This window comes from Dolichospermum sp. LEGE 00240, assembly GCF_015207875.1.
GTDB classification, from domain to species: Bacteria; Cyanobacteriota; Cyanobacteriia; order Cyanobacteriales; family Nostocaceae; genus Dolichospermum; species Dolichospermum gracile.
Map to the genome: position 1 here is coordinate 1 of NZ_JADEVZ010000007.1, position 57,671 is coordinate 57,671.

General features: G+C 37.9%; 60 protein-coding genes (1 of these 60 running past the window's edge). 24 read left to right on the forward strand and 36 right to left on the reverse strand.

Translation table 11 applies throughout. The annotated features are described in order from the left end of the window. Window positions 1-1,223: IS1634 family transposase (locus IQ226_RS03610; protein ID WP_193892238.1), on the reverse strand; the 1,223-nt coding region annotated here is incomplete at its 3' end. Between the two features lie 241 nt (window positions 1,224-1,464). Here IQ226_RS03610 and IQ226_RS03615 point away from each other — a divergent pair. Continuing rightward, window positions 1,465-2,034 carry a T4SS efffector SepA family protein gene (locus IQ226_RS03615; protein ID WP_228039221.1) on the forward strand — a complete coding sequence of 190 codons (570 nt, stop codon included), beginning with the start codon at window positions 1,465-1,467 and terminating at the stop codon, window positions 2,032-2,034. Window positions 2,035-2,203: 169 nt separating this feature from the next. Here IQ226_RS03615 and IQ226_RS03620 read toward each other — a convergent pair whose 3' ends face one another. After that, window positions 2,204-3,184, reverse strand: a complete 981-nt coding sequence (locus tag IQ226_RS03620) for an aldo/keto reductase (protein ID WP_193892242.1) — start codon at window positions 3,182-3,184, stop codon at window positions 2,204-2,206. A 168-nt stretch (window positions 3,185-3,352) separates the two neighbouring features. On the opposite strand from IQ226_RS03620, the gene IQ226_RS03625 reads away from it, so the two are divergent. The 4 genes from IQ226_RS03625 to gatA all read left to right on the forward strand — a co-directional run bounded on the left by IQ226_RS03625 (window position 3,353) and on the right by gatA (window position 9,035). Further along, window positions 3,353-3,931: a hypothetical protein gene (locus IQ226_RS03625; RefSeq protein WP_193892245.1), complete on the forward strand. Its 579-nt coding sequence runs from the start codon at window positions 3,353-3,355 to the stop codon at window positions 3,929-3,931. A gap of 31 nt (window positions 3,932-3,962) precedes the next feature. Beyond that, window positions 3,963-5,219 carry an MFS transporter gene (locus IQ226_RS03630; RefSeq protein ID WP_193892248.1) on the forward strand — a complete coding sequence of 419 codons (1,257 nt, stop codon included), beginning with the start codon at window positions 3,963-3,965 and terminating at the stop codon, window positions 5,217-5,219. A gap of 134 nt (window positions 5,220-5,353) precedes the next feature. Continuing rightward, complete coding sequence (gene ilvB / locus IQ226_RS03635; RefSeq protein WP_193892251.1) at window positions 5,354-7,243, forward strand: biosynthetic-type acetolactate synthase large subunit; 1,890 nt, start codon at window positions 5,354-5,356, stop codon at window positions 7,241-7,243. Between the two features lie 331 nt (window positions 7,244-7,574). Then, a complete protein-coding gene (gene gatA / locus IQ226_RS03640; RefSeq protein ID WP_193892254.1) occupies window positions 7,575-9,035 on the forward strand; it encodes an Asp-tRNA(Asn)/Glu-tRNA(Gln) amidotransferase subunit GatA in 1,461 nt (486 codons plus the stop codon). 157 nt (window positions 9,036-9,192) lie between these two features. Here the strand turns inward: gatA and IQ226_RS03645 are convergent, their stop codons facing one another. Genes IQ226_RS03645 through IQ226_RS03655 form a run of 3 tightly spaced genes read right to left on the reverse strand, consistent with a single transcriptional unit; the run spans window position 9,193 to window position 12,873 of the window. Continuing rightward, window positions 9,193-10,413 carry a M20 family metallopeptidase gene (locus tag IQ226_RS03645; protein ID WP_193892257.1) on the reverse strand — a complete coding sequence of 407 codons (1,221 nt, stop codon included), beginning with the start codon at window positions 10,411-10,413 and terminating at the stop codon, window positions 9,193-9,195. 48 nt (window positions 10,414-10,461) lie between these two features. Next, on the reverse strand, window positions 10,462-11,145 hold the full coding sequence (gene bioD / locus IQ226_RS03650) for a dethiobiotin synthase (protein WP_193892260.1): 684 nt from the start codon (window positions 11,143-11,145) through the stop codon (window positions 10,462-10,464). A gap of 51 nt (window positions 11,146-11,196) precedes the next feature. Beyond that, the gene (locus IQ226_RS03655) at window positions 11,197-12,873 is read right to left on the reverse strand and encodes a serine/threonine-protein kinase (RefSeq protein ID WP_193892262.1); all 1,677 of its coding nucleotides are present in this window, start codon (window positions 12,871-12,873) and stop codon (window positions 11,197-11,199) included. A 460-nt stretch (window positions 12,874-13,333) separates the two neighbouring features. Between IQ226_RS03655 and IQ226_RS03660 the strand changes: the two genes are divergently transcribed. Next, a complete protein-coding gene (locus tag IQ226_RS03660; protein WP_193892264.1) occupies window positions 13,334-14,350 on the forward strand; it encodes a ribose-phosphate pyrophosphokinase in 1,017 nt (338 codons plus the stop codon). A 149-nt stretch (window positions 14,351-14,499) separates the two neighbouring features. Here IQ226_RS03660 and IQ226_RS03665 read toward each other — a convergent pair whose 3' ends face one another. Together IQ226_RS03665 and IQ226_RS24875 are read right to left on the reverse strand one after the other, a co-directional pair. Continuing rightward, window positions 14,500-15,072: an HD domain-containing protein gene (locus IQ226_RS03665; protein ID WP_193892266.1), complete on the reverse strand. Its 573-nt coding sequence runs from the start codon at window positions 15,070-15,072 to the stop codon at window positions 14,500-14,502. Window positions 15,073-15,167: 95 nt separating this feature from the next. After that, window positions 15,168-16,460 carry a serine/threonine-protein kinase gene (locus IQ226_RS24875; RefSeq protein ID WP_228039222.1) on the reverse strand — a complete coding sequence of 431 codons (1,293 nt, stop codon included), beginning with the start codon at window positions 16,458-16,460 and terminating at the stop codon, window positions 15,168-15,170. A 118-nt stretch (window positions 16,461-16,578) separates the two neighbouring features. Between IQ226_RS24875 and IQ226_RS03675 the strand changes: the two genes are divergently transcribed. Beyond that, window positions 16,579-16,842, forward strand: a complete 264-nt coding sequence (locus tag IQ226_RS03675; protein ID WP_193892268.1) for a hypothetical protein — start codon at window positions 16,579-16,581, stop codon at window positions 16,840-16,842. A 121-nt stretch (window positions 16,843-16,963) separates the two neighbouring features. On the opposite strand, the gene IQ226_RS03680 is transcribed toward IQ226_RS03675, so the two are convergent. Next, window positions 16,964-17,341, reverse strand: a complete 378-nt coding sequence (locus IQ226_RS03680; RefSeq protein WP_193892271.1) for a hypothetical protein — start codon at window positions 17,339-17,341, stop codon at window positions 16,964-16,966. After that, window positions 17,313-17,900 (reverse strand): Panacea domain-containing protein, encoded by a 588-nt coding sequence (locus IQ226_RS03685; RefSeq protein ID WP_193892274.1) that lies wholly within the window; start codon window positions 17,898-17,900, stop codon window positions 17,313-17,315. The genes IQ226_RS03680 and IQ226_RS03685 overlap by 29 nt, the downstream gene beginning before the upstream one ends. A gap of 314 nt (window positions 17,901-18,214) precedes the next feature. Here IQ226_RS03685 and typA point away from each other — a divergent pair, with 314 nt between their 5' ends. From typA to IQ226_RS03700, 3 genes are all read left to right on the forward strand, one after another. Next, the gene (gene typA, locus IQ226_RS03690; protein WP_193892276.1) at window positions 18,215-20,005 is read left to right on the forward strand and encodes a translational GTPase TypA; all 1,791 of its coding nucleotides are present in this window, start codon (window positions 18,215-18,217) and stop codon (window positions 20,003-20,005) included. A gap of 110 nt (window positions 20,006-20,115) precedes the next feature. Further along, a complete protein-coding gene (locus IQ226_RS03695; protein ID WP_193892278.1) occupies window positions 20,116-20,520 on the forward strand; it encodes a hypothetical protein in 405 nt (134 codons plus the stop codon). Further along, a complete protein-coding gene (locus IQ226_RS03700; RefSeq protein WP_193892280.1) occupies window positions 20,507-20,839 on the forward strand; it encodes a hypothetical protein in 333 nt (110 codons plus the stop codon). Before IQ226_RS03695 ends, IQ226_RS03700 begins: the two co-directional genes overlap by 14 nt. 47 nt (window positions 20,840-20,886) lie before the next feature. Here IQ226_RS03700 and IQ226_RS03705 read toward each other — a convergent pair whose 3' ends face one another. The 7 genes from IQ226_RS03705 to IQ226_RS03735 all read right to left on the reverse strand — a co-directional run bounded on the left by IQ226_RS03705 (window position 20,887) and on the right by IQ226_RS03735 (window position 27,535). Further along, window positions 20,887-22,473: an Hsp70 family protein gene (locus IQ226_RS03705; protein ID WP_193892282.1), complete on the reverse strand. Its 1,587-nt coding sequence runs from the start codon at window positions 22,471-22,473 to the stop codon at window positions 20,887-20,889. A 174-nt stretch (window positions 22,474-22,647) separates the two neighbouring features. After that, window positions 22,648-23,199: a nucleotide exchange factor GrpE gene (locus IQ226_RS03710; protein ID WP_193892284.1), complete on the reverse strand. Its 552-nt coding sequence runs from the start codon at window positions 23,197-23,199 to the stop codon at window positions 22,648-22,650. A gap of 14 nt (window positions 23,200-23,213) precedes the next feature. Further along, the gene (locus IQ226_RS03715) at window positions 23,214-23,717 is read right to left on the reverse strand and encodes a hypothetical protein (protein ID WP_193892286.1); all 504 of its coding nucleotides are present in this window, start codon (window positions 23,715-23,717) and stop codon (window positions 23,214-23,216) included. Next, window positions 23,714-24,829, reverse strand: a complete 1,116-nt coding sequence (locus tag IQ226_RS03720) for an AAA family ATPase (protein ID WP_193892288.1) — start codon at window positions 24,827-24,829, stop codon at window positions 23,714-23,716. The genes IQ226_RS03715 and IQ226_RS03720 overlap by 4 nt, the downstream gene beginning before the upstream one ends. Before the next feature lie 100 nt (window positions 24,830-24,929). Further along, window positions 24,930-25,217: a DUF2997 domain-containing protein gene (locus IQ226_RS03725; protein ID WP_370567074.1), complete on the reverse strand. Its 288-nt coding sequence runs from the start codon at window positions 25,215-25,217 to the stop codon at window positions 24,930-24,932. A 93-nt stretch (window positions 25,218-25,310) separates the two neighbouring features. Further along, entirely contained in the window at window positions 25,311-25,685 is a 375-nt protein-coding gene (locus IQ226_RS03730) for a DUF1257 domain-containing protein (protein ID WP_193892290.1), read from the reverse strand. Window positions 25,686-25,933: 248 nt separating this feature from the next. Continuing rightward, window positions 25,934-27,535, reverse strand: a complete 1,602-nt coding sequence (locus tag IQ226_RS03735; protein ID WP_193892293.1) for an AAA family ATPase — start codon at window positions 27,533-27,535, stop codon at window positions 25,934-25,936. Window positions 27,536-27,696: 161 nt separating this feature from the next. Here IQ226_RS03735 and IQ226_RS03740 point away from each other — a divergent pair, with 161 nt between their 5' ends. Next, entirely contained in the window at window positions 27,697-28,479 is a 783-nt protein-coding gene (locus IQ226_RS03740; RefSeq protein WP_193892296.1) for a hypothetical protein, read from the forward strand. A gap of 92 nt (window positions 28,480-28,571) precedes the next feature. On the opposite strand, the gene IQ226_RS03745 is transcribed toward IQ226_RS03740, so the two are convergent. Both IQ226_RS03745 and IQ226_RS03750 read right to left on the reverse strand, forming a co-directional pair. Further along, entirely contained in the window at window positions 28,572-29,702 is a 1,131-nt protein-coding gene (locus IQ226_RS03745; RefSeq protein WP_193892303.1) for an SUMF1/EgtB/PvdO family nonheme iron enzyme, read from the reverse strand. A 673-nt stretch (window positions 29,703-30,375) separates the two neighbouring features. Further along, window positions 30,376-30,933 (reverse strand): heat-shock protein, encoded by a 558-nt coding sequence (locus IQ226_RS03750; RefSeq protein ID WP_193892305.1) that lies wholly within the window; start codon window positions 30,931-30,933, stop codon window positions 30,376-30,378. A gap of 397 nt (window positions 30,934-31,330) precedes the next feature. Here IQ226_RS03750 and IQ226_RS03755 point away from each other — a divergent pair, with 397 nt between their 5' ends. After that, window positions 31,331-31,516 (forward strand): hypothetical protein, encoded by a 186-nt coding sequence (locus IQ226_RS03755; protein WP_193892474.1) that lies wholly within the window; start codon window positions 31,331-31,333, stop codon window positions 31,514-31,516. A gap of 106 nt (window positions 31,517-31,622) precedes the next feature. On the opposite strand, the gene IQ226_RS03760 is transcribed toward IQ226_RS03755, so the two are convergent. Continuing rightward, window positions 31,623-32,198, reverse strand: a complete 576-nt coding sequence (locus tag IQ226_RS03760) for a thermonuclease family protein (protein WP_193892462.1) — start codon at window positions 32,196-32,198, stop codon at window positions 31,623-31,625. A gap of 74 nt (window positions 32,199-32,272) precedes the next feature. On the opposite strand from IQ226_RS03760, the gene IQ226_RS03765 reads away from it, so the two are divergent. Continuing rightward, a complete protein-coding gene (locus IQ226_RS03765) occupies window positions 32,273-32,488 on the forward strand; it encodes a hypothetical protein (RefSeq protein ID WP_193892307.1) in 216 nt (71 codons plus the stop codon). A gap of 172 nt (window positions 32,489-32,660) precedes the next feature. Here IQ226_RS03765 and IQ226_RS03770 read toward each other — a convergent pair whose 3' ends face one another. After that, on the reverse strand, window positions 32,661-33,443 hold the full coding sequence (locus IQ226_RS03770) for an RNA methyltransferase (protein ID WP_193892309.1): 783 nt from the start codon (window positions 33,441-33,443) through the stop codon (window positions 32,661-32,663). 223 nt (window positions 33,444-33,666) lie between these two features. Here IQ226_RS03770 and IQ226_RS03775 point away from each other — a divergent pair, with 223 nt between their 5' ends. Next, complete coding sequence (locus IQ226_RS03775) at window positions 33,667-34,935, forward strand: 6-carboxytetrahydropterin synthase (protein WP_193892312.1); 1,269 nt, start codon at window positions 33,667-33,669, stop codon at window positions 34,933-34,935. Window positions 34,936-35,076: 141 nt separating this feature from the next. Here IQ226_RS03775 and IQ226_RS24880 read toward each other — a convergent pair whose 3' ends face one another. The 8 genes from IQ226_RS24880 to IQ226_RS03815 all read right to left on the reverse strand — a co-directional run bounded on the left by IQ226_RS24880 (window position 35,077) and on the right by IQ226_RS03815 (window position 41,181). Continuing rightward, window positions 35,077-35,253, reverse strand: coding sequence for a type II toxin-antitoxin system Phd/YefM family antitoxin (locus IQ226_RS24880; RefSeq protein WP_228039223.1), 177 nt, complete (start codon window positions 35,251-35,253; stop codon window positions 35,077-35,079). 301 nt (window positions 35,254-35,554) lie between these two features. After that, window positions 35,555-35,809 (reverse strand): type II toxin-antitoxin system VapB family antitoxin, encoded by a 255-nt coding sequence (locus IQ226_RS03785; RefSeq protein WP_228039224.1) that lies wholly within the window; start codon window positions 35,807-35,809, stop codon window positions 35,555-35,557. Between the two features lie 11 nt (window positions 35,810-35,820). Beyond that, window positions 35,821-36,795, reverse strand: a complete 975-nt coding sequence (locus IQ226_RS03790) for a PrsW family intramembrane metalloprotease (protein WP_193892315.1) — start codon at window positions 36,793-36,795, stop codon at window positions 35,821-35,823. Then, complete coding sequence (locus IQ226_RS03795; RefSeq protein WP_193892318.1) at window positions 36,788-37,708, reverse strand: class I SAM-dependent methyltransferase; 921 nt, start codon at window positions 37,706-37,708, stop codon at window positions 36,788-36,790. The genes IQ226_RS03790 and IQ226_RS03795 overlap by 8 nt, the downstream gene beginning before the upstream one ends. A 268-nt stretch (window positions 37,709-37,976) precedes the next feature. After that, entirely contained in the window at window positions 37,977-38,660 is a 684-nt protein-coding gene (locus IQ226_RS03800; protein ID WP_193892321.1) for a Crp/Fnr family transcriptional regulator, read from the reverse strand. 91 nt (window positions 38,661-38,751) lie between these two features. Further along, window positions 38,752-39,924: a HetZ-related protein 2 gene (locus IQ226_RS03805; protein ID WP_193892324.1), complete on the reverse strand. Its 1,173-nt coding sequence runs from the start codon at window positions 39,922-39,924 to the stop codon at window positions 38,752-38,754. Window positions 39,925-40,431: 507 nt separating this feature from the next. Further along, complete coding sequence (locus IQ226_RS03810) at window positions 40,432-40,779, reverse strand: carbon dioxide-concentrating mechanism protein CcmK (protein WP_168645179.1); 348 nt, start codon at window positions 40,777-40,779, stop codon at window positions 40,432-40,434. Window positions 40,780-40,869: 90 nt separating this feature from the next. Further along, window positions 40,870-41,181, reverse strand: coding sequence for a carbon dioxide-concentrating mechanism protein CcmK (locus tag IQ226_RS03815; RefSeq protein ID WP_104388181.1), 312 nt, complete (start codon window positions 41,179-41,181; stop codon window positions 40,870-40,872). Between the two features lie 141 nt (window positions 41,182-41,322). Between IQ226_RS03815 and IQ226_RS03820 the strand changes: the two genes are divergently transcribed. The 4 genes from IQ226_RS03820 (at window position 41,323) to IQ226_RS03835 (ending at window position 43,634) form a co-directional block, all read left to right on the forward strand. Next, window positions 41,323-42,210 (forward strand): alpha/beta fold hydrolase, encoded by an 888-nt coding sequence (locus IQ226_RS03820; protein WP_193892327.1) that lies wholly within the window; start codon window positions 41,323-41,325, stop codon window positions 42,208-42,210. Window positions 42,211-42,255: 45 nt separating this feature from the next. Next, window positions 42,256-42,675 carry a YeeE/YedE family protein gene (locus tag IQ226_RS03825; RefSeq protein WP_193892330.1) on the forward strand — a complete coding sequence of 140 codons (420 nt, stop codon included), beginning with the start codon at window positions 42,256-42,258 and terminating at the stop codon, window positions 42,673-42,675. A 215-nt stretch (window positions 42,676-42,890) separates the two neighbouring features. After that, window positions 42,891-43,319, forward strand: a complete 429-nt coding sequence (locus IQ226_RS03830) for a DUF6691 family protein (RefSeq protein ID WP_193892333.1) — start codon at window positions 42,891-42,893, stop codon at window positions 43,317-43,319. Window positions 43,320-43,409: 90 nt separating this feature from the next. Continuing rightward, window positions 43,410-43,634, forward strand: a complete 225-nt coding sequence (locus IQ226_RS03835; RefSeq protein WP_193892337.1) for a hypothetical protein — start codon at window positions 43,410-43,412, stop codon at window positions 43,632-43,634. A 349-nt stretch (window positions 43,635-43,983) separates the two neighbouring features. Here IQ226_RS03835 and IQ226_RS03840 read toward each other — a convergent pair whose 3' ends face one another. After that, window positions 43,984-44,496, reverse strand: a complete 513-nt coding sequence (locus IQ226_RS03840) for a hypothetical protein (protein WP_193892339.1) — start codon at window positions 44,494-44,496, stop codon at window positions 43,984-43,986. 215 nt (window positions 44,497-44,711) lie between these two features. Between IQ226_RS03840 and IQ226_RS03845 the strand changes: the two genes are divergently transcribed. Further along, window positions 44,712-45,083, forward strand: coding sequence for a zinc ribbon domain-containing protein (locus IQ226_RS03845; protein WP_193892343.1), 372 nt, complete (start codon window positions 44,712-44,714; stop codon window positions 45,081-45,083). A 22-nt stretch (window positions 45,084-45,105) separates the two neighbouring features. Here the strand turns inward: IQ226_RS03845 and nblS are convergent, their stop codons facing one another. Further along, window positions 45,106-47,118 carry a two-component system sensor histidine kinase NblS gene (gene nblS, locus IQ226_RS03850; protein ID WP_228039225.1) on the reverse strand — a complete coding sequence of 671 codons (2,013 nt, stop codon included), beginning with the start codon at window positions 47,116-47,118 and terminating at the stop codon, window positions 45,106-45,108. Between the two features lie 320 nt (window positions 47,119-47,438). Here nblS and IQ226_RS03855 point away from each other — a divergent pair, with 320 nt between their 5' ends. Both IQ226_RS03855 and IQ226_RS03860 read left to right on the forward strand, forming a co-directional pair. Further along, window positions 47,439-48,032 (forward strand): cytochrome b/b6 domain-containing protein, encoded by a 594-nt coding sequence (locus IQ226_RS03855; RefSeq protein WP_193892346.1) that lies wholly within the window; start codon window positions 47,439-47,441, stop codon window positions 48,030-48,032. 25 nt (window positions 48,033-48,057) lie between these two features. Further along, window positions 48,058-48,765 carry a molybdopterin-dependent oxidoreductase gene (locus tag IQ226_RS03860; RefSeq protein ID WP_193892349.1) on the forward strand — a complete coding sequence of 236 codons (708 nt, stop codon included), beginning with the start codon at window positions 48,058-48,060 and terminating at the stop codon, window positions 48,763-48,765. A 121-nt stretch (window positions 48,766-48,886) separates the two neighbouring features. On the opposite strand, the gene IQ226_RS03865 is transcribed toward IQ226_RS03860, so the two are convergent. Continuing rightward, window positions 48,887-50,122: a hypothetical protein gene (locus tag IQ226_RS03865; protein ID WP_193892352.1), complete on the reverse strand. Its 1,236-nt coding sequence runs from the start codon at window positions 50,120-50,122 to the stop codon at window positions 48,887-48,889. An 84-nt stretch (window positions 50,123-50,206) separates the two neighbouring features. Beyond that, window positions 50,207-51,055 (reverse strand): CemA family protein, encoded by an 849-nt coding sequence (locus IQ226_RS03870; protein WP_193892355.1) that lies wholly within the window; start codon window positions 51,053-51,055, stop codon window positions 50,207-50,209. 300 nt (window positions 51,056-51,355) lie between these two features. On the opposite strand from IQ226_RS03870, the gene IQ226_RS03875 reads away from it, so the two are divergent. Next, the gene (locus tag IQ226_RS03875) at window positions 51,356-52,099 is read left to right on the forward strand and encodes a DUF561 domain-containing protein (protein WP_193892358.1); all 744 of its coding nucleotides are present in this window, start codon (window positions 51,356-51,358) and stop codon (window positions 52,097-52,099) included. An 83-nt stretch (window positions 52,100-52,182) separates the two neighbouring features. On the opposite strand, the gene IQ226_RS03880 is transcribed toward IQ226_RS03875, so the two are convergent. After that, window positions 52,183-52,857, reverse strand: a complete 675-nt coding sequence (locus IQ226_RS03880; RefSeq protein WP_193892361.1) for a Uma2 family endonuclease — start codon at window positions 52,855-52,857, stop codon at window positions 52,183-52,185. 175 nt (window positions 52,858-53,032) lie between these two features. Next, entirely contained in the window at window positions 53,033-54,181 is a 1,149-nt protein-coding gene (locus IQ226_RS03885; RefSeq protein WP_193892364.1) for a DegT/DnrJ/EryC1/StrS aminotransferase family protein, read from the reverse strand. Between the two features lie 149 nt (window positions 54,182-54,330). Here IQ226_RS03885 and fetB point away from each other — a divergent pair, with 149 nt between their 5' ends. Beyond that, on the forward strand, window positions 54,331-55,107 hold the full coding sequence (gene fetB / locus IQ226_RS03890) for an iron export ABC transporter permease subunit FetB (RefSeq protein ID WP_193892367.1): 777 nt from the start codon (window positions 54,331-54,333) through the stop codon (window positions 55,105-55,107). Window positions 55,108-55,334: 227 nt separating this feature from the next. Continuing rightward, the gene (locus tag IQ226_RS03895; protein ID WP_193892370.1) at window positions 55,335-55,703 is read left to right on the forward strand and encodes a 2TM domain-containing protein; all 369 of its coding nucleotides are present in this window, start codon (window positions 55,335-55,337) and stop codon (window positions 55,701-55,703) included. A gap of 86 nt (window positions 55,704-55,789) precedes the next feature. Here IQ226_RS03895 and IQ226_RS03900 read toward each other — a convergent pair whose 3' ends face one another. Continuing rightward, the gene (locus IQ226_RS03900) at window positions 55,790-57,394 is read right to left on the reverse strand and encodes an NAD(P)H-quinone oxidoreductase subunit 4 (protein ID WP_193892373.1); all 1,605 of its coding nucleotides are present in this window, start codon (window positions 57,392-57,394) and stop codon (window positions 55,790-55,792) included. Between the two features lie 258 nt (window positions 57,395-57,652). Next, window positions 57,653-57,671, reverse strand: the end of a protein-coding gene (locus IQ226_RS03905) for a hypothetical protein (RefSeq protein WP_193892376.1). Its footprint extends 494 nt past the window's final position; the window shows 19 of its 513 coding nt (coding positions 495-513); the start codon falls outside the window, past its right edge — the gene reads right to left on this strand; it ends in the stop codon at window positions 57,653-57,655.

Below are 57,671 nucleotides of genomic sequence, written 5' to 3' on the forward strand. Positions count from 1 at the left end.
TTAATTTTTTCAGTTTCTATTACTTCTTCTCTCGTTTCTATTTGACTTTTAACTTGATATTTTATTTGACTTGGTTCGGTCAATTTACTTGGTCTACCTGCTGTTTTATATTCAGATTTTTTTAAATACTCAATTTCTTTTATTTGGTGATATTTCCAGGATTTTGATAGCTTTTCTATTGCTACTTTTGCGTCTGCTTGACAAGCAAATTCTTGCCTGGATAGTTGACTGAGTGCGGCTTTTGCTTTTGATTCTTGTTTTTTGACTTGTTTTTCTACCTGTTGGATACTTGATTTTTTTCTTAATTCACTTTCGACGATTATCCATCTTTGTTTTATGTCTGCATATTCTGATTCTTTGGCTGCTATTTTATAGCCTGATATTTGACTATCTTTCCATTCTGATTCTTTTATATCTACGATTTTATTTTTTGCTTCCTTGATACTTAGTGGTACTCTTGTTATCCATTTCAATTCTCTCATTGCTGCTAAGTTTTCTGCTGTATATAAGGCACTATCTGCTACACTTATGCCCTCAAATGTCCATTGTTTTTTAAATTCTTTTAATCTTTCTACGAATACACTTTTATCATCTACGTTTCCTGAGTCTACTTTTAAATATAATGGGATATCTCCATCTCCTGTTACTATCATATCTATGATAAATTGTTTGAGGTCTGGTCTTTTATCTCTTGAGTATCCATGAACTATTTCTATTCCTTTCATCTCTGGTTCTCTTTCTATTTTATTCTCTCCTGTTTCTTGCTTTGTTTCATCTCTTTCTTCGCTTTCTTTTTTGTACTCTCCTTCTACACTCATTGAAGTCCCATCTAAATGAATACTATCCATTTCTACTTGGAATTTATGGGCTGCTTTTATGGCTACTGCTGTAAATATTTTTGTTGTTCCTATTTGATGATATTTGTCTAGTTCTCTTCCTAGTTTGTCATCGTTTAAATGTGATGGTAATACTCCTTCTCCTATTAAATGTTCTGTTGGTTTTCCTACAAAAAATTCCTCAAATAGATATAATGGGGCGCTTAAAAAGCCCAATCCATTTAAGATCATTGCTTTTATTACTTGTCCTGGGTTGAGGGTTTCTTTTGTTTTTATTCCAACTATTTTATTCACTTCTTCTACTAATTCCATCTCGTCTATTATTCCCGCTACTATTCCTAAATGGTCTATATTTAGGATTTCCATGGCTTTTTTTGACTCTTTCATGGTTTCCCCCCTCTCTATTTGATCACACTATTTTAACAAATAAAAGCCTGAAATCTTTGCTCGGCAATCTTTTCAGGCTTTACTTTCTCTAAATTTTTAATTCCTAAATTTGCTTTAGTATCTGCGGAATGTGGGTTGTAATACGTATAAAATACTTATTTTTTCTAATTACGCGATTCTTATTGACATCATTTCTATATATGTATGTTACAAATATATAGGAAAATTAGATATCATAAATATGATGCCAGTCATTAGAATACCTGATCTTATCTACCAAAGACTCCAAGCTATAGCTATTCCCTTTGAAGACACCCCTGTTACTGTCATTGAGCGACTGTTGAGTGAATATGAAGCACGTCAAAAGCCTCAGCAATCGGGTGATATAGAGACACAAAAATCAGAGGAGAGCGAAAAATATCTAGTTCTTGATCCTGAAGCATCTAGTAATTTACGCCATACGAGGGTTATTCGATCTGTTATTGGTGGTAAGGAAATTCGTCAGCCAAACTGGAGCAAAATAATTGATGAGGCACATATACTTGCATGGAAACAAGGTTTATCTTCAGAAGCTCTAATAAAACTTAGTTTGGCAAGGGTTGTCAAGGGAGAGAGCAATGACCCTGGTTTCCACTACTTACGAGAGATAGATATTTCGATCCAAGGAGTAGAAGCAAATCTAGCATGGCGGAATACTCTACATCTCTCAAAAAACCTGAACATACCAGTTGAAGTATATTTCGAGTGGCGCATGAAAGAAGGATCTGCTTATCCTGGTCAGAAAGGAAAACTTATTTGGATACCCAAATAGATTGAAATGAATTATGACTTACGCGAAATACCTCTCAAACTCCCATTTCTCTGTTACCTCTGTGCCTCTGTGGTTCGTTATTCTGTGACTGATGCGTGAGTCCTATACTGTTTTTATATTATTGTGTAACATATATATATTATATGTGTTGCACAATTTATAAGAAATTTCATCTTGTCTGAAAAATATTCTGCACCATTTTCTTCTCCACCCTATCAGCAGCATGATCCAACTCTATCACCTCAGCATCACTCAAAAACCAACCCAAAGCCCCAATATTCTCCTTTGCTTGTTTCAAACTTTTAGCTCCAGGAATGGGAATTGTGCCTTTACTAATACACCAATTAATAGCAACTTGAGACATAGTTTTATTTCTCGTATTTGCTATTTCCTGCAAACAGCCTAAAAGCGGCTTCATTCCTGGTAACAACTGCTTACATAAAAATCCGCGAATACCTTGGGGAAAACTGCCATTTTCCGAAAACTTCCCTGTTAATAAACCCAAACCTAAAGGACTATAAGCAATTAATTTAATTCCTAACTCATCACAAACATCCTTTAAACCTAATTCCGTTACCGGATAAGTAGATAAAAGTGAATATTGTACCTGCAAAGTTTTAATCGGTATACCTCTTTCCTGAAATCTTTTATGCACCCATAAAAGTCTTTTAGTTCCATAATTAGATAAGCCCACACCCTTCACCAAACCTTGCTCATACAAATCACCCAAACCATCTAATAAACCCACCTCTTGCCAAGGAGCATAATTAGCTGTAGACCAGTGCATTTGCACCAAATCAACATTTCGTCCTAATCTTTTTGCCGAGGCATGACAAGCTGATATAATTGAATTTCTAGTCCATCTCCAAGGGTATGCGGCTAACTTAGTCGCAATGCAAATATTCTCTTGATTTATTCCCTGATATGCTTGGGCAAATTTCCCTAAAAGTAACTCACTCCGTCCCTTTAATTTACCTGTACCGTAGGAATCACCCGTATCAAATAATGTAATCCCATTGCTGACACAGAGATTAAAAACCTCTTGCAACTGGTTATCCATACTTTCATCATATCCCCAGAGCAGTTGGTTTCCCCAAGCCCAAGTTCCGCAACCCATGAGAGGAAGATTTAATAAATTGTGAGTTAGCATAATTAAGAAAAACTTGCCAATTGTTATAAACTAATTATTTACGAATAATACCAATGATCCGTAAACCTAAACCGAATAATTATCATCTTTACTTATCCGCGTTTATCCGCGTGCATCTGCGTTTAATTTTCATTTTAAAACTGTCACAAATACCAAAGTAAAAACTAAATGCCCATTATTATTTGTCCGGGAATCCATGCACCAGAATTAACTAAAAGCTTTATCCAAGGGTGCTTAAATCAATCTGGTGAAAAATCCATAGATATACTGGTTTATCCAGGACAAGGTTATTTAACTTTATCAACATTTCATATTTTACATTTTTTGTGCGATCGCTTGGGAGCGCCTAGCGATCGCCTCAGTAATAAGCTAGAATCGCCTCTTATATTCTTATGCTTTAGCGCTGGAGTCATTGGTGGTATAGGTGCGGCTACAGCATGGCAACTTTGGGGAGGTCATGTGCAAGCCTTCATTGCTATTGATGGTTGGGGAGTCCCTCTAGGGGGTAATTTCCCCATTCATCGTTTGAGTCATGATCATTACACCCATTGGACTTCAGCCTATCTCGGTATGGGTGAAGATAACTTTTATGCCGATCCAGCAGTTGACCATTTATCAATGTGGCACTCCCCCCAATCTGTCCGAGGGAAGTGGGTAAATCCATCCGTTGGCTTCTCACCAATTAAAAACTACCTGAGTGGATCTGAATTTCTCAATCTCCTATTAGAACGCTATAACAAGAAATAGTGATTATTTATCCCCCATTCCCAAGTATCTAATGCTTCCTCCTGAACCTACTGCTATTAATAACGGTTTTACCGCACTACTCAAAAACCGGGGTTTTATGCTCCTGTGGATTGGTCAACTGATTTCCCAATTGGCAGATAAGGTATTCTTTGTCTTAATGATTGCCTTACTCCAACTCTACTTACCTGTTAATGACGTAGCAGGTGAAGGACGCTTCTATTTGTATATGGCATTTACCGTGCCAGCAATGTTGTTTGGTTCTGCCGGTGGTGTGATTGTTGACCGTGTGCCAAAAAAGCTGATTATGGTAGGTTCAGATGTGGTACGGGGATTATTCATGATCTTAGTTCCCTTCTTACCACGAGAATTTGGTATACTTTTATTTTTTACATTTGCTATTTCCACAGTCACTCAGTTTTTTGCTCCAGCCGAACAAGCGGCAATTCCCCTGTTGGTGAAAAAAGAAGGTTTAATGGCTGCCAATGCCCTATTTAGCAGCACAATGATGGCAGCATTAATTATTGGTAATGCAGTTGCCACTCCCATGTTAAATTGGTTTGACAGCTTCAACAAAGGCTTTGGTAAAGAATTGGTGGTTGGCTGTTTATACATCCTGTCTGCCGTAATTATGATGCCAATTCAGTTTCGAGAACACAGGCACATTCACGAAGAGACAGTCCCAATTAATCCCTGGGCTGAATTTCTGTTAGGACTGCGTTATCTCAGACAAAATCGGCTAATTTGGAATGCCATGCTACAAATTGTCACCTTATACTGCGTATTTGCTGCCCTGATAGAATTAGCCATTGGTATGGCAGCAAGGTTACATTTAGCTCCAGAAGAATTTAGTTCTTTCGTCGCGGCAGCGGGGGTGGGTATGGTAATAGGTGCGGCAATTTTGGGAAATTTTGGTCATCGTCTTCATCGTAAACCCTTGCCTTTAATTGGGTTCTTGATTATGGCATTTTCATTAGGGTTCTTCATTTTTATTGATAACCAACCCTTAGCATTAGGACTCTGTATTTTCTTAGGTGTGGGTGCAGCGTTCGTCAACGTGCCAATGCAAACTTTAATTCAACAAGAAACACCATCAGAAATGCACGGTAAAGTCTTTGGCTTTCAAAATCATGCCATTAATATCGCTCTGACAGCACCTCTATTAATTACGACAAAGCTCGTCAATGTCTGGGGATTATCGGTGGTGTTATTCGGAATGAGTATAGTTGTCGGGGCTATTGGTGTGTGGACTTGGCAAAATACTCGGCGGGTATTGCAAGATGTGATCTAGAAATTGTACAATCATAGTCCATTCTTAACGCTAATAAATACGGCTTTCTCTGCAATTGTGAAAATTTTTACATTAAAATGAAGTTTTAAATACAGAATCTAAGCGTTAATTTTAGCTATACTTCGAGGTTAACTGTGGTTTCGTCATCAATCAGTCTCCCAAAATCTGAAAATAATCAGCAGTCTCCTGTATCTAATTCGTCAATTCCCTCACCAAAACGGGCATCTGGCGGTTTCGCGTTGATAGATAGTCTCATCCGTCATGGTGTTGAGCATATTTTTGGTTATCCCGGTGGCGCAATTCTACCAATTTATGATGACCTTTATAAAATAGAAGCCGGGGGTACGGTTAAGCATATCTTAGTTAGACACGAACAAGGTGCTTCCCACGCTGCCGACGGTTACGCCCGTGCTACTGGTAAGGTGGGAGTATGCTTTGGTACTTCCGGTCCCGGGGCAACCAATTTAGTTACAGGGATTGCTACAGCCTACATGGATTCTATTCCCATGATTGTGGTGACGGGACAAGTACCACGGGCGGCAATTGGTACAGATGCCTTCCAAGAAACAGATATTTACGGGATTACTTTACCCATTGTTAAGCATTCCTATGTAGTCCGTGATGCCAAAGACATGGCGCGGATTGTCGCTGAAGCTTTTCATATTGCCAGCACTGGTAGACCTGGACCTGTTTTAATTGATGTTCCCAAGGATGTGGCTTTAGAAGAGTTTGATTATGTGCCTGTCGCGCCCGGTTCTATTAAGTTACCGGGTTATCGTCCCACGGTGAAAGGAAATCCGCGCCAAATTAATGCAGCTATTCAATTAATTCGCGAAAGTCGTCGTCCATTGTTGTATGTTGGGGGAGGAGCGATCGCTGCCAATGCCCACGAAGAAGTCAAACAACTGGCAGAATTATTTAATCTCCCCGTCACTACCACCTTAATGGGTATCGGTGCATTTGACGAACATCATCCCCTGTCCTTGGGAATGTTGGGAATGCACGGTACTGCTTACGCCAACTTTGCTGTTACAGATTGCGATTTATTAATTTGCGTCGGCGCAAGATTTGATGACCGCGTGACAGGTAAATTAGATGAATTTGCCTCTTTAGCTAAAGTCATTCACATTGATATTGACCCCGCAGAAGTTGGTAAAAACCGCGTTCCCGAAGTTCCCATTGTTGGTGATGTTAAAAACGTCTTAAAAGACTTATTACACCGATGTCAAGACGCAAATACCAAAGTCACACCTAACCAAAATCGAGAATGGTTAAACTTAATTAACAGTTGGAAACAAGATTATCCTTTAATTGTCCCCCATTACGCCGACAGCATTTCCCCCCAAGAGGTAATTATTGAAGTTGGCACTCAAGCACCCCAAGCATTTTACACCACTGATGTCGGTCAACATCAAATGTGGGCGGCTCAATTCCTCAAAAATGGACCAAGACGCTGGATTTCTAGCGCCGGTTTAGGAACAATGGGTTTTGGTGTCCCTGCGGCTATGGGTGTAAAAGTTGCATTCCCAGATGATCAAGTGATCTGTATCAGCGGTGATGCCAGTTTCCAAATGTGTTTGCAAGAGTTGGGGACACTAGCACAATATGGGATTAATGTCAAGACCTTGATCTTAAATAACGGTTGGCAAGGCATGGTGCGGCAGTGGCAAGAAGCCTTCTATGGACAGCGTTATTCATCTTCTAACATGGAAGTGGGAATGCCTGATATTGAGCTTCTAGCACAGGCCTATGGCATCAAAGGCATGGTGATTACCAAGCGGGAAGAATTGGCAGATAAAATTGCCGAAATGCTGGCACACAACGGACCTGTAATTGTCAATGTCCACGTTACCAGAGATGAAAACTGCTATCCCATGGTAGCCCCTGGTAAGAACAACTCGCAAATGGTTGGTTTGCCTAAGCCAACACCAAGAACCGCAGTTGAATCAATTTCTTGCAGCAATTGTGGGACTCAAAACCAAGCTAATCATAATTTCTGTTCTGAGTGTGGAACAAAATTGTAGTTAACTCAAGTTGCTAGTTATCTCGTTGAGGCTGGTAATGGGTAATTGGTAATAGGTAATTGGTAATAAAAACTCAAGTCATCTCATTCCCAGTCAGAGACCTCTCTGCCTTCAATAATATTAGAGGCAGAGCCTCATCAACTGCATTCCTAGTCAGAGACTAGGAACGAGATGTGGTAGGGATTTGAGCTTAAGTTGACACCAATGGGGTTAAATACGGACTTTTTAGCTTAACCGACACCAACCCCCAGAAGATTCAGGAGTTTAGACGCAAATTCCCCAGTCCTGTAAATGCTAAAATCAATGACTTGATTCCTTAAAGAGAACAATTATGGCATCCATCCGCGAGTTGCACGAACAGATAATCAGTAAAGAACGTTCTGCCGTTGAAATCACTCAAGAAGCATTGAATCGGATTCAAGAGTTAGAACCAAAACTGCACAGTTTCCTCACTGTCACGACAGAACAAGCCTTAAAACAAGCTCAAGCTGTAGATGCAAAAATCGCTGCGGGAGAAAAAATTGGCATCTTAGCGGGGATTCCCATCGGGATTAAAGACAATTTGTGTACTAAGGGGATAGTCACCACCTGTGCTTCCCGGATTTTGGAAAATTTTGTGCCACCTTACGAATCCACCGTCACCCAAAAACTAGCTGACGCTGGGGGTGTCATCGTAGGTAAAACTAATTTAGATGAGTTTGCAATGGGGAGTTCTACAGAAAACTCCGCTTACCAAGTTACCGCTAATCCTTGGGATTTATCCCGTGTTCCTGGTGGTTCTTCCGGTGGTTCAGCCGCAGCGGTAGCAGCCGACGAATGTGTAGTTTCCCTGGGTTCAGATACGGGGGGGTCAATTCGGCAACCTGCGTCATTCTGCGGTGTTGTGGGGATGAAACCGACTTATGGGTTAGTTTCCCGTTATGGTTTGGTGGCTTATGCTTCTTCTCTAGATCAAATTGGACCATTTGGACGCAGTGTGGAAGATGCGGCTATTTTATTGGGTGCGATCGCCGGCTATGATCCACAAGACTCCACCAGTCTCAAAGTCAAAGTTCCTGACTATGCAGCTAGTTTAAAACCGGATCTCAAAATTAGAAAAAAACTGAGAATTGGTATCATTACAGAAACCTTCGGTGAAGGGTTAGATTCAGAAGTAGAAGCCGCAGTCACCAAAGCCATTGATCAACTTCAAGAATTAGGTGCAGAAATTCATCCGATTTCCTGTCCCAGTTTCCGCTATGGTTTACCAACTTACTACATTATCGCCCCCTCGGAAGCATCAGCTAACTTGGCGCGTTACGATGGTGTGAAATATGGTTTGCGTTCTCCTGATGCAGATAATCTTTTATCAATGTACACCCGAACTCGTTCTCAAGGATTTGGGGCAGAAGTCAAACGCCGGATTATGATTGGTACTTATGCCCTTTCCGCTGGTTATTATGATGCTTACTATTTGAAAGCGCAAAAAGTCCGCACTCTGATTAAAAAAGATTTTGAAAAAGCTTTTGAAACAGTAGATGTTTTAATTTCTCCCACCGCACCGACTACCGCATTTCGCGCCGGAGAAAAAACAACCGATCCTTTGAGTATGTATTTAAATGATTTAATGACTATTCCTGCTAATTTAGCTGGTTTACCAGGAATCAGTTTACCTTGCGGTTTTGATAGTAAAGGTCTACCAATTGGACTACAAATAGTTGGTAAAGTGCTAGGAGAAGAGCAACTTTTCCAAGTAGCTTATGCCTATGAACAATCAACTAATTGGCATTTACGAAAACCCAAAATTGCTTAGGGGATGGTTGAAAAGTTTCCGGCGACTGGAAGTCGCGACTACACAAGCGAAGTCCACCTGCGTGGACTAACGAAAAATTAAAGGATGGAAACCCACGAAGGTGGGTTTTGCCTGTGTAGCTGCGACTTCCGGTCGCCAAGACAAATAATAAATCAGACTATTCAACAAAAAACTTTTCCAGACAGCGGACAAACATTTCTACACCCATTGGTAAAGCTGTTTCATCAAAATCAAATTGGGGATGATGATGAGGGTAATCTAATTTTTTCTCTGGATTTGCAGAACCAAGAAAAAAGTAACAACCGGGAACTTCTTGCAGAAAAAATGACATATCTTCTCCACCCATTGTTTGACATTCGGGAACGATACCAATAGGGGTTTCTATGACTGCTTCTGCGACTGAACGCACTAATTCAGCAATTTCTGGATCATTAATAACTGGTGGATAAAAATGAGTATAATCTAAGTCATAACTTGCACCGTGACTTTGGCAAATTCCCGCCATAATTTGTTGAATGCGTTCTTTAAAAAAACCTGCTAAATCAGGATTAAAATATCTTACTGTTCCACCCATTCTCGCAGTATCAGCAATCACATTAACTGCTGTGCCGGCGTGGAGTTCGCCCACTGTGACTACAGCCGAATCAATGGGGTTGACATTACGGGAAACAATTGTTTGTAAAGCATTGACTATTTGCGCTGCTACCACGACAGAATCCACTGTTTGATGAGGAATTGCCCCATGTCCACCTTTACCGAAAATGGTGCAACGAAACAACTCGACAGCAGCCATTAATGCCCCAGACCGGACTCCTACAGTTCCCAATGGCAGATTATTCCATAAGTGTAAACCGATAATGGCATCAACATCAGGGTTTTTAAGTACACCTGCTGCAATCATCGGTTTTGCTCCACCTGGACCTTCTTCTGCGGGTTGGAAGATAATTTTGACAGTGCCGCTAAAGTCTTGGCGGTGTTGATTGAGGTAATAGGCTGTACCGAGAGCGATCGCTGTATGTCCATCATGTCCACAAGCGTGCATGACTCCATCATGTTGAGAACAATAGGGAACTTGATTCTGTTCTTGAATAGGTAAAGCATCCATATCCGCCCGAATTGCTAATACTTTGCCATTACCAGGTTTTTCACCTTTAATAATAGCGACAATTCCCGTTTGGGCAATTCCAGTTTGATGGACAATTCCCCAATTTTGCAATTTTTGGGCAATAAATTCGGCGGTAATTTTTTCCTGAAACCCTAATTCTGGTTTTTGGTGAATCTGTCTTCTCCACTCCACTAATTGTGGTTGTAAAGCCCGAATTTCTAACCGGACATTTTTGAGATTTACTGTTGAAGTTTGAGGAAATATAGAAACCATATTATCAATGAAAAATTAGTGATTAGATTTATATTTCTTCCCTGTTCCCTATTCCCTACAATATATTTCCCAATCCAAAGCCGCAGCCACTTCAGCCAGTTTTTCCAAATCTCTAGGATTTTCTAGATAGGGAACACAACCTAAAACGGGAATATTTGTTAAGGATCGAATTAAATCTGGTGGCATTAAATCAGCAATTTCTGACTCAGTGCGAGGTTGGGTACAATTGAGAATAATCCCCCGCAGATTGATTTTAGTTTGTCTAGCTAATGCTACATTAGCCACAGCACTAGCGATCGCTCCCAATCTGACCGGTACAACCAAAATAGTTTTTAATCGCCATTCCCCCGCCAAATCAGCCACAGTCAACTCATTGGTAACTGGTGAACCTAAACCCCCCAAAGATTCCACCAACACAAAATCACGCTGTTTTTGTAAAGATAACAAAGTTCGCCAGGCGATCGCCAAATCAACTTGACGATTTTCCTTAGCAGCCGCAATAGGAGGTGCTAAAGGTGCTTGAAAATACAAAGGAGTAATTGCCTCCAGCGATTGTTCCAAATTAAACAGACTTTGGTACAATTCCCTATCACCCACCCCCGATTGAATTGGCTTCATAATCCCCAAACGGCGTTGAGGATAATATTTTTGCCAATAAGCTGCTAAAGCTGCTGTCACCACAGTTTTACCAGCATCCGTATCAGTTCCCGTAATCAGTAAAGTATTCAACAACGTTTTCCGTTAAAAATGACAACTTAATTTGCTTCTTTCCCTAATTTAGCGTTAATTAGTCCCATTAAACCCTGGGGTTGGAGTTTCCGTTGGGGTTGGAGTTTCCGTTGGGGTTGGGGTTTCTGTCGGGGTTGGAGTTTCCGTTGGCGTTGGAGTTTCCGTTGGCGTTGGAGTTTCCGTTGGCGTTGGAGTTTCCGTTGGCGTTGGAGTTTCCGTTGGCGTTGGAGTTTCCGTTGGCGTTGGAGTTGGCGTTTCTAAAGCCACATTCAAACTATAATTAACCTCCGCCACACCCCCGGACAAACCTAATTGAATAATATATTTGCCATCATTTGCTAATATTCCCTCATAAGATGTAGCTTGTTGATCTTGAGTATTCACGACTTCACCATCGGTAGTTAAAATCGTCAGCACAATACCACTGTTTTCATTGACAGATACAACTAACTTTTCCCCACTCTTACCTTGCAAACTATATTGAACTAATTCATTTTCTCGCAGTGTTCCCTCAACTTTCGCCATATTAGACTTGTCTAACTTCAGCCCTTGGCGATTAATCACAGGTTCGCTATTAGTCGGTATTGGAGTTGGTGTTAATGTGATCCCACTAGGAATAACAGGAGAAGGAAAAGATTGTGGCGTTGTAGTCGTTTCTCCAAATGGACGCGGCTTACCTTTCAGTGAAGTTACTAAAGTCCAAGAACCAAAACCTGCTAAAATAATCACAATACAGCCAATACCCCCCAATGCCCAACCGTTATCCAAAATAGAGCTACTTTGCCCAGAATCTCCTGAAGGTTGGGGCTTTTCCGATGTTTTTGATATAGGGTCAGGACGATGACCAATAGCAATAGTTTGTAAAGAAGATAAATTAGCCGCAGGTTGACCACTATAGCCTGTATTTAGCAGTGCCTGAGTCACATCAGCCGCACTTTGATAGCGCTCCCCCGGTAGATAACTCAACATTCGCTGTAAAACCTGAGCAAATTCTGGTGTCACCGTTGCCCATTGTTGCCAATTCCAGGTTAGTTGCTGCTCATCAAATAAATCTGCGGGTTCTTTCCCAGTCAATAAAACTATAGCAGTCACAGCTAACGCATACAAATCACTACTGGGATATACCCGACCCGTCAGCATTTGTTCACTAGGCGCGTAACCTAACTTGCCTACAGTTGTTACAGATGTAGCACTTGATGATTGTAATTTTGTAGCTAACTCCTTAACCACTCCAAAATCAATTAACACAGGCAGAAAATCATTTTCCCGTAAAATTATATTTTCTGGAGATATATCTCGATGAATAATTCCCTGTCCGTGAATATAACTAAGAACAGGTAATAAATTTCTTAGTAAATGCAGTACATCGGCTTCATTGAAGGTTTTTCCCAGGTCTTGACGTTCTTTGAGTAAATTGCGGTAAGTCTTACCAGCCACAAAATCCTGTACCAAAAATAACTTTCCGTTTTGGGCAAATTTTTCTCGAAATTTAGGAATTTGTAGATGTTCAATTTGATACAATATAGCAGATTCTCGTTCAAATAACTCCTGTGCTTTTTGCCCATGAGATGTTTCCGTAATTGGGACAATTAATTCTTTCAGAACACAAAGTTCATTAAAGCGTCTTTGGTCTTCTGCCAGATAAGTTCTCCCAAATCCCCCCTGTCCAATAATGTGAATTATGTGGTAACGATTTTGTAGGATAGTACCAACTGTAATCGGTGATTGCATGATCTATTAATTGAATATAATAGCAACTGAGCTAGAACTTGGTCAAAGCATCATCCATCCACAACGTGACACAAAATGTCTCAATTGTAGCTTCTGTAATTTTCCTCGGTCACCCCGCCTACAAGGAAGTGTATACTAGAAATAAGTCTTGCATTATTCTATTCTTACATTCTGCCTTGAGTCGGGATGTGTCCAATATGGTAGCAAATATAATCCAGAATAGATAAACCAAGCGGTTTGGTTCACGGCAAATTTTTCCAGATATGGGGATTTATTAAAATAAATATTTAATCTTCAGTTAATTGGGTTATTAATTGGTAACAATTATCATAAAATAACTGTTTGCACATTTGGTGTTATTTAATCATAGGTGTTGTAACACCCCAGAGCTAACTGGAAGATCAATATTATTTGTTGACTCAATTTCGGCTAAATTTGCTCAATCTCTGATGATATTTCTATGAATGCACTTCGAGGATCTGCTGTGCTAAGTTCTGCCACTCTACCAGTTCAGTCAATAGCAACGGGACTACCTGACAATAATCGCCTGCGGCTGTTTTCCGGTTCTGCCAATATAACATTGTCGCAAGAAGTCGCTCGTTATCTAGGCATGGACTTGGGTCCAATGATTCGCAAAAGATTTGCGGACGGAGAACTTTATGTTCAAATCCAAGAATCAATTCGGGGTTGTGATGTCTATTTAATCCAGCCCAGTTGTCAACCCGTCAATGATCATTTGATGGAATTACTAATTATGATTGATGCTTGTCGTCGAGCATCTGCACGCCAGATTACAGCAGTAATTCCTTACTATGGTTATGCTCGTGCTGACAGAAAAACAGCCGGTAGAGAGTCAATTACTGCGAAATTAGTTGCTAATTTGATTACTGAAGCAGGCGCTAATCGAGTTTTGGCAATGGATTTGCACGCAGCCCAAATTCAGGGCTATTTCGATATTCCCTTTGATCATGTCTATGGTTCACCAGTTATCCTAGATTATCTCATTAGCAAAGGATTACAGGATATTGTGGTTGTTTCCCCTGACGTGGGTGGGGTAGCACGGGCTAGGGCATTTGCGAAAAAATTGAATGATGCACCACTAGCAATTATTGACAAACGCCGTCAGGCTCATAATGTTGCCGAAGTCTTAAATGTGATTGGTGATGTGAGAGGCAAAACTGCCATATTGGTGGATGACATGATTGATACTGGCGGTACGATTGCGGCGGGGGCTAATTTACTACGTCAGGAAGGTGCGAGTCAGGTATATGCTTGTGCTACTCATGCTGTATTTTCCCCACCGGCAATTGAGCGATTGTCTAGTGGGGTCTTTGAGGAGGTTATAGTCACTAATACTATTCCTATTCCAGAGGCTAATCAGTTTCCGCAATTGGTGACGCTTTCCGTCGCTAATCTGCTGGGAGAAGCAATTTGGCGGATTCATGAGGATAGCTCACTTAGTAGTTTATTCCGTTAATCAACCAATAGCTATCATCCTCAAGGAAGAAAAAAGGAGTCAGGAGTCAGGAGTCAGGAGGAAGAAAGAAGGAGTAAAAGCATGATAACTTTGTACCTCCTGCAACCTGCAATGTGTTGTTAATAATGAAGGATGAAAGTTTTCGTTCTTCATTTTTCGTATGCAGCTAAAATTTCTAATTCAGAAACTACTCTTTCTAATTCTTCAACTAAGGGCGTAATTTGATGTTTCCAGAAAGCATCTGCGAGGGAACGATAATACCAAAGTGTGCCTGCTTTGCCACCTTGAAACCGTTCCCAAACAGCATCACCAATCATCCGATAATCTTTGATAATTGACCGGACATTATGGAGTTTGTCAGCAGCGGAAACTAGCAATACTTCTGGGGAAGCGGTGGCAATATGGGCAATATAGGCTTCTTTCCGGCTTTTCCAAGGGGGTTTAGGTGTGGTGTCTGCGTCTGTACAACCATCAACTATGGCGGTGACATGATCCCCAAATCGGCGGCGAATTTCTGCTCTGGTGGCTGCTCCGCCTTGGTCTTCTATGGCATCATGTAGTAAGGCGGCGATCGCTTCATCTTCATTAGCTCCATATTCTAAGGCTATACTGGCTACTCCTAGTAAATGGGTAATATAGGGAATATCGCCAGCTTTGCGTTTTTGCGTGGCGTGGAGTTCGTGGGCATAGGTAAGCGCTTGGGTAAATCTTTCTGATAGCATTTTTTTAAGAGGAAATGAACCACGAAGGAGCGAAGGACACGAAGGAAGAGGAAGAGAAGGAAGAGAAAGAAGGAGGTTAGTGTTTTTAACTAAAACTAGTATTTTGCAGTTTGACAAGCTTTATCCATCATTTCTTTTGCTAATGGATGATAACCATTATTATTTAAAAATGCTAAGATTGACTCTTTTACTTGATAACTAATAGCTTCTCCTGTTGTTACTAATCTAGCAAAGTGTTCACAGTTCCAACCTAATAACCCATAATCCCAATTTTTGAACAATTCATAAGCTATTAAACATCTATCAAGGACTTCTTTTTTAGGCAATAATGTCACCGATTCTACCCTATATGATACTGTCGGAATTCGGAATACAGCAAATCCATTTCCACCAAAGTTAAAAGCATGGGTATCAGAGATAGTTATATGGTAGTGTAATGCAAGATCGGAGCTACTTTCTTTATGATGAATTAACAATCCTGCTTTAGAACTTTTATAATCAACATGAGTTTTAAACTCACGAATAATCTTATCTTCAATAATTTGTGTGGCTGAAAGAATAGTAATATTGCTGGTTTTTTGGATATTCCAAAGAGATAACCACTCATTTATTGACTGAGGACGGTTTTCTGGCTTTAATTCCATTCCTTTAATTATCGCCTGATTTACCCTATCACTAATACGAGAATTTATCTTTTTTGCTTCTTCTAATTCTGTACCAATTGCTCTCATTGGTGATATAGTTGGTAATTCTCCAGTTAACACAGAATACAAAGTTGCAGCTAAAGCATAAACATCTGTAAATGCTCCCCGTTTTGCTCTAGGATCATATTGTTCAATTGGTGCAAAACCATCAGATAATATTTTGGTATGGGTTTTGGTTAAATTCGGTGTAAATTCTCGCGCAATCCCAAAATCAATTAACACGGCTTCTGATTTACCAGAACGCAACATGATATTTTGTGGTTTAATATCTCGATGTAATAAGCCATTATCATGAACTAGAGTTAATGCTGATCCAATTTGCTGAATATAGCGTAATGCTTCAGTTTCAGATAAAATACCTTGATTTTCTACTACAGTTCCTAAATCTTCACCATCAATATATTCCATCACCATACACCAAAGATCATTTTCATGAATGACTTCGTATATTTGCACAATATGGGGATGACTACATTTAGCTAATTTAATGGCTTCGTTGAGAAAGTCTTGTTGAAATTTAGCAAAATCAGCACGTTTTTGGATTGCATCATTTAAAGTTTTAATAACAACGTAATTTCCCTGATTATCTCTAGCGCGATAAGTGATTCCAAAACCACCTTCACCTAATTCTTTTTCTATGGTATATTTACCATCTTGTAATTGCTGTCCTGACAACCAAGCCATAAACTGTAAACTTATAGATTTATAAGTTCATTTTGGCACAATTTTAGTTGTAAGTGCTAATTTCAGGTTATTATCTGTCTAAAATAGTAGAAAACACTTGACTACAAACTAAAAACCTATGCCACAAACAATTCTCAAGGAAATTCTCAGTCAGCTTGATAGTTTAGAACAAGATGAACTACAGCAACTTAATCAAGCCATCCAAGTATGTCTAACTGATAAAGCACAAGTTAATCAAATCACAAACTTTCATCAAGCACTGTTAAGTTCTGGTTTGGTGAAACAAATTAAACAACCTGCTGACAGTAAACAACATGAAAGAAAACTTATTCAGGCAGAAGGAAAACCTGTTTCTCAAACTATTATTGAGGAACGTCGCTAAATGTCCGTTTATTTTTTAGATAGCAGCGCCTTAGTTAAACGCTACGTTGCGGAAATAGGTTCAGGTTGGGTTGTGGGTTTATGCAATCCTATGGTAAAAAACGATGTATTTATTGTTGCTACTAACAATTTAAAATTTCTTTAAGAATGCCCTTTAAATCTGATTCAGCAGGCCGTTTTGCAAATTGTTCGTGACTATAAATCCACACAAGCTTAATTACAAAATCATTTGTATTAACTAAATACATTAATCTAATTTGTCCAGATGCACCTTTGGATACTTTAAACTCAATTTTGTGAAATGACCATCCTTGAGGTAATTCAATCTTTCCAGGTAAAGGTTCGTTACGGGAATTTATGGGATACTGTTCTTCAATTAAATCTTCTAAAATTTGGGCAACACACTCTATAAAATCAGACCTATAAGCTTTTGCGAGTTTTTTGAAAGAACGCTGAAAATTATCAGATTTTTCAATCGAGAAGGGAGTTAAGCCAGTCACGCACTTCTCCTTTTTGAATACGAGTTGATGATTCTGAATTACAAGCATCCTTTAAAACTTGTCGCATGACAATTTGATAACCTGGATGATCACGTTCTATCTGTTCTAATTTCTCATATCCTAATACTTTTAAATCTTCTAGTAAAATTACCGTAGTTGAAGCAGCTTCAGGAAGTAAACCTTTACGTGCTTTCTTCCAAGGAAATTCTAAATGAGTCATATCACTTAAACGATAAGCGTGATAGCCCCCAAAATATTCCCATACTTCTTCTAGTAGTTGTTTGTTATCTTCGGATATTTCTGATAATAATTCTTGACTAGGTATAGGTAATTGTTTGGCTTCAAATTCGCTATAAAACCTATAAGCAGGTGGACATACAGGCCCATAACGCCATGCCTGGATTTCTTCTGGAAATAATGGCTCATCATACATTGCTAAATGCAAACTTTGAGCATAGTATAAAAGCTTTTGAGATTTCATGTTTGTCATTTCTGCTTCTATACCATCTGTATAAGCTTTCATAATGAAGTAGCGAGCCACAGTTAGACAATCAATCATAATCAAACTCGCAAATCCAAATAAACTGACTAAAATAAACTAGCTATCCCAATAATTTTTAACCACACAACACACGTCTTAATTATAGTTGAAAGTAGACATTTTTAGTACATTTTTACTATACAATCCCATTAACAGACTCTTCAACCTAAACCATGCTCTTGATATTTATTATCAAAATAACAATATTTGTGACAATTACGCTAGAATTATTAAAGGTTCGTTACAGATTTGGCAAATCATCCCCACTTCTGTTAAAACGACCGAAAATTAGCTTCTTAATCTAAAAACCTTAAAGTTTACCCAAACCATCTATGACGCTCCCAATTCGTAACGTCGCCATTATCGCCCACGTTGACCATGGTAAAACCACCCTTGTTGACGCTCTCCTCAAACAGTCCGGCATTTTCCGCGAAGGCGAAGACGTTCCGGATTGTGTCATGGACTCCAATGATTTGGAGAGGGAACGAGGCATTACAATTCTTTCTAAAAATACAGCGGTTCGTTACAAAGACACCCTGATTAATATCGTTGATACCCCTGGACACGCTGACTTCGGCGGAGAAGTGGAACGGGTACTCGGCATGGTGGACGGTTGTATTCTGATTGTTGATGCCAACGAAGGTCCAATGCCCCAAACCCGCTTTGTGTTGAAAAAGGCCTTGGAAAAGGGTCTCCGTCCTATCGTCGTTATTAACAAAATTGACCGGGGACAAGCTGACCCCCACGTTGCTGTTGATAAGGTCTTGGATCTGTTCTTAGAATTAGGTGCAGATGAAGATCAGTGTGATTTCAAATATCTATTTGCTTCCGGTATGGCTGGTTTCGCTAAAGAAACCTTAGAAGCAGAATCAGTAGATATGCAGCCGCTATTTAATGCTATTCTCCGTCACGTCCCCGCACCTGTGGGCGATCCTAACAAGCCTCTGCAATTGCAAGTGACTACCCTAGATTATTCTGAGTATTTAGGACGGATTATCATTGGTAAAATCCATAATGGAACTATCCGCGCTGGACAACAAGCTGCTTTGGTAGTAGAAGATGGCAGCATTGTCAAGGGCAAAGTTACCAAGTTGATGGGATTTGAAGGTTTAAAACGGATAGAAATGGAAGAGGCTACCGCAGGTTATATTGTGGCTGTAGCTGGTTTTGCTGATGCTTATATTGGTGAAACTATTACAGATCCTAATGAACCTCTGGCTCTACCCTTAATTAAGGTGGATGAACCAACTTTACAAATGACTTTCTGGGTGAATGATTCGCCCTTTGCTGGTCAAGAAGGTAAATTGGTAACATCTCGCCAAATCCGCGATCGCCTATACCGCGAATTAGAAACCAACGTAGCTTTGCGCGTTGAAGACACCGACTCTCCCGATAAATTCCTAGTTTCTGGTCGGGGTGAATTACACCTGGGTATCTTAATCGAAACCATGCGTCGTGAAGGTTTTGAGTTCCAAGTATCTCAACCTCAAGTAATTTATCGCACAGTTAATGGTCAACCTTGCGAACCTTTTGAACTTCTAGCTTTGGACGTTCCCGCTGATGCAGTTGGTAGCTGTATTGAACGCCTAGGACAACGGAAAGCAGAAATGCAAGATATGCAGCCAGGTGGAGGCGATCGCACCCAACTAGAGTTTATCGTTGCTGCTCGTGGTTTAATCGGTTTCCGGGGTGAATTCATGCGAATGACTCGCGGTGAAGGCATCATGAACCACAGTTTCCTTGATTATCGTCCCCTTTGCGGTGATATTGAAGCCCGTAACAAAGGCGTTCTCATCTCCTTTGACGAGGGTGTTTCTACATCCTACGCCATGAAAAACTGTGAAGATCGAGGCGTATTCTTCATCAGTGAAGGCACAAAAGTTTACAAAGGCATGATTATTGGTGAACATAATCGTCCCCAAGATTTGGAATTGAACGTTTGTAAAACCAAGCAGTTAACCAACCACCGTTCATCTGGTGGTGAAGAACTGACTCAGTTACAAACACCCGTAGATATGAATTTAGAACGAGCTTTGGAATACATTGCTCAAGATGAATTGGTGGAAGTTACACCTGAATCTATTCGTCTTCGCAAGATGTCTAAGAAATTGGTGAAACGCTAATATCTGTAATGGTGGGGTTTCCCCACCCTAATTAAATTCATTCACTTCTTGACACTCTCATGCTATTAAATTTCCAGTAATTTGACAATTTCGACTCAGGAGTTAAAACTGTGGATATACTCATTGATTCGACAAAAGATTTTGAAAAGGATTTAGAACAATTTAATGATCCAGACAAGTTTAAACTGATTAAAGAAATGAATCGGTATTTTGAAACCTTATCTAAAGATAAGATGTTATTTTATCAAAGTAGCGAACAACTTAGAAATATCAAACTTAATCATTCCTATGATTCAACTATATATGCTTTAAAAATCAATGATCACCAAAGGGTAATTCTAACCATTGACGATGATCCTATCTTTGATTGTACAGTTATTACATTATTTAGATTAGTTAAATTAGCAGATGCCGAAAAAGCATATAACGCAGTAGCCGAGTTAATTTATCAAGATTTTACCGTCGAAGAAAATCAAGAATTAGAAATTCTTATTGTTGCTAATGGCACAAATTAAACCTTTATTAGATGAGTATGGTGTGATTTATGAAGCCATGAAAATTCTTCCAGAAAATTTGAAAATTAATTTTCTGCAATCCTTAGCAGAATTAGAGGATAATGAATGTCACAGAACCAGAAACTTTCCTAAAACTAGATTGCATAAAGTGACGGGTATTAAACAAGCCATCTATCGTGCTGACATTGATAAAATATCTGGTTGGCGAATTCATTTACAGTATATTGAAGGGAGGATACATTTAAAAGATATTATTGGTGGTCAAGACCATGATAATGTTATTGAAGTAATTAAATCTAAAAAAGATAGATACGATTAAAATTACAGAAGCCTTTGATTTTTGATCATATTAACACTTATATTGTTTTATGCTAACTTATAAATTTCACCCCTACTAACTAAAACTTCTGCTGTTAATAAATCCTTCACAGTTACTAGTAAAGTCCGTTGAGAATCAACCTCGAACAACACCGATATTCTATCCATTCCTGCTTCACCTGGAGGGTTAAGTTCTGCCACACAAACCTGTTGATTTTGATTATTTAGGGAACGGTAACTTTCTTGATGTTGAAGAGTGCTAGAAGTCATTCTTCCCCCAGCATCAAAAGCAATTTCAGTTAGTGACATATCAGCTAATTCACCAATATCTAAACGAATTTCTTTTTGTCCATTATTAGCAACTTGCAGATTTAACCATTCTTGACGTTGACAAGGATATTTTTCACCTTTGGTAAATAAGCGATGATAAATATAACTTTTGCTATAACTTTCCCATAAACGAATTGCGTAACTATGACGTAAAAAATCATCTATTTCCGTAATTTGTGTAATAGCTAATGCACCATGACAGACAGCATCAAAAGGTTTATTTAACTTTACCTTAGTTTTACCAAAATAAGAAATTATTAATTGTTGAACTGCGGGAATTAAACAACTTCCTCCTACCAATAAAACTTGTTCAATATCATTTTTACTAATACCCTTTCGTAAAGCAGAAGCTAAAACCTCATCTAAGGTATCTCGTAACTGTTGTAAAAACTGTCTATATTCTAAAATCTCCTCTAATTTTTCACGATTGATTTTTAATTCATAAGACATAAAAGATTCATCATCAAACCAACTTTCAGCCACAGATTGATTTCTTGATAATTGAATCTTTAACCTTTCAGCAATTTCTAATAAATTCTGATAACCAATTTTTCCTACTTGTTCCGCTGTTAAATTTTGAGAACGTAAATAATCATCAACTATCCAAACATCAATATCTTCACCACCTACATAGGCTTCCGACTTAGCTAAAACCTCAGCACGTAAACTATTATTTTCATCAGAATTAGTTACAGTTTTAACTAAACTTAAATCAAGAGTTCCTCCACCAAAATCTACTACCAAAATCAATTTACCGGGACTTTTAACAGCATAACCTAAAGCCGCTGCTGTAGATTCATCAACAATGGAAACTTGAGGAACATTTAATTTTTGACCTAAATCTCGAAACCAATCTAAATAACGTTCAAATGCACCCACAGGAACAGTAAAAATTAAATGACTAGGTTGGATATTTTGCTTTTTTATTTCCGTCCAAATAGTTTGGATAAATAACTCAGAAACAGAAACAGCATGATAATTTATACCATCAATTTGTCTTGCTGGTGGTTGATAATCTCCAGCTAAATCGCGTTTAAACTTTTTAAATAATCTTTCAGGAGGATGACTTTGAGAAAGTCCTAATCTTTGACTTCTCACACCTTCACCTAATATGATATTATGACCTGATTTAATAAACATTAAACTAGGAATAACGGGATATTCTAATCTTTCACCTTGAGGAGTTACACCCACAAATACACGGGATAAATTAGGAAACCGTAAACTTTTAGGTAATTGAGTATCAGCTTCTAAAATACTAATTACAGTATTACTTGTACCAAAATCAATTGCAATAGTAGTCATAATTTGAGGAGTCAGGAGTCAGAAATACCGCCTGGGAATGAATTCCCAGTCTCATAGCTAAAGTCATCTAAAGATGACTAAATAGCTCGAAAATTTTTAGTAAACTTTAGTTTACTTTAACTATTAGCCCAGAAATTCATTTCTAGGCGGGTAAGGAAGCTAACAGATTTATATTTAATTATTATCAAATCCTGCTGGAAGAGTACGACTAATTTTAGCAGGATAAAGAACTTTATCACCATTTTGATAACCAATAAAACGAATATAGACTAATTCCCCCTCTTGAATATCATCACTATCAGCTTGATGTAATTGAGGATTATAATTAACCTGTTCCCAAGTTTCCCCAATAACAGTATAACCCCAATTGGTAATTAGATTATCTAAAGCTGTAAATAGAGAAACCAGGTTTTTAGCTGGTAACTCTGGTTTAGCTAAAGCCATTTTTTTAACTGTGGGATAGTTAGCGAGTAAAGTTTGTAACTGGGTAAAAGTTTCCTGTTGAAAATCAGTTTGTAATTGTTGAGATTGTTGTTTTAATTCCTCCCTGAGTCGTTGACATTGAAATTCTAACTCTTTAATCTTCTGTTCTGTGTCTGGAGAAGTTACAGATTCATTATTAATAGGTATATCTTGATTATTTGCTGGGAATAAAAACCGCAGAATAAGATAAACAATGATTACGAGAATTACAGCAAAAGCGACTTGATTAATTTGTTCTAGCATATTGTTTTTTTAGTCTAATTTGGAAACAGAAATGGTTTAACAGATAAAATCATTCGTTCTAATTCAGGTTTATTGTGTATTAAAAGATGATGTCCCCATAATTCATTGTTGTTTTCAGCGCATTCTTTAGCAAGTGCTTCTCCAATATCCTCAAAACTTTTAATACCCTGAAAATTTTTCAGAACATCTTTCTTCAAATCTCTTGGTTCAATTTTTACTCCAAGGATAAATACTCTATTTCTTAGATTCTCTGGAATATAACCTTCTGCATAACTAAATCTATCTTCTTGATCATCAAAATCAATCAGTAATAATATATTTCTTTTTGGAAATTGTCGTATATTAATAATATGATTATTTTCAAATTCTTCCATAACTTTTTTCCAACCACGAGCTACTGGAAGGACTTGAATAACATCTTTAAGGTTTAAATATCGACGGAAACCCTTAGCAATTTGGAGATTATGATCATCTTCAGGTAATATAATAAGGTGTGAATTATACTTGTTTACACTCATAATTCTATGTCCCCACAAATTAAGGCATTTATCAAATCACCAGTAGTATTTATATCGCTGAGTGATCTAATTAAAGTTGGTTCTAAGTGACTCTTTCGATCCAGGAAAAATGTATTTTCATAAGAAAATTCTCTAATTGCTTCAGGATTATGAGAAGTTACTACAATTTGTCCATTATCTTTAAATGAACGTCGTAAAGACATGATAAAATCACCTACTACTGATAAAGAAAGATAATTATCAGGTTCATCCCAAAAGCAGAAAATTGGTCCATAGAATTTATTAGCTGCTAAGACCACAGCACAAAGAAAAAAGCATTTTTCACCATCTGATAAATCTTGAAAATCAACATTCAAAGTTGCCTTATTTTTCTCAAATCTAACAACTAGACTTTTTAAGTCTTTACCAATAATTTCATTGACAAAATCTTGAAAGTCTGGCATAATATCTCGGAGATATTTGTCAATTTCTCTATAGGCCGCAGGATAACGACCAAGTATTCCAGAAAGCCATTCTCCAATATTTGAACCATCTCGCTTTGGTTCTAAAGTTTCACTGTAGGAATTTCCAGTCATCAAACTGGGAATTGGTACTAAAATAATCATCTGACAAAGCCAATTCTTAAAAACATCAACACTATTATTGCTAATTATTGGCATAGCTATTAAATGCCAATCCACTGAAAACTGAGCTTCCTGATTTTGGGCGTTATGATGAATAGTAACCTCGTCGGCTTTTCGAGAGTAAATTGGATTTCCTGCAACTAAAAATTCTTCTTCAAAAACTCGTAATTCTTTAAAATTTTCTGGCAAATCCAATGCTAGGACATATTTATGTAATTTATTGTCAAGTAATACTTCTATTTCTAAACGAATCGGAACGTCAGACTTTCCATGAGCGAAATCATTCGTTCCAATGAGACGAGGTTCTTTCGCAAGATCCCGCAATCTATTTGTACCTCTAGCAATAGCTTGAAGTATCTCCAAGGCTTTAGCAATAGTTGATTTACCCACACCATTTTTACCAATCAAGAGAGCAGATGACATCTCTTTCATGGTTAGTTCAAAGTTTTCTAAACATCTGAAGTTATTTACATATAGTCTTTGAAGCATAATAAAGCCATTCCTAAAAGTGCAAAATGAAGAATTTTTTGCGAGATATACCCATTATAGGTTCAAATACCCAACTTCTCGAAGAAGTTGGGTTTTGAGTTTACTGTTGTTGTAAAGATTGATTTTCCGAGGTAGTAATTAACTCATCATCTTGATAATATTCCGGTAACAATTCCTGAGATTCTATTTCTCCCAAAGATTTTTCTAACCCTTTTGTTGTTTCCACACAACTAGAACCAGTTGCATTTAAAACCCGTTCCACTATTTTACCATCTTTACCAATGCGATATTCAACTTTTTGATATTCAGCCATAATGATTTTTCCTTTTTCATAGGTAATAAAAATTTCCCGGCGAATGGAATTCGCGGCTACACAAACAAAGTCCACCTTCGTGGACTAAAAAAATTGTATTTCTAACCCGCGAAGGCGGGTTTCGTCTGTGTAGATGCGATGTCTAATCGCCATTTTTTTAAACATCCTCTAAACCCATCTACCAACTAAAACCCGCACCGTACCATCTGCTAATACTTCCTCTTCCTCCACATTAAAACCCTCAGTTTGTATGGTTTCCATCAAAGTTTTATGGGCGTATTTTTGACTAATATTATTAATAAACTCCTGCTGATTAATTTTCGCACCCCAAAAATCTGCCACTAATTCATAACCTTCTCCATTTTCACGAAAACCCAAATCATAACCATTAGCTTGACGAATCACATATTCAGCATTAGTAGTATCACCCATATAACCCCGAACTTGAGTATTTTGTTCAACTTGATAACCCAACTCCTTTAATACTTGATGCAGCACTTCACCCTGTTTAATTTGCACCTTGATAGTTGTAAAATGAGACATAAAAAATCAACTCCTATAAAAAATCTCTCCAAAACCTCTTCCCTCCGCGTCCTCTGCGCCTCTGCGGTTCGTTAAAAAAATATTGAATTTTCCTTCGTTCCTTCGTGGTTCATTTCCTCGTTCCCAGTCTCCAGACTGGGAATGCATTTTTAGAGGTTCTACCTCTATTTTATATCGAGGCAGAGCCTCTTTTTTGCATTCCTTGTCAGAGACAAAATTACGAATTACGAATTACGAATTACGAATTATTAATCCACCTCCAAAGGACCCAAACCCTGCTGCTGAGAATAAACCTTTAACTCCTCAATTAACAGCGTATCAATAGAAGCCGTTCTTGCGCCAGCTTCCGCAGCCCAGCGTTTTAAACTAGTAATTTGTTCCTTAGCAATAGCCGCCAAAGGAACAGTTTCCGACACCGCCGCTAAAATATCTTCAGTGTTAAAATCCCGCCTATTACCAGCGACTAAACTACCAAAAGCGCGGTGCATACCATCAATAATTACCTGTTGAATTTCCGCACCGCTAAAATTTTCGCTATGACTTGCAAGTTTCTGTAAATCAAATTCTCGCAGTCGGGAAGGACGGATTTTTTGCAGGTGGACTTTAAAAATATCATGGCGTTCTTTTTCCGTAGGTAAATTTAAAAAGAATATTTCATCAAATCGCCCTTTTCTTAATAACTCGGCTGGTAATATTTGCACATTATTAGCAGTAGCCACCATAAACACCGGACTAGTTTTTTCTTGCATCCAGGTAATGAGTGTACCAAATACCCGGCGCGATGTTCCAGAGTCACCATCTGTACCACTATTAATATTACCAAAAGCCTTATCTACTTCATCCATCCATAATACACAGGGTGATATTGCTTCTGCTAATTGTATCATTTGCCGAATGCGATTTTCACTTTCTCCCACTATACCCCCAAATAATCTGCCCACGTCCAAACGTAACAATGGTAAACGCCATTCGTGGGCGATAGTTTTAGCCGATAATGATTTACCTGTGCCTTGGATTCCTACTAATAAAACGCCTTTGGGGTTGGGTATTCCATAACGTCTTGCTTCTTCGGTAAAAGCATCTTGACGCATTCTTACCCACTGTTTGAGATTTTCTAAACCTCCGACGTTTTTTAATGATTCATTGGCGGTGTAAAATTCTAAGATTCCGGTTTGGCGAACTGCTTGTTTTTTCTCTTCTAAAACTCTATCAATATCTGTTTCGTTGACTTGTCCTTTGGCTGCTAAAGCGGCGGCTAAAACTCTTCTAATTCTGGCGCGACTTAATCCTTGACAGGCTTTGATTAATTGTTCTTTTCCTAGTCCGTTTAAGTTAAGTTTTTCGGGGACTATTAATTGCTGAATTAAATAATCAATTTCTTCGATGTTGGGTAAGGGAAAATCAATAACTGTAACTTCTTCTTGTAGTTCTGGGGGAATGGTTAATGTATGACTGGTGAGGATGAGGGTTTGGCGTGTGCGTTTGAGTTGACGGGTGAGGTTTTTGATAGCCCGAATTACGGGAGCATTTTTTTCTGTTTCGGGGTTTTTGAGGATAAAATGGATGTCTCGCAATACAAATATTGTGGTTGTATTTTCTGGGGTTTTGGTAATTCTTGATAATGCTCCCATGACTGAACCTTTATCAGTTCCGTTGTCATCCCAACCGGTGACGATATCCCATAATAATAGTTGTCGTGGTGTCTGGGATATTTGGGTGAGTTGTTGCAGGACTTGTTCTATTGGTTCTTCTTCGACTCCGACTATATATAGTAGGGGATAGCGGGCGCGAAGCATGAGGTCTATTTGTTGGATGAGTTCTTGATGGGGGTTGATTTTTGGGTTATTCATAAGTTATGTTTATTTATTAATATATATAAAAGCTTAATTATTAAATATATCAAGTTTTTGTTTTTGTGTCTACGGTTGCTATAATATAAAAATCCTCCCTAATCAAAGTTCGTAATCGCCTAGATTACCAAATAGATTCTATAAATAAAAAATGTAAAAATATGGAAGCCAGACAAGAATTCAACAAATACATAGAATTATTAAATAAGTTTAATGAACTAGCAAATAAATTGAAAAGAAAAGAAAGATTTATAACCGCATTATCTAACTTGAAACTTAAAATTAGTTTTAACTCAGATGGGTTAGTTGATAAAACCGAAATGGAAGGACCAGATAGAGAACTTATAGATGGATTTGTTTTACTACTTAGATTTTTCTTTATAACTAATGAAGACACTAGTTTTTTTAAGAAGAAAATAGACACTATTTATTACAAACTACCATTATCAGAAGAATTGAAAGAACGCTATAAAATTATAAATTCTGAGCTTAATACTTTCTTAGATTCCGAATCAAAACTTGGTTATTGCGGAAATGATGAACGTGAAATAACTCGTCAAGAAATTCATAATTTACTTTATGGTAAAAGTATATACCCATTACCTAATAATGGTGATATTGAATATTTTAGATATTCGTTACCTTTATTTTATGATCAAAGTGATAGTACAGATTTGTTGCCTAATAAATTAATAAACAAAGATATATTTGACACATTTATTAACGGTGAATTAGTTCATCAAAACCGTGAAGAAAAGGTACAAAAATTTAAGGATTGGATGTCAAAAGGTGAATTATGGTCGAATATTCTCTGGTGTGAATTTATCGAAATCATAGTTCAGTTTACCGAGTATGTATTTCAAATAGAAGAATTGAATATTCAGGCAATTGAAGAATTAACAATAAATGACAGGACAGATTTATATAATCTTAAATTAGGATAAAAATGGATATCCTGATTCTGACAAAATTTTTTTTCGCTATGCGAAGTAGGTAAGACAAGAAAAAGGCAAGAGGACAAAAGCGCATAGTGCTACTAAGTCCTCGCCGCACCACTACATACAACCCGAAAACCAAAATCGGCGTAATAGTTAACGAGGCTGTCGAAGAGGCGATAAGCAGAACGGCAATTATCAGGATATAAGTAACACGAACCACCGCGCAGCAGCTTTCTTTTAGTATTCTTTTCAGTATCTAGCCATTCGCTTCCATCTGTAGGCGCACCTTCATAGTTACTATGCCCATTATCTTGACACCATTCCCATACGTTGCCGTGCATATCATACAACCCAAAATTGTTAGCTACTCCAAAGCTACCTACTTCTGTTGTTTCTTGTTCTTTTCTGTAAATTCCTTTGCGTCCTTGTCCATAAGTATAATTACCATTATAGTTAGCTAAATCCGTTGTAATCATCTCTCCAAAGTGAAATGGTGTGGTAGTTCCCGCTCTACAAGCATATTCCCATTCAGCTTCACTTGGCAGTCTGTAGGGGGTTCCGATTTTTTGGCTTAACTTTTCACAGAAATTAACTGCATCATGCCACTTAACGACTTCAACAGGGTGATTACTACCTTTGAAACGAGAAGGGTTAGTTCCCATAATAGCTTGATATTGTGCCTGTGTTACCGGATATTTTCCCATAAAGAAACTAGGAACAGTAACTTGATGCTGGGGACTTTCATTATCTTTTCTTCCTTCTTCATTTTCTGGTGAACCCATCATAAAAGTACCACCCGGAATTGCAGCCATTTCTAATGTCACACCATTACCCAAATCTTCTATAAAATATCTAGCTACACGCGGCTGACGTTGAATAATTTCCCCATCCTTGTTAACTGTAACTACTTCAATCTTTTCTAGTTTTAACCCTTTAAGATTAGAAATTAAGGCTTGTTTAACCTTGGGTTCTGTTCTATCAATTAATATTAAATAAGCCGTATTTTGAACATCCCAAGATTCATCTTTTAAACCTGCAATCACCAAATCTAACCCCTGTTCTCCATAATTCAAAACTTGCTGAAGTGCAGCAATTCTCACCTTTGTATCTGGGTTTTTTAACCGTAATTTTACCCCTTCAATTCCACCTAAAACGGCTGCACCTTCTAGTGATGGACTATTACCACCAAGCACAGCATCGTATTCTCGCGGTTGTTGTGGATGATTCATGATTCGTTCATGGTTGGTTTGATGTATGCTGTATATAAAATAGCATATTATTGTCTGATAGCGTAGCGTGGCGTTAGCCATATCAGGATGTCCAGGATTTAAGGATGTACAGGATGTGATTGGATGATTTTTTGTTGTGTGGTGAATGTTGTGGTTGTCTGAATCAGGATGTCCAGGATTTAAGGATGTACAGGATGTGATTGTTTAATTATTGGTTAGGTGTTGATAATTAGTATGGAGAAAGGTAAATATTTATGAAATTACTGTAATAATCAATACATGATTCACGTCTAGTAATCATCAAATAACAATCCTGTAAATCCTCTAATCTTGGTTATCCCGATTCTGACAAAAAATTATAAACTGAGTCATTAATCATCAAATAATCATCCTGTAAATCCTATAATCCTGGTTATCCTGATTCAGACAAAAAATTCTAACTTTTTGACTTTTGACTTCCCGAAGGTAGTCCTGATTCTGACAAATAGAAACTTGACGAAATTGAAAATATAGCCTAATATAAAAATATAGGATGCAGCAGACATGATTTAGGCGTTGAAAGATAGTCTAAGCATGACATCCCGTTACCTGTATGGTCGAGGAATTCCGGTAAAGATGTTCTGAATACCAAAAATTGATTTTTGGCGAAGACTCCTCAAGGAGTCTTTGTTATTTAAGGATTGGGTAATTTTTTATTATTTAATAAGTTTTTGGCTATCACAAAAAAGGGAACTTTTTTGATTTTCCCTATACCATCATATTTAGGGTAGGCGCTTTCTACGTGCAACCTCAGCTTTTTACTTTCCCGAAATACTGTAAAAACAACAAAATAATCAAATTCAATACCATTGGAATCTAAAATTTTAACGGTTGCAAAGTTTCCATATCCAGCATGACATACTAATGTTGTTTTTTCACCCAGTGACTTGATAATACTGGGTAAATGCTTTGATAAATTGTATCTTTCAAAATTGAATGGTCTAGACTCTCTTGGAGCATTATACATCAATAAATTTGATTCTTCGCTACTCAGTTCATCCGATTCTTTAGTAAAACAATGTGAGCTATATGTGACGATAAATCTGTATGTGAATGGGTTATTTTCATCTGTATCATCAGTATATTCAACCCAGTGAACATCAAGATGTGATAAGTCGTAAACTTGACCATTAAATGTGAAATTTCTCCAGTGTTTAACCTCCGTTTTGACTGTATTAAAATTTTTACCCATGAGTTAATATAAGCTGCTATGATTTATACAATAATCTTGTCATCTTAATAGTATAAAAATCACAATGTCAAGTATTTAAAGTTTACAGGATGTGATTGTTTGATTATTTGTTGTGTGATGAAAGTTGTGGTTGTCTGATAGCGTAGCGTGGCGCAAGCCATATCAGGATAACCAGGATTTAAGGATGTACAGGATTTGATTGATTTTTTACCTGATGAAAATAAATGTAATATTCCATCATTCCCAATAGTCGGTTTAAACCGACTTTAGCTTTTAGACAGGGAATTTATTCCCTGGCTTCCTATTTGGAGATTTTTTGTTGTGCTTGTCTGAATCAGGATAACCAGGATTTCAGGATGTACAGGATTGTTATTTGTAGGTTTTCTGTGAATATTTAATGATTATAAATTATGATTCAGAGGAAATTGAAGACGAAATTAAAAGCAAATTGGTTTGGTTAGTACCCGAACCTTGTTGGGAAGATCATCCCTTTGAGTTCTTACGTGAATTTTTGTCAAAATTAACTCTGATTTCTTCCCAACTTTTTAGCCGATTAGAAATATTGATGAATCCAAGTAAGTAGCTTGGCGTTAAAAATTGTTGTTGGGGCAAGGGAACAGGGAACAGGAAGAGAGTTTTGAGTGATTTTACTTTTATTCACATACCTTTAAATTTTTCTGTTCACCTACTTAATCTCTAACTTGTCTCTTTATTTTCCGATAATCCCAAGGGTCAACAAATTTTTTATCGCTCCAAACCCCAATTTTTTGCTGTTGGGCTTGTGCTTCGGCTTGTTGTACTATGTCCTTGTCTGGACATTTGCTCAAGTAAGAACGATATACTTTAGCCAATCCTTCTTGTAGTAAAACTTGCTGTAAAAATGTGCCATCTTTTAAACGTACTTCGGCAATTTTTCTGCCATAGCGATCGCTATCTGTGATATTTAACTGTACACGATTATCTGTTTGTTTGATCAGTTCCTCTATCCGTATTTTTGCTTTCATCCCCCAAGCAAACTGATTGACATCTTTAGTAATTTTACTCTTTTTTTCTTTCTGAGAATGGGGTATTTCTGGAGCATCAATACAAGCAAACCGCACTGTGAACTTTTTACCATCAGCATTTTTCAATACTAATGTATCACCATCACTGACTCTCTCAACTGTATCACCTTGATGAGGAAACAGGCGATCGCACGCCATTAAACTCAAGGTAATAGTAGCTATACCCAGCCAGATTAAGCCTTTTTTCACAAATTTATTCATGTTCATATAGAAGGTTGGATTAGTCACTGCAACTTACCATTACATACATCAATCTTGATTCTCTTATGAAGATTATGAAACCTATTAAAGACTCTCAAAGCAATTCTGTTGATCAAGATATACAGGAATTCCTCAATCAGTTAGAAGATACTATGCCGGATCATGTCATATCAGATATAGATAATTCTACAAACAAAGAAAGTAATGAACACACTCATACTTTTGATCTAGCTGCTTGGGAAGATGCAATTGCTGATATTGAACAGTATTTAGAGCAAAAAAACAAATAGGAGTTCGGAGTTCGGAGTTCGGAGTCAGAAGAAGGAGGGAGGCAAGAATAAGATTAAATTTGGGAAAGTGAGCGATAAATGAACGGTTTCAACGCTGGTTCTTTGCACCTAATTCACCTTTCTAACCCGAAAAATCTTGATTCATTCAGGTTTTCGGCTGATACAGCAAACCCTACTGAGAAATTTTCTGTCTTTGAGCTTCATACAACATTAAAGCAGCAGTGATGCCTACATTCAAGGATTCGACTCCGGGACTGAGGGGAATTTTCACCTGGATATCCCCTAATGCGGCTAAATCTGCTGATAATCCCGCCCCTTCGTTACCCAATAATATTAAACTAGGTTTACGCCAATCTACTTGCCAATAGGTTAAATCGGCATTAGGTAAGGTAGCTATTACCTGCATACCTGCTTGCTGACTTTGCCGGACGGTAGTTTGCAAATCTGCACTTACAGCCATATTTAAGCGAAACCATTGTCCAGCAGAAGCCCGTAAAACCTTGGGATTATCTAAATCTACACTATCTTCACTTAACCACAAACCTGATGCACCTGCGGCTGCGGCTGTGCGAATCATAGTTCCCAAGTTACCAGGATCTTGGACAGTTTCTAAAGCCAGAACTAAGCCAGTGCAAGGAATTTGTCTTGGTTGTGCTTCTCTTTGAGCAATAGCCACTATACCATCAGGATTGACAGTTGTAGCCATTGCTGCTAGAACTTCTGGACTGACAATTTCCACCCGATAGCACTGACGACAAATGACTTCCCAGAGTTGGGAATGTGTCTCATGCCATTGTGAGGTACAACATACCGCATCTAAGGGATAGGAAACCGCACAAGCTTCTTCCAGCAAATGTGTTCCTTCTAATAAAAATAGTTGTTGCTTATTTCTCTCCTTTGTGGAGTGCAACTTGCGGATTTGTTTAACTAAAGAATTTTGTAAACTTGTGATCACAATCTTAGATTTTAAATTTCGGATTTGAGATTAATCCAAAATTGATATACAGAACCCCGGACTTGAACCCGTTCGTTAATCTCAATCTCCGATTATAGCGTTACTTGTATTGACTCAATTACCAAGTATTTTCGGAAAACTCAGCGATCGCTAGGTAACAAATTGGTTTATGCTGTAAATAGTCAAAGTTTAAGAAATATTAAATTCTCTCCCCAGTATACTCATGCAATGTATTGTTAATCGCCGTGATCAGTTTTCAGCAGTTGGTCGGTATTGGTTCCCCGAACTGAGTGAAATCGAGAATTTAGAAAAATTTGGTGCTTACTCGAAATTTCCTGGACACGGACACAACTATGTCTTGTTCATCTCTATGATTGGGGAATTAGATGAGTATGGTATGGTACTAAACTTGTCCGATGTGAAGCACGTCATCAAGAAGGAAGTTACCAGTCAACTAGATTTTTCCTATCTCAATGATGTGTGGACAGAATTTCAACAAACTCTCCCCACGACGGAAAATATGGCGCGAGTGATTTGGGAACGGTTAGCACCCCATTTACCTGTGGTGCGCGTCCAGTTATTTGAACATCCTCAACTTTGGGCAGATTATCAAGGAGAGGGAAAACAAGCTAATTTAACCATCAGGACTCATTTTAGCGCCGCTCACCGTCTAGCACCTAACCTCAGTGTTGATAAATATGGTAGATGTACTCAGACTCACGGTCATAATTATCATCTAGAGGTGACTGTAGCAGGTGAAATAGACTCCCGGACTGGCATGATTGTGGATGTGGCTGCTTTAAATAGAGTGGTGGAAGATTATGTGGTGAAAATATTTGATCACTCTTGTGTAAATGAGGATATTCCTTATTTTGCCGATATTGTCCCCACTACAGAGAATATTTCCCGTTACATTCATGGTCTCTTAGAATCACCCATTGATGAATTAGGGGTGAAGCTATCCAACGTTAAACTGTTTGAAAGTCATCAGCTTTGGGCAGATTATTCGGGTCAGAGTATGGAGGGGTATTTGAGTATTAGCACTCATTTTAGCTCTGCTCATAGATTGGCACACCCTGATTTAAGTTTGGCAAAAAACACGGGAATTTATGGTAAATGCGCCCGTGTAAATGGACATGGACATAATTATCAATTGGAAGTAACGATAAAAGGGGATATTGACTCCTCTACGGGGATGGTGATTGATTTGGGGGCTTTAAATCAGATAATTACAGATTACGTGATTGAGCCATTTGATCATACTTTCTTAAATAAAGATGTTGCTTTCTTTAATCAAGTTGTGCCAACTGCGGAAAATATTGCTCTTTATATTAGTAATACTCTGCGATCGCCTATTCAAGAATTAGGTGCAACTCTTTACAAAGTTAAATTGGTGGAAAGTCCCAATAACGCTTGCGAAATCTATGCGGCTGATTCTGAATCCATATCTGTTAATGCAGCAGTAAGTCAACCAGTATTGGCAATAGTTTAAACCTATCCAGATCCCTGACTTCTCAAAGAAGTCAGGGATCTATATTGCTAACTCCTCTTTTAATTCAGCTAATGTTTGAGGAGTTTCTATTGTTGTTTCAGCCCATTCTAAAGACCGAAATAAACGTTGAGCGTTTTCAGGTTATCTTAATAAATAAACACACTCTAATAAACTAGAAAGTTCATCTTCGGCAATTAACGCCACATTTTTATGATTACGACGTTTAATTACTACAATTTCCCGTTGGTCATACACCTGATCTAAGATAGTTGCTAAATTCAACTTTGCTTGCGAGTAGGTGGTTTCTTTGCTTAACATTCTCTTTTTTCAGAAGTTGTACAACTATATTGTACAATGTACTGCTTTTGTTGCCAAAATTGCAGTTTATTGATATGGGTATTACAAACCAAAAATCATGGATGCTGCTGTTTTTAAAGTATTAATAATTTTTAACTACAAGGACAATAGCTGCATATCAGGCATTTCCAAAAGTTGATTACCCAACTCATCAGGTAACTCGATTTTAACTTGCATAAAATTCTCCTTAGATTTCTCAAAAATTAACAACAGTAGAATCAATAATTAAACTCAGACATTACACAGGTATCAATTAGATAGGTCATAGTTCAAAATTTCTGCCTGTGTCTTTATCACGTTCAAACAATAAGGCGATATCATCTTCGGCAGATTCTTCATCTATAAAACGTAATCGCTCAAATAAAGGCAGTTCCTTTTTTTGTTGCTGCAAGTAGTTGGATAATATGTTTATGACTGCTTCCTGTGCATTTTCATAGTGACTGACTGCGATAATTTCATTAATTAATTCATCATCTATTGTGATAATGGTCATTGTTTTATTCTCCGTTGTTTTCATAATGCTAATTATCAGTTAAACAAATGCCGACGACCGGCTAAACTGCGTAAATAACGATAAATTAACCAAGCTAAAAGTCCTAAACCAAAATTGAATAATAGTTCTTGGACTATAAACCAGAAAATTTTCGGATCAAACCAAAGTTCCCACCGCAAAGGACTAATTTTTCTGGAGAGAATCAATAATCCAAATAGAGAATTTCCGCCTAGTGATAGGATTAACAATACTAAACCTCTTTGCCAAGTGCGGGCTGAAGATGTACGTCCAGAAATTAACTCTAAAGGATGTTTTTTCTGGAGTTTTCGCAGTAGTTGTTCCAACCCCCAAAACATCCATAATAGTACAGGAAATAAACAATAAATGAGTAAATTTGTAGGTCGTGAAAACCTCACAGAAATAGATAAAATATTGACTAAAGCATGAAAGAAAACAGAATTTAACCAAGCAATAAGAACTAAATGCCGATGGCGATTTAACCTTTTACTGGCAGAAATATATATTGCTAAAGCGTATCCCCAAGGAGCAGAAAACATGGCATGGACTGGTGTGCCAATGCTACGGTCGAGAATGGAAGATGTGCCGTGATATAAATAAATCCAGGTTTCTTCGGCTGTGAAACCTAAAGCTACGGCTATGGTAAATAAAAAAACTGTAGTCGTTCGCAGATGATACTGACGTTGTAAATAGGAAATGGGCAGAATAACTGCTACTAATTTACAACCTTCTTCAATGGGAGCGATCGCTAATATTTGCCGAAAAACGACCCCAGAAAAATGACGCTGAATCTGCTGCCAGTCTAAAACCCGGTTAGCCACATTTTCCATAGCCCATTCTAAGCCCAGAGCAGCAAAACCAGAGATAGCACCAATAGTGAAGAAAACCCATAAACTGAACCAAGGTGGGGCGGCAGGAGTTCTGCGGTAGTAAAACCACAAAAACAGCAGGGGGGGAATAACTGCCCACAACACTAAATATAAATTAGCCACTCACCTGAGCAATGATAGTACGGTGACGCGGACTATTGCTAGTAATAGTAGGAAGTTGGAAACCTGCCCCAGTTAAGGCTTGTTCAATATCCAAACTGAAATATTCATCTAAATAAGGTTCGGTACTTTTAAGCAACGTCAAAATATAAGTTGGCATTTTTTTGTAAATTTCCGATTTGGGATTCATGTCCATAATTGCTAGGTGTCCACCGGGACGTAAAATACGTCTAGCTTCAGCAAAAATCTGGTGAGTTGCTGATTGAGGTAATTCATGACACATCAAAAAAATCGAAGCTAAATCAAAGGAAGCATCTGCTATGCCTGTAGATTCTGCTTGACTATGTACCCAGTTAATTTGGGTTTGACGTTCTTGGCTACGATAGTTAGCTACAGCTAGGAAGTAAGGAGATAAGTCTAAACCGGTAATTTTAGCATGGGGATAAACTGCCTGGAGGGCAAAGGTACTCATCCCCACGCTACATCCTAAGTCTATAATATCTTTTGGCTGCTCAGAAATAGAATTTTTGAGGATATCGTGAAAGCTTTGGCGAAGTTTTGCGTCACCTTGATTTTCCGGTTGCTGCCAAATCCTAGAGTGGACAGCATGAGCCGCAGATTCTACTTCAAAAGCTGCTTGCCAACTGAGATTTCCGGTTTCATAGGCGTGGAATGAGGTGACGTAGTAATCTGGGTAGTTTAGCTGGGGATTTTGGACTTGCGCTAAATCGCTTCCCCAATCACGGGTTTGCAGTTTCTCTACTTCCTTTGTCCAAAATACACCAATTTTTTCAGCCCGTTTAATCATCATTTGTCTAGCTCGGTGTTTAGCAAAATTAGCTACGGGTTTAATGGCCAAGATGCTATTAACAAAATGGGACGCTAAATCAGGTTCGGTCTTGATGGTAGTAGTCATAAATCAATTTTCTCTGGAACACTCTTTTTAACTTATGACATATTGGCTGGATTTGAGTCTATATCTGGTTAAATTTGCTATCTGTCATCCCCCTTTTAAGTTTATTAGAGGTAAAATGCCCCGTTTTGGTACTACCCTCTTCAAAAACCTTGCACCTATTTTCCTTGTCGGATTTGGAAAATTGAGGATATCCGGATAGTTGAAACTGTCACCTGTCCCCTGTCCCCTGTCACCTACCCTCACAGACAACTTATTCAGCAAACCCTACTTAGAGTTTGCTGGCTAAAGCCGCGAGTCGTGTATAGTTAATCAGATTAATGGTGTTGTTAGCAGTATCAATTTTAATCCATTCTTTTTCAGAGAGTTTTTCCATGATTTTGGTTGTTTCTTCCAGGGTGATTTCTGTCACTTCTGCCAAATCTTTCAGGGGAATGTTAAAAATTTTCTGGCCTTGTTCTGATGCTTGACTATAACTATCGGTTAAACTTACTAAGACATGGGCAAGTTTAACCGCAGGTGGTGACAAACGCATTTGTAACCGCAGATTAATTTGACGAATTCTGCCTACCATCAGTTGCAGCATTCTATGATGTAAATGTGAGTCTTTAAACAGGATTTGAATAAAACTCTCCCTAGAAACACTTAGTAGTTTTACTTTGGAAAGGGAAACAACGTCCGTTGATCTTGGAAATTCATCTAAAACAGCCATTTCTCCAAAGAAATCACCTGGTCCTAAAATTGCTATGGTGACGGATTCTTCCACCTTGGTGCGGCGAACTTTTACCCAACCGGAAACAATAAAGTAAACTGCATTACCCCAGGCATCTTCCATTAAAACAGCCCGTCCTGATGGGTAATCATGTTCGGTTGCTATATTCAGCACCCATTCTCTGGTTTCTGGGCTGGATGTACTAAAGAGTGGAAAAGTATCAATAATAATATCTTTTTTCATTATATCTAAGGAAGGATGGTAAGTAGGGAATAGGTAAGGGGCAGGGGCTTTCTAGGAGGGGTAGGGGCGAAACTCTGTCTACAACAGGTTTTTACTTCTGACTCCTGACTCCTGACTCCTGACTCCTGTGATAATTCTGACTTCTCAGAGTTTGGGCGGCAAGATAAATTTTCGTCCATTCACCTAGAACTTGATGATTTTTAAGTTGTAGTTGTTGGGCTATAGTTTCTATGGAGTTACCTGCTTTGCGGAGGTTGAGGATTTGTTGTCCTAGAGGGGTAATTTTTTCTGGGAGTTGTTGCCATTGGGTTTCTGTTAGCCCTAGATTATGTTCTTCTAGGGAGATAGATAGCCAGTTATCAATTAGTTCTGGTTGATCTTTGATGGCAAAAACGCGGACGGCATGATAACTGAGTTTTTCCCGGAGACGATATACTTCTTTGATAGGTTTTTGGAGTTGTTTGGCAATTTCTTCTGGGGATTTACCTTGCAGATACAATTGCAACCAGTCTACTGCGTGTTGTCCAATATTTTCTAACAGGTATTGTTCAAATTTTTCCTGTATGAGTTGACGGTTGACTATTTGTTCTTCTAGGTGTTGGGTTTCTTGATATTGAGCGATCGCCTGATTATCAACTAAACTCACTGGATTGTCGTTGTTTTCGGTGAGAATTTCCTCGGAAACAAGTTTCACTAATTCCCTGCTAGGTACTTGTGTCAAGCCTCCCCGCTGCATCCGTCGCAGGTAGTTAACAAAGCGGTACATTAAAATTGGTTGATTCCGCACAGGGCGCAAACAATATTCTTCGATGCTGGCAAATAGTAATGTGTCCCGCAATCTTTTGTCCGTTGTTAATGCGGTAATGTGAGTCATTTGTTGTTGGATATATGAATCACTTTGCATCAGTTCTTGGAGGACTTCTTGCAGCACATCAACAACACTCCGTTGGCGATCGCGGCTGAGGGATATCCACGTTTGAATTTTGTTTCTGACTGCCACTACACTACCCAATCGGCTAATCAGTTGACGATAAGCCTTTTCTCTGCCCATACCTAAATAACGTTTGTGCAGAATTCGCCACCGATATTCCATTGCTTGTTTAGCAATTTCTAATTCTTTTGGGTTAAGTAAATTAAACCTTTCTAAATCTACTCCCAAAAGCCAGTTAAGAATACTTTGTCTGGTAGCCTGACTTTGTTCTGGACATTCTGCACTTAGTCGCTGTTGCCAATATTGAGCTAGATTTGCCCCATCTGTTGTCATAGCGATATTCCGCTCCTCGAAATTAGATTTAGCGATTTAGTAGCAGGTAATAACTCCTATTTGATTCGTTCAATAGACCCCAATACCGAATTAAGATGAAACTACATTGAATAAGATTTCAAAAATAATTAACCGTAGATAGAGACGGATGAATTAATGAATTTTATTTCAAGATTCAGCCGTTATGAAACTATGAAGATCATCCGACAGGTTACGTAGTTAGGAGGTACAAAATCTAAATTTAAACCTAGACACAAAGCCATTTTTACTCCTGACTCGGTGACTCCTAACTCCTGAATTCTGCTGTAATATCGCTAGTTAGGGAAAGAGGGAATAGGAAGTCACTTGATTTTGGATTGACGTTAGCGAAGCGTACGCAGCGCAGCGAGTATGTTTTCGTCCTCAACTATGGGGACTTATACCAAACTTTTTTCATCTAAAATCTAAACTCTAAAATTCCCAGTCACTACCCATTACCCATTACCCATTACCAGCCGAAAATACCAATTAGCCTCTAGACGCACCAATAATGGGATTTTCCACAGAATCTCGATATTGTTGAACGTCTGCTGTATAAGCAATTGGCAATACAGCTTCTACGTTTTCGTGGGGACGGGGAATAATTACCCAAGATTCGAGAGTACCACCATAAACTTTTTCTACAGCATCCACACCGGCTGCCATAGCGGCTTTGACTTCAGAAACGTCACCACGAATATTGACGGTAAAGCGAGCGCTACCAACTCTGATATAACCAACGAGGGTAACTCGACCGGCTTTTACCATTGCGTCTGCTGCTGCGAGAACGGCGGGAAAACCCTTGGTTTCTAATGATCCAACAGCTTGTAGTGACATTTTTAATCTCCTGTTATGAATATAAAAAGTTATAGGTTGCTACAAATTATGTTTATGAAGCTGGGCTTCAATTTTTGATAGCGAACTTACTTAGAAAATACGGAAAGGTTCAGATTTGGACGTGAAGTGGATCGGTAAAACTGTTTCTACATTTTCCGGGGGATTGGGAATAATGTAGTGGGTAATAACCTGACCACCATAGGCTGCTTCACCAGCCACAATACCAGCCGCTACGGCTGTTTTTACTTCGGCTACCTGTCCTCTGACAGCAACAATCATACGGCCACTTTCGGCTATACCGTAGTATACCAAAGTGACAGCAGCGGCTTTAACCATAGCATCTGCTGATGCTAAGACTGCGGGAAAGCCTAATGTTTCAATTGCGCCAACTGCCATTGGCATGGCTTGAATCTCCTACTTTTGGATAACCGATTCTTATTTTACGGGGATTGTGTACCTATTTTTATTTTTGCGGAAATTTTCTTTTTTAATTTATCACTGGGTATTGGTCATGATGGTACGCATGGATGTACACTGGAATTTATGTTTCCAAGTTTTCTTCCTGCTGCCGTTGGTCAACTCACAGAACCAACATCCATCGCTTTGGCTCGAAATATCCAAAGTCAGGCGATTCTTGCTCATACCGCCAATGAACCCATTAATACCACTTATATCCAACAAGGTCACGGTGGTACACCGATTTTATTAATTCATGGTTTTGATAGTTCGGTGTTAGAATATCGCCGACTTTTGCCGTTATTGGCGGAAAAAAACCCAGTTTGGGCTGTGGATTTATTGGGATTTGGCTTTACAGATAGATTACCGGGGATTGCTTACAGTTCTGAAGCCATTAAAACCCATCTCCACTCGTTTTGGCAAACCCTGATTAACCAACCTGTGATTTTGGTGGGTGCATCAATGGGTGGTGCTGCGGCTATAGATTTTACCCTCACCTATCCAGAAGCAGTAACACAACTGGTATTAATAGATAGTGCGGGATTAAAAGGTAATTCCCCATTAAGTAAATATATATTTCCTCCTTTGGACTATTGGGCAACGGAATTTTTGCGGAATCCCAAAGTGCGTAAAAGCATTTGTCGAACTGCGTACAAAAACCCTGATCTCATCTCTGAGGATGCTTTGTGTTGTGGAGAATTACACTTACAAATGCCTAATTGGACTCAAGCCTTAATTGCTTTTACCAAAAGTGGCGGTTATAGCGCTTTTAAATTTCCCCAACTTGCCCAAATTGAGCAACCAACTTTAATTTTATGGGGCGATAGTGATAAGATTTTAGGAACTGGGGATGCTCCCAAGTTTGCCAAAGCTATTCCCAAAAGTAAGCTAATTTGGATTAAAGATTGTGGACATATTCCTCACTTAGAACAAGCGCAAATTGTCGCTCAAAATATATTGGAATTTGTGAATTAATTTCATAATTCATAGGTTTTATCAGAGGATAAATAGTGAATTATTATGGCTGAATTTAACTGGATTAACGGTCTAATTGGGGGTATCCTCATTGGTATCAGTGCCACTATTCTTTTAGCATTTAATGGTCGGATAGCTGGAATTAGTGGTATGGTTAATGGTGCTATCAGTTTTAACAAAAACGATGCTTGGCGGTGGTTGTTTCTGTTAGGAATGTTAGCTGGTGGTGCTATTTATGAATTTGTCTTGTCAACCCAACCGACTCCTACTTCAAAGTTTGCACCCTTAACAATGATTATTGGTGGCTTTATCGTTGGTTTGGGGACGAGAATGGGAAGCGGTTGTACCAGTGGACATGGAGTGTGTGGTTTAGGTCGTCTGTCAGTGCGATCGCTTGTAGCTGTCTTGACTTTTCTTTCCAGTGCTTTTGTAACTGTATTTATTGTCCGTCATTTGTTAAATTAAGTTGGTTAAAAATAGCTGATTTATTAGTCATTAAGTAAGCATTCAGCTATCAGTGGTCAGCAGTCAGCTAAAACCAGATTTTAGGGGTTTTGAAGTGGGGAGACTGATATCAGTAATTAATATTCAGAATGCTGATCAATTCAATTCTTGCTGATAGCTGTTCGCTTACGGCTGAATGCTTACGTCATTAATTTTACCCCAGGAGTAAAGTAACCATGAATACTAAACAATATTTGACAATTTTTATTTCAGGGTTATTATTCGGGTTGGGTTTAGGGTTTTCTCAGATGATAGATCGAGAACGAGTTATTGGTTTTTTAGATTTAGCTGGAGTTTGGGACCCGACACTGTTGTTCGTTTTGGGCGGTGCTGTTACTGTAACTTTAATCTCCTTTCGCTTTGTATTAAAACTTCCTCATCCGTTATTAGACGATAAATTTTATTTACCTACTCAGAAAAATATTGATTCATCTTTAGTTGTAGGGGCAGCAATTTTTGGTATTGGTTGGGGGATTTCTGGCTATTGTCCGGGACCAGGAATTACTGCTTTAGTATTAGGCATTTTCAATCCTGTATTGTTTTTAATTGGTTTAATTATCGGTTCTTTAACTTATAAGTTTTATAGAGATTTTAATAGTCAATAGTCAAATGTTAATAATTAACCAATTAATATATAAATTGAGGAAAAATTTTCAACAAATCTTGCAATATATAACATTTAGGAAAATAAACTCATGAATTTATCACCAAATACAGAAAACGCACAACCTGTTACTGAACCAATTCAGATTGCTTATTTTATTGATATTCTTTGTATTTGGGCATATATTGCTCAAATTCGGATTGATGAATTGAAATCTACCTTTAAAAACCAAATAGTGATTAATTATCACTTTGTTTCCGTATTTAGAGATGCCCGTCACAAACTAGAAAACGGGCTATCGGGTTATGGAATCTAATATTCGGGAATTAATTTACAATGTACCTGGAGAAGCATCGTGGTGCTAAATCTCTAATAGATTTGATTACTATCATAATGGCAGTGGTCGAAACTAGATTTAAGAAAATTAAACCTCCTGGTGGAAAATTTATCTCTAGTTTTTCCCAAAATCTATTATGAGACTTAATATGCCTGACTTTGCTGTATTATTGTAAGCATTCAGCCGTCAGCTATCAGCCAGAATTGAATTGATAAGCATTCTGAATATTAATTACTGATGTCAGTCTCCCCACTTCAAACCCCCCTAAAATCTGGTTTTAGCTGACTGCTGACCACTGATAGCTGAATGCTTACTTATTATTCTCACTTCAATCATACAACCAAGTATTTTTAGAGAAATCCTCACTATCTTGATTGGGTTTTTCTTGCAGTCTTTCTATTGATCTATGGGATTTTTTGTATTGGATGGATTTGGAAATTTGACTACCTTGTTGGCTCAGTTGTGGATAAGATGGTGGAGTAGGTTGTTTTAAAACCTTGATTTCTTGTAGCAACTGAGAGTTAGAATCTGCTAGTTGTAAAGCGGTTTGTTTTGTTTCCGAAAGTTCCTTTGTTAACCGTTCTACCAATGCTTCTTTTTCCGAAAAAGCTATTTGTAAATCACTAATTTGTTTGATTAAAGTAGATTCTTTTTGTTGTAATGTAGAAACTGTTTTTTGCAATTCTTTAATATTGGCTTCTAGTTCTAACTGATTATTATCCGGTTGTACTTGGGTTTCCAATACTGCTTCAGCCGAAACTTCAATTACAGGTTCACCTTGTAGGGGTGTAAATTTTGTAGTTTCTTCTTGTATTAAATTAGAAAGATTTTTTTTAGGCATTACTTTATCAACTCCAATTACGCCGTCATTATTTAATTATACGTCTGGAAGTGACAATAAAATCTCAGATTCCTAATTTATTGTAAAAATTGGATTTCAAGAATTATTGACCGTAGATAAACGCAGATAAACGCAGATAAATACGGATGAATTATTGATATTAGTCCAGATAATAGCTAAAATTAAGATGTTTACTTATCTATCCTTTTTCTGTTTTGGCTACTATACCTTGTCCTCGTTGTCATCAAATTATTGATAGTCAAGCAATTACTTGTCCTCAATGTCGCTTATTGCTGAAAGCTTACGGACATCCTGGTATTCCCTTGCACCACGCTCAGGGAAATGATTATTTATGCGACAGTTGTAGTTATCATTTTGATCATACCTGTAATTTTCCCCAATATCCCTATGCTCAAGATTGTCCTCTCTATCAAAATATGGAAGAAAGGACATTAGAATTGCAAAAGCAAGATTCTCATCATAGCTTGAGTACAAGGGTGAATAATTGGATTAAACACCATCAAAGTTGGTTATTAATATTAGCTTTGCTATTAGTTTGTTTATTAATAACTTTGTTTAATTCTTGATCTGATGGTATTGTTTTTACTCTTAAAGTTTGTGTACTTCTAAGGTTTCTGGGATAGTTTCCACAGTTGATAAAATCTCTTCCTCAAATATTTCTAAATCGAACCAGAAAGTAGTCCCAATACCAACTTCACTTACCAAATTAACTTGACTGTGATGTCTGTCCATAATGTTTCTGACAATTGATAAACCTAAACCTGTTCCTTCTAGAGTATGCACTCTATTTTCTACACGAAAGAATCGGTCGAAAATTGCTTGTTGATCTTCTGGTGCGATACCAATTCCTGTATCACTAATTTCAATTCTCACTTTACCAGCATGATGGTGAGAATGAGAATTAGCATCTAGTTGATAGGCACGAATAACTACCTTACCACCGGCTAGAGTAAATTTAAGAGAATTACCAATTAAGTTACCAAATACTTGCAGTAATAAATCATAATTGCCTAAAACAAAAGGTAAATCAGGATTAAGTTCTTGATATATTTCAATACATTTATCTTTGGCATTAAGCTGATAGGTACGTAATGTCTGTTCTATGGCTTGTGGTAAATCTACTTTATCAAAGGTGTAACTTCGACCTGATTCAAGTTTTGATAAATCTAAAACGTCATTAACTAAACGGGTGAGTCTATCAGTTTCATTATTAACTGTTTGCAGAAATTCTTTGCGTTCATCAATCCCTAGATCTTCACCATAATCATGTAGGGTTTCAATATAGGTTTTAATGTTAAATAAAGGTGTACGTAATTCGTGAGAAATGTTGCTGATAAATTGGCTTTTTGCTTCATTTAGTTCTACCTCCCGGCTAATATCTTGGACGGTGATAGCTATGCCTTTAATACTTTCTCGTTGCAGGTTGAGAACTGTGGTTAAAACAATGCGAATTGTGCGTTGAGTAGGTTGTTTGAGGAGGATACGAAATTCGGCACTTTCACATTCACCTGCTGCCATTTCATACAAAGTCCGGGATATTTCCATTTGGACACTATGGGGTAAGTGATGCAGGATATTACTACCAACCACATCCACTCCTTCCCAAGCAAAAATCCGTCTGGCGGTGGGATTGACTAATATTACTTGCATATTATTATCAATCAAGACTGCACCATCAGCAATGGTGGAAACTAAGGTTTCTAATTTAGCTTTTTCGGCAGTTAATTCTTCAATATTTTGTTCTTCATAACGTTCTAGCCGTTCTGCCATTTCATTAAAGCTGAAAATTAGTTCTCCTAGTTCACCACCTAGAGGTATATCTATCCGTTGTTTAAAGTTTCCAGCCGCAATTTGTTTAACACCTACTAGTAATTCTTTAATAGGTTTAGTAATAGTTAAAGCATTAATTACTCCTGCTAAAATCACCATAACCCAAATTGTGATAAAAACGGCAATGGTAACATCACGGGTGAAATTAGTAGATATGACTGCGGTTTGATTAGGGTTAATACCAACTGCTAACACACCTAAGTATTTTTTATTGACTATTAAAGGCACAAATACATCTGTAACTGCGCCATCGGGGGTGTTATGCTGCCTGACCATTGGCTGGTCTTCATTGCCAGGATAATCTTCTGGTAGTTGGATATGGCGCTTAATGGTGAGGGAGTTTTCTACCTCTGGTTCCCAAAAGGGAAGACCAAAAAAGATTTGCCCAGTTTCATCAGCGTATAACATATAACGCACGCTAGAGGTGGCGCTGAAAAAACGTTGAGAAAATTGGGCAACTTCAGTTAAATTGTGATCGGCAATGAGGGGGGCTACATTTGCCCCCAGAAGTAGTCCGAGATCACGACCAAAGCGGGTATCATTGAGACGTGCATCTTGCTGAATTGTGTTTACAGCCCAGAAGGTCAAACCACTCATAACTAAGGAAACCATGAGGGTGGCAACAGCTAGGAGTTTAGTCTGAAGGGTGAATTCTGACCACCAATTGGCGATACCTGCGGCGAGGGATGCGTTGCCTTTGGCCAGTGCAGCGATCGCTTTTGACGCGCCGGAGACACATTCATCTCGGAAATTTCTGAAAATAGCCAGCATCTTAAAATATAAGTGTTAGTAAGTAGTTGGACAAAATTAAATTCAATGGGGTTGTTAGAGAAAAGGGAACAGAAAGACAATGTATGTAATTAATTTTGTCCGATTACCTCTTCTTTCCTAATTTAACTATGTTTTTGCAGTAATGGTGAAAACTAAGCTGCAACAGAGGTTATGTGATGTGACTATTACAATGTAAAATCAGTAATAATCTCAGATTCAACATCAAGAATATTTTGACTTTCCCAGTTGAACTCACATTCTAACTCAGTAAATTATTTTCCAAATACTTGTAACCGAATTAAAATTTTTCTATCCTATTTATGACTTCTCCTGAAATACCCCGCAAATCACCCAGTCAAGCGATCGCTGCGAGAATTTTTCACGCTGGCAATGTCATCAGTTTATTGATTATGATCACCAGCGGCTTGCAAATTTACAATGCCAACCCTGTCTTTGGTGGGCGTGGTGGATTAAGTATTTTTCCCCTGTTTACTTTAGGTGGTTGGTTGGCTGGAGGTAGAGATTGGCATTTTGCAGCCATGTGGCTATTTTCTATCAATCTGTTTTGCTATGGAATTTATATTTTTGCTACCCAACGCTGGAAAAAAAGATTTGTTAGCGACAAAGATATCAAGGCATTACAAAAAACTCACAATCACCAACGTTTAAACTATGCTTGGCATCGAATTATTTATACAGCCATCATTCCGATTTTATTACTAGCAATATTGACAGGTACAGGAATGTATAAACCTGCTCAATTTTCTTGGATAGTTGATATTTTTGGCAGTTGGCAAGCATTAAGAATTGCCCACTTTGCTTCTGTACCAACAGTGGTAATATTTGTCTGTCTTCATTGGCAATTGGGACAGAAGGTAGGCGGAAATGCCCTGACAAAATCTATGTTTTGGTAAAAAATAATAACATTGAGGAATCAAAATGAATAATCATGAATTTGCACGGAGAAAGTTTTTGCAAATTTCCGGTTTGTCGAGTATGAGTTTATTACTGGGTGGTTGTGGTACACCCATACTTGCAGATTTTGTAGGTAAACTTTCTGAACCCCTCAATCAGAAATTGGAAGAGTTAATATTTCAACCTCAAAAGCTAGTTCCAGAATTTTTACCTAGTCAAATTGAACCAAGCAAATTAATAATTAATAGCTTTAAATCTACACCAATTATTGATTTAGAAAAATATCGTTTAATTATAGATGGTGAAGTAAATCATCCTCTGAGTTTGAGTATGGCAGATATTCAAGCCTTACCTCTGACTTCTATGATTATTCGTCATGTTTGTGTAGAAGGTTGGGCAGCAATTGTACAATGGGGTGGCATTCGTTTGCGGGAAATTATTGCCCTTTCTCAACCTAAATCTCAGGTTAAATATGTCTATTTTAAATCAGCAGATGGTTATTATGAAAGTTGGGATATCGCTTCAGCTTTACACCCACAAACCCTATTAGCTTATCAAAAAAATGGTGCAGCTTTGCCTGTGGAAAATGGTGCGCCTTTGCGATTAGCTTCACCCATTAAACTTGGCTATAAACAAAGTAAATGGGTAACACGAGTTACCCTCACTAGTAAATTATCAAATGCTAAAGGTTATTGGGAAGATATGGGTTATGAATGGTTCGCTGGATTGTAAATTGAAGAAGGAGTCAAGAGGTAGGGGCGCAGGGCCTGCGCCCATTCAGGAGTATGGCTAACGCCACGCTGCACCCATTCAGGAGTTCAGGAGAAAGAAAATTATCCAATAACCAATTACCTTATTTTTTTACTAAAATATAGGCATTTGTATATTCAGGTAATTTTTGAATATATCGTTCAAAATCTTTTTCACTCGCAAAAGTTCCTGCTAATAAATCCAGTTGATAAAGGTTGGGTAAAAATGCCCCACCTGTATCAGCAATTACGCCCATTTTTAACCGTTTTTGATTGTCCTCAGTGACAATTATTCTACCTAAACCAATATTTAGTACATCTCCTGCAAATGTTACTCCTGGTTTGATGGATATTTTCGCATCTATTTTATATCCATAACCTTTAATTGCATCAACTTCTTGAAAATACCAATAACGCTTTTGTGCAGTGGCTTTTAAACCTCGAATATAGGAGATTCCATTATTTTTGTCTACGTTCAAAAACTCTTTAGTTCCATCAGTAAAATTAACTAAAACAGTTCCCTGCATTAGTGCTGCCTCTAAACCATTGCGAGTTAAATAAGCAATAGGTTTAACTTTGCCAAATTCCTTACCTCCAGGTTCATAAATACCTGATAAAACATCTTGTTTAGTATATTGGGTGTAAAATTTATCTTGACTTACTTCTTCGTTAATAGCATAAATTGGTGTATTGTATTTAGAAGTTTTTTGTCGAGAACCGGGATGAATAAAAGCTGCATATTTAGTAATTCTTAATTTTTTCTGTTGGGGACTTTCTGGGTTATAGGCAGACCATTTAATTACGCGAAAATTGGTATTAATAAAGTTAGGATCTTGTAACCGAGTTGTCCGTTTATTAGAAATGTCTTCTTCTAAGACGACAATCATAAAATCTAATGTTTTTAGAATATCTTTAACGGTAACTCCTTGAGTTACTAAGATACCTGTGCGTTGAATATCGGGGTCTTCTTGAGAGTATTTTTGAAAGTATTTTCTAGTATTGGTGAGTACGGTTAATAAATCAGCTTGATTAAAACTTATGGGGTTATTTGGTAATTTTCCTGCTGTCAATACTTGATTAGAATTAATACTATATTGATATTTTTGCCATTCATTAATAACTGAATAAAATGTGGACTTTTCAGTATTTTTAGCATTTATATTAGATGGTTTTGGCGTAGGTAAATTATCAGCAAATCCTTGAGAATTTCCTATTTGGGATAATGATACATTTTTCACAATTTGTGGTTGTTGAATTGGCTGCTGATTAGTGAAACTAATTACCAATAAAGCAGTAATAAATGCTGTAATTTTGAATTTTTGATTAAATAGAACACGCATAATTCATGAAGACCAACAATGATTATGTCCCATTTTAGCATTCTCGGAAATGTTGACAATGGGAAATATGCCCAATTATGATGATTAATCATTCATTTCCTTTAAGGTAGCTAATGCTGAAGGTGATAAACGACTAAGATAGCGGAATATCCAATATTTAACTATAGTGTCTAAAATTACAGGAAATGTGGCAATGAACATAAAGATATAATTTCTATTTGCTGGTAAACCTAAGTGTTCTGTAAATCCTTCCAGAATTACTTCCCACCCATGGGGTGAGTGAAAGCCAACAAATACATCTGTAGATAGGATAATTAAAAAAGCTTTAGCACTATCGCTTAAACCATACACAACTTGATCTATAAAGTGTTGAAGAGAAATAATATCTTTTCTACTAAAAACAATAACCAGTGCAAAAGCAATTAAGGCTATAATATCAGCAAAGATATTACTAATGGCGTTGGTACTTTTATGTTGAAATTCTGCTGCTAGTTCTATGGCTTTGGCTTTAATCTTGGATTCTCGATTTTCTGGAGAAATTTTAGTTTCTGAATCCAGTAAACTTTCAAACTTTAATTTCGCCGTAAATATTTTTAATTCATGAAAGGCTTTTTCTTCCATTTCTTGATTAAGAAAAATTTGCCCGGAGTGATCGTTTCTCAGGTTTTCTACTATGGGAAGAATAAGCAGGTGTTTGGATAGTTGATGAGTTAGCAGGGGAATTATAACCAATAATAATAAGAATTTGATGGCTATAGTTGTCCGCTGTCTGGATATTTGATATTTTTTAATAAATTCTTGATCTGCATTTGGAGATATATCAATGAGAATTTTCTGGAATGTTTTTCCGATTGATCTGGGAAATATGCCGGTTTTTAAGAATGTAAATGGTTGTGAGGAAACATCTTGATTAGATCGTGATGATTTTTTCATGGTAGGATAAATCAGAGGTTAGATGTAGCCATGATCAATGCCTACAACTATAACCATTAAACAGGTTAATGTTCAACTATAAAATAAATACTATTTTATTGTAGTGTATTACCATATTACCAGTTTGATCTAATTGAACTGAGAGGGTGGTTGAAAATTTAGAACAATGGTAAAAACACCTCTCAGTATGGGCTAAAGGCGTGATTTGTCAAAAAATCTTAATATATTTTCCCAATTGAAGTAGGATGACTATATTTAGTGTAAAAATATTCCTACTGAAAATAAGCTGCAAAAAAAATTATGACTATGTATCCTCACCTGAAACGTGCATTCGCTCATCCTGTACTCAAGGTAATTAGCGGTTTGAATAACTTCAATACTGCTAGTGTGGCTGCGACTGTGAAAGCGGCTGATTTGGGTGGTGCGACTTTTGTGGATATTGCTGCTGATGTGGATTTGGTAAGATTAGCGAAAAGCTTGACTAAATTACCTATTTGTGTATCTGCGGTTGAACCGGAGAAGTTTGTCACTGCTGTGGCTGCTGGTGCTGATTTGATTGAAATCGGTAATTTCGATTCTTTCTACGCCCAAGGACGCAAATTTGAAGCTGCTGAGGTTTTGGAACTAACTCGCCAAACCCGTGCCTTGCTGCCAGAAATTACCCTATCTGTAACTGTTCCCCATATTCTTACCTTAGACCGACAGGTACAATTGGCTGAAGATTTGGTGAAAGCGGGTGCTGATATTATTCAAACTGAAGGTGGTACTAGCAGCAGTCCCATTCACTCCGGTACTTTGGGTTTAATTGAAAAGGCTGCTCCGACTTTAGCCGCTGCTTATGAAATTGCTCGTGCGGTTTCTGTGCCTGTACTGTGTGCTTCTGGTATTTCCAATGTTACTGCACCTTTAGCGATCGCCTCTGGCGCTGCTGGTGTTGGTGTCGGTTCTGCTATTAACCAACTCAATAGCGAAATCGCCATGATTGCTGCTGTGCGTAGTTTAGTTGAAGCTTTAGCGACTGCAAATATTCGCACATTTGCGTAAAAGGCAAAATGACAAACTAAGCTAATCACAGCTTAATTTTATTCAATGCAGTGCGTTACTTTTTACTAACGCACTCTACATAATTACAAAGTGTCTAAATCAATTCCTTTTGCTTGTAATTTGGCTAATAATTCCTGATATTGCCCAATAGCGACTTCTTTTTCTTGACGTTCTTGTTCAGCTACTTGATTAAGTTCCACAGTTGTGAGAAACTTTCTTCCATCAGGATAATAAATTTCTAAATTATCAGGTGTAATTTCAAAACGTATTCTCAATCTTGGACTTATCCAACCATTAATATTTTCAACTACTGTAAAAGCATCTTCAGCAAGTATAAATCCAGATAATTCTAAAGTATCAGGATCATAAATATAATATTCTTTTACACCATAACGTTGATAAAAAAGGGATTTATTAATCATCTGGGGAGTGCGATTTCCCGGAGATAAAATTTCAAAAACTACCTGGGGAGGAATATTATTTTCTTTCCATTGTTGATAAGAACCTCTATCTCCTTTCGGTCTACCAAACACTACCATCACATCAGGTGCTTGACAAGTTTTGACACTTCCCTCAACAGGATACCAAAGTAAATCTCCAGCAATAAATACATCATCTTGTGATGCAAATAATATTTCTAAATTTTCTTTAATTTTAACAATCCATTGATATTGTTTGGTATTATCTGCCATTGGTTGACTGTCGCTGTCAGGGTAGATGATTTCTGGTGTGGTTTCTGGTGCTAATTGCTGTACCATAGTGGACATCTCCTATCGGGATAGATTCCTATGCTGTATTAATTATATAGTAATCCAGAGATGCAGATACCCGAATTATTGAACGTAGATAAACGCCCATCAACGCAGATAATAAAAAATATTGAAGAGATTGGGTAAATTAGATGGGGTGCATTTATCACACCCCAACAATCATTCAAGATAAACAATTTTTCAACGTATCAATGACTTTATCTTGTTGTTCTTGCTCCAATTCTGGGAACATGGGTAAAGATAAAACCTCTTGACTTGCTTGTTCTGCTACTGGCAGTTGTCCTGATTGATAACCTAAATTTTTATACACTGGCTGCAAATGTAAGGGTAAGGGATAGTAAATCATGGAATTAACCCCCTGTTCCTGCATTTGATTTTTTACGGAATCTCGATATTTACCGCTGGCACCATTGCGTCTTTCTCCAGAAATCCGAATAGTGTATTGATTCCAAACACCAACTCCCCCAGGAAATTCTTGGGGGACAACGATATCAGAAACTTGGCTGAGGTGTTGGTAATAGTAATCAGCGATTTGCTTACGTCTAGAGTTCCAAAGATCAAGATAGCGCAGTTTAATTTGCAGAATTACGGCTTGAATGGCATCTAAACGACTGTTGACACCGATTTCCTCATGAATATATCTTACCTTACTCCCATGTTCGCGCAAAACTCGTAGTTGAGTAGCGATCGCTGGATCATGCGTGGTAATTGCCCCACCATCACCGCAACCACCAAGATTTTTGGTAGGGTAGAAACTAAAACAACCAACATGGCCAATACTGCCAACTTTTTGATCTTCCCAACTTGCACCGGTAGCTTGAGCGCAATCTTCAATTACTCTTAAATTATGAGCTTTGGCAATCTCCATTAATCCTGTCATATCCACAGGGAGTCCAAATAAATGCACTGGCATAATTGCCTTGGTTTTCGATGTAATCGCTGCTGCTACTTTTTCTACATCTAAATTAAAGGTAGTCCCATCAATATCTACAAATACTGGTGTTGCCCCGACAGCGCTGATAACTTCTGTGGTCGCAAAAAAAGTAAAGGGTGTGGTAATAACTTCATCCCCTGCCCCAATTCCTAAAGCGCGTAATGCTAAAAATAGAGCATCAGTACCAGAGTTACAAGCTACGCATTCACTGACACCATGATAAGCTGCAAACTGTTGTTCAAAATCTGTAACTGCTGGACCACCAATGTAACGCCCAGAAGCCAGAACCGCCAAGACAGCAGCACTTACTTCAGTTTCAATGGTGGCATATTGTTGTTTAATATCAAAGGCGGGAATCGAATTTACACTTTTAATCATGAGTTTTTATTTGTAAAGGAGTCAGGAGTAAGAAGTCAGGAGTCAGGAGTCAGAAAGAAGATTTTTCCCTTCCCTCTCCTGCGACAACCGGATTTAATTTTTTCAACTACTTATGCTAAAGTTTTCAATCGTTAAGAGGTAGATAAATTATGCCAGAGCTAATCAAGTTAGATATGGTAGATTTGGCTTTAGCGATGGGTTTAATGGCTGTTGCCATTGGCATATCGGCATGGGAGAAATTAGGACTAGAATTAAATTTAAGCGTAGCTACTGGTAGAACTATCCTCCAACTACTTGTACTAGGATACATTTTCGACTTCATTTTTGCCGTTAACAATGTTTGGGCGGTAGTGGGAATTTTAGCAATAATTCTGACAATTACGGCAATTATTACTCGCAACCGCATCAGTCAAAAAATTCCGCAAGTCTTACCTTTAGCCGGAAGTGCGATTTTTGTCAGCACGTCCTTAACATTGCTTTACACCAATTTTTTAATTATTCAACCAGAAAGATGGTATGAACCACGTTATATCATTCCTTTAGCTGGCATATTGCTAGGTAATGCCATGAATGCAGCAGCAATAGCAGGAGAACGTCTAGTTAGTAGTATCAACCAATTTCCTAGGGAAATAGAAACCCATTTAAGTTTAGGTGCGACTCCTGAACAGGCGATTAAGCCCTACCGCAAAGAAGCGATTCGGGCTGCAATTATGCCGACTTTGAATCAAATGATGTTGATTGGTATGGTGACAATCCCAACCTTTACCAATGGACAATTATTAGCTGGTGTCACACCCCTAGAGGCTGTATCCTATGAGATTGTAATTATTTTTATGGTAGCTGTCAGCAATTTGTTAACAACAATTTTAATTACTAAAGGCTTACGTCGGCAGTTTTTTAATTCTGCTATGCAGTTGGTTAGGTAATAGGTGATTGGTGAAAAAATTTTCAGAAATGGCTAACGCCACGCTAGGCTATCAGGAGATTTTAAATCCCTTAATGAATTTGTGTTTATAAATACTACATCAATTATTTTTTCAGATATAAAATGTGTTTCTAAACCGTTCTTAGGCAAATATATTTTTAATGATTGTGTGGCTACCGTTTCAAAAATAACTCTCAAAAGTATTTTTTACCATCTTAGGTATTGATAATGACTTACAACTCAGAGGAAATGCAGCAGATTCTCGAAGTAGCTTTTAGACAAAAGCAAAAGGGAGAATATACAAGGGAACAAATTATAGAAATAGCCTCAGAATTAGGTGTTTCTTCAGAGTCGCTACAAGCTGCGGAACAAGAATGGTTGAAAAATAATGTAGAAGTAAAAAAAGAGGAAATGTCTAATAGTCAACAACGGAAAGGTTTCAAATCTCACCTATTTACTTTTCTGGCAATTAATGGTTTTTTGGTGCTGTTAAATTTGGTAGTAAGTCCTGGATATTTCTGGGCAATTTATCCCATATTAGGATGGGGATTAGGTTTATTATTGCATGGAATGAAGGTTTATATTAGTAATACCTAAAAGAGATCCCCGACTTCTCCAAGAAGTCGGGGATCTTATCCCCTTTTAATTTAAGATTTACTAGAGCGCTCTTTTGGGTTTGATAATTACTCAACTATATTCACTATTTGGGAACTAGCTAATGTTGGTGTGGTGAAAATTTGCGAGTATAGGTTTGTAGGTTGTTGACGAGCAACAACTGGTAAAACTTGACGAGCATGAGCCGCAACTTCCACTGTTTTTACATCATAGGTTTGTGTGATCATCTTAGGATAAAAACCAATGCCGATGATGGGAACTAATAGACAAGCAGTGATAAACAATTCACGGGGCTTAATATCAAGAACTACAGCATCTAAATGTAAGTCTTTGTGTTGATTACCGTAGAATACTTGACGCAGCATGGAGAGCAAATAAATGGGTGTCAAAATCACGCCAACGGCTGATAGAAAGATGACGACAATTTTGAAGCTGGAACTGTAAACATCGCTGGTAGCAAGACCTAAGAATACCATCAATTCACCGACAAAGCCGCTCATTCCGGGTAAAGCCAGAGAAGCCATTGAACCGATAGTAAAGAGAGCGAAAGTTCTGGGCATTACTTTACCCATACCGCCCATTTTATCCATCACTAAGGTGTGAGTACGTTCGTAGGTGACACCAGAAAGGAAGAATAAACTAGCAGCAATTAAACCATGAGAAACCATCTGTAATACAGCACCGCTGATACCGATTTCTGTATACGATGCGATACCAATTAACACAAACCCCATGTGGGCAATTGAAGAGTAGGCCAAACGGCGTTTGAGATTGGTTTGAGCAAAGGCGCAAAAAGCACCATAAACAATATTAACTACACCTAAAATCGCTAAAACTGGCGCAAAGGTGACATGAGCATCAGTTAACATTTCTACGTTAAAGCGAATTAGGGCATAACCACCCATTTTTAACAAGACACCGGCTAAAATCATTGAACCGGGTGCAGATGCTTCACCATGAGCATCAGGCAACCATGTATGTAAGGGGAAGATGGGGAGTTTGACACCGTAAGCGATTAAGAAACCTGCATATAGGGCTAATTCTAAGGCTTTGGGATATTCTTTCATTCCCAATTCGGTCATGTTGAAGGTGAAGTTATCACCGGAGAAAGCCATTGCAAAACCAGCTATCAGTATAAATATGGATGCAGCGGCGGTATAGATAATAAATTTGGTAGCTGCGTAACGGCGGTTTGCCCCTCCCCAGATGGCAATAAGTAAGTAAACGGGTACTAACTCTACTTCCCACATCAAGAAGAACATTAATAAATCTTGGGCGAGAAATACACCTAATTGGGCGCTGTACATAATCAACATCAGCGCATAAAATAAACGCGGCTTGGTGGTTACTTTCCAAGCCGCGAATACTGCAAGTGTGTTAATAAAGCCTGTGAGAAGTATCAGGGGCATTGATAAACCATCAATGCCTAGAGACCAGTTAAAGCCAATTTGGGGTATCCAAGAATAGCTTTCTGTCATTTGCAAGGCGGAACTCTGAAAGTCGTAATTCTGCCAAAGGGCAAAAATCATCAGTACAAAGTCTAATAATGCCACTCCCAAACCGTACCAGCGGACCGTTTTACCCTCTTTATCGGGAACAAGGGCAATTACAAGGGCTGCCACTAAGGGCAGGAAAATTATGGCTGATAACCAAGGAATTTCTATGGCATTCATCACTTTTGACAATATGTTTTTGGTTTTGCTTTTGTTTACATTATATTAAGGAATCGTTACGTCTGTAAACGATTTCTTATGAAGATTTCCAATTTGGAGGATAAATAGTAATAAATACTTACTAAGTTATGCCGCGAGTCTATTCTAAATGTAAATTTTTGCAACGTCAACAAAAAAACAGCGACTAATATCGCTGTTTGTATTTATAATGGGCAGCTTAAGGATAAATTGAATTTTTATCAAAGTTATCTCTGTTTCTTAAACGATACGGTTGACA

Bases quoted from the DNA above. Each gene is read 5' to 3' on its own strand.
- IQ226_RS03710 (WP_193892284.1), bottom strand. From the start codon at position 23,199: ATGCTAGAACAAATTAATCAAGTCGCTTTTGCTGTAATTCTCGTAATC.
- IQ226_RS03740 (WP_193892296.1), top strand. From the start codon at position 27,697: ATGGAAGCCAGACAAGAATTCAACAAATACATAGAATTATTAAATAAG.
- IQ226_RS03735 (WP_193892293.1), bottom strand. From the start codon at position 27,535: ATGAATAACCCAAAAATCAACCCCCATCAAGAACTCATCCAACAAATA.
- IQ226_RS03870 (WP_193892355.1), bottom strand. From the start codon at position 51,055: ATGAAAAAATCATCACGATCTAATCAAGATGTTTCCTCACAACCATTT.
- IQ226_RS03720 (WP_193892288.1), bottom strand. From the start codon at position 24,829: ATGCTTCAAAGACTATATGTAAATAACTTCAGATGTTTAGAAAACTTT.
- IQ226_RS03760 (WP_193892462.1), bottom strand. From the start codon at position 32,198: ATGAATAAATTTGTGAAAAAAGGCTTAATCTGGCTGGGTATAGCTACT.
- IQ226_RS03685 (WP_193892274.1), bottom strand. From the start codon at position 17,900: ATGATTGATTGTCTAACTGTGGCTCGCTACTTCATTATGAAAGCTTAT.
- gatA (WP_193892254.1), top strand. From the start codon at position 7,575: ATGGCATCCATCCGCGAGTTGCACGAACAGATAATCAGTAAAGAACGT.
- IQ226_RS03810 (WP_168645179.1), bottom strand. From the start codon at position 40,779: ATGTCACTACAAGCTGTTGGATCATTAGAAACCAAGGGTTTTCCCGCC.
- IQ226_RS03900 (WP_193892373.1), bottom strand. From the start codon at position 57,394: ATGAATGCCATAGAAATTCCTTGGTTATCAGCCATAATTTTCCTGCCC.
- IQ226_RS03655 (WP_193892262.1), bottom strand. From the start codon at position 12,873: ATGCAATCACCGATTACAGTTGGTACTATCCTACAAAATCGTTACCAC.
- IQ226_RS03620 (WP_193892242.1), bottom strand. From the start codon at position 3,184: ATGCTAACTCACAATTTATTAAATCTTCCTCTCATGGGTTGCGGAACT.
- IQ226_RS03775 (WP_193892312.1), top strand. From the start codon at position 33,667: ATGCAATGTATTGTTAATCGCCGTGATCAGTTTTCAGCAGTTGGTCGG.
- IQ226_RS03840 (WP_193892339.1), bottom strand. From the start codon at position 44,496: ATGCCTAAAAAAAATCTTTCTAATTTAATACAAGAAGAAACTACAAAA.
- IQ226_RS03730 (WP_193892290.1), bottom strand. From the start codon at position 25,685: ATGTCTCATTTTACAACTATCAAGGTGCAAATTAAACAGGGTGAAGTG.
- IQ226_RS03825 (WP_193892330.1), top strand. From the start codon at position 42,256: ATGGCTGAATTTAACTGGATTAACGGTCTAATTGGGGGTATCCTCATT.
- IQ226_RS03675 (WP_193892268.1), top strand. From the start codon at position 16,579: ATGCCACAAACAATTCTCAAGGAAATTCTCAGTCAGCTTGATAGTTTA.
- IQ226_RS03765 (WP_193892307.1), top strand. From the start codon at position 32,273: ATGAAACCTATTAAAGACTCTCAAAGCAATTCTGTTGATCAAGATATA.
- IQ226_RS03750 (WP_193892305.1), bottom strand. From the start codon at position 30,933: ATGGGTAAAAATTTTAATACAGTCAAAACGGAGGTTAAACACTGGAGA.
- IQ226_RS03865 (WP_193892352.1), bottom strand. From the start codon at position 50,122: ATGCGTGTTCTATTTAATCAAAAATTCAAAATTACAGCATTTATTACT.
- IQ226_RS03855 (WP_193892346.1), top strand. From the start codon at position 47,439: ATGACTTCTCCTGAAATACCCCGCAAATCACCCAGTCAAGCGATCGCT.
- IQ226_RS03885 (WP_193892364.1), bottom strand. From the start codon at position 54,181: ATGATTAAAAGTGTAAATTCGATTCCCGCCTTTGATATTAAACAACAA.
- IQ226_RS03895 (WP_193892370.1), top strand. From the start codon at position 55,335: ATGACTTACAACTCAGAGGAAATGCAGCAGATTCTCGAAGTAGCTTTT.
- IQ226_RS03715 (WP_193892286.1), bottom strand. From the start codon at position 23,717: ATGAGTGTAAACAAGTATAATTCACACCTTATTATATTACCTGAAGAT.
- IQ226_RS03805 (WP_193892324.1), bottom strand. From the start codon at position 39,924: ATGACAACAGATGGGGCAAATCTAGCTCAATATTGGCAACAGCGACTA.
- IQ226_RS03800 (WP_193892321.1), bottom strand. From the start codon at position 38,660: ATGAAAAAAGATATTATTATTGATACTTTTCCACTCTTTAGTACATCC.
- IQ226_RS03880 (WP_193892361.1), bottom strand. From the start codon at position 52,857: ATGGTACAGCAATTAGCACCAGAAACCACACCAGAAATCATCTACCCT.
- IQ226_RS24875 (WP_228039222.1), bottom strand. From the start codon at position 16,460: ATGGCTTGGTTGTCAGGACAGCAATTACAAGATGGTAAATATACCATA.
- IQ226_RS03830 (WP_193892333.1), top strand. From the start codon at position 42,891: ATGAATACTAAACAATATTTGACAATTTTTATTTCAGGGTTATTATTC.
- IQ226_RS03705 (WP_193892282.1), bottom strand. From the start codon at position 22,473: ATGACTACTATTGCAATTGATTTTGGTACAAGTAATACTGTAATTAGT.
- IQ226_RS03665 (WP_193892266.1), bottom strand. From the start codon at position 15,072: ATGCTATCAGAAAGATTTACCCAAGCGCTTACCTATGCCCACGAACTC.
- nblS (WP_228039225.1), bottom strand. From the start codon at position 47,118: ATGCTGGCTATTTTCAGAAATTTCCGAGATGAATGTGTCTCCGGCGCG.
- fetB (WP_193892367.1), top strand. From the start codon at position 54,331: ATGCCAGAGCTAATCAAGTTAGATATGGTAGATTTGGCTTTAGCGATG.
- typA (WP_193892276.1), top strand. From the start codon at position 18,215: ATGACGCTCCCAATTCGTAACGTCGCCATTATCGCCCACGTTGACCAT.
- IQ226_RS03875 (WP_193892358.1), top strand. From the start codon at position 51,356: ATGACTATGTATCCTCACCTGAAACGTGCATTCGCTCATCCTGTACTC.
- IQ226_RS03625 (WP_193892245.1), top strand. From the start codon at position 3,353: ATGCCCATTATTATTTGTCCGGGAATCCATGCACCAGAATTAACTAAA.
- IQ226_RS03630 (WP_193892248.1), top strand. From the start codon at position 3,963: ATGCTTCCTCCTGAACCTACTGCTATTAATAACGGTTTTACCGCACTA.
- IQ226_RS03755 (WP_193892474.1), top strand. From the start codon at position 31,331: ATGATTATAAATTATGATTCAGAGGAAATTGAAGACGAAATTAAAAGC.
- IQ226_RS03785 (WP_228039224.1), bottom strand. From the start codon at position 35,809: ATGAAAACAACGGAGAATAAAACAATGACCATTATCACAATAGATGAT.
- IQ226_RS03645 (WP_193892257.1), bottom strand. From the start codon at position 10,413: ATGGTTTCTATATTTCCTCAAACTTCAACAGTAAATCTCAAAAATGTC.
- IQ226_RS03815 (WP_104388181.1), bottom strand. From the start codon at position 41,181: ATGCCAATGGCAGTTGGCGCAATTGAAACATTAGGCTTTCCCGCAGTC.
- IQ226_RS03820 (WP_193892327.1), top strand. From the start codon at position 41,323: ATGTTTCCAAGTTTTCTTCCTGCTGCCGTTGGTCAACTCACAGAACCA.
- IQ226_RS03700 (WP_193892280.1), top strand. From the start codon at position 20,507: ATGGCACAAATTAAACCTTTATTAGATGAGTATGGTGTGATTTATGAA.
- IQ226_RS24880 (WP_228039223.1), bottom strand. From the start codon at position 35,253: ATGTTAAGCAAAGAAACCACCTACTCGCAAGCAAAGTTGAATTTAGCA.
- IQ226_RS03745 (WP_193892303.1), bottom strand. From the start codon at position 29,702: ATGAATCATCCACAACAACCGCGAGAATACGATGCTGTGCTTGGTGGT.
- IQ226_RS03835 (WP_193892337.1), top strand. From the start codon at position 43,410: ATGAATTTATCACCAAATACAGAAAACGCACAACCTGTTACTGAACCA.
- IQ226_RS03615 (WP_228039221.1), top strand. From the start codon at position 1,465: ATGATGCCAGTCATTAGAATACCTGATCTTATCTACCAAAGACTCCAA.
- IQ226_RS03860 (WP_193892349.1), top strand. From the start codon at position 48,058: ATGAATAATCATGAATTTGCACGGAGAAAGTTTTTGCAAATTTCCGGT.
- IQ226_RS03795 (WP_193892318.1), bottom strand. From the start codon at position 37,708: ATGACTACTACCATCAAGACCGAACCTGATTTAGCGTCCCATTTTGTT.
- IQ226_RS03660 (WP_193892264.1), top strand. From the start codon at position 13,334: ATGAATGCACTTCGAGGATCTGCTGTGCTAAGTTCTGCCACTCTACCA.